This window comes from Pseudomonas sp. NPDC079367, assembly GCF_044542195.1.
Lineage (GTDB): Bacteria > Pseudomonadota > Gammaproteobacteria > Pseudomonadales > Pseudomonadaceae > Aquipseudomonas.
The window spans coordinates 345277-402947 of sequence record NZ_JBITTW010000001.1 but is presented as its reverse complement, the minus strand read 5'-3'; the positions used below and the strand labels follow the sequence as shown (position 1 = coordinate 402947).

The window sequence follows — 57671 nt, the reverse complement described above, 5'->3', positions numbered from 1 at the left end:
CATGGCACTCAGGGCGACAGCGGCAATGACTATCTGCTAGGAATTGCCCTGGCGTCGGGTGCGGCGTTTCTCTATGCGATTGCTGCACTGATCATCAAGCGCCTGACTGGCACGCCACCGCATCTGATCGCGTTGGTTCAGGTCTGCACCGGCGTGTTGTTACTCGCGCCGTTTGCGCATTTTGACGCGTTTCCGGCAGGCGCTGATGCCTGGGCGAGTCTGGTGACCTTGGGCATCGTGCACACCGGTCTGATGTACGTCTTGCTGTACGGCGCGATTCAAAAATTGCCGACGGCATTGACCGGCGCGCTGTCCTTCATCTATCCGATTGCGGCGATTTTCGTCGACTGGTTCGCCTTCGGCCATCGCCTGGAACTGCTGCAGTGGATCGGCGTCGCGGCGATCCTGCTGGCCGCCGCCGGCATGCAACAAGGTTGGGGCTGGAAAGCCCGGCGGCTGGTGGCGCAGTAGCGGTCAGATGTTCCAGCGCGGCGCAGTGGCGGCCAGGCGTTGGCGCATCTCGCCGATATTGGCTGCCAGTTGTCGGGTTAGCATCCGGTAGCCGTCAAGGGTATTGGCGACCGGCGCATCGAGGTTCGCCGTGGGCAGTTCCATTGGCCGCTCCAGCCGCTGCGAGGCGCCTGTTTTCAGGGCGCGGGCCATGCCGATCAGTTGCACGCGAATCTGTCGGTGCTCAGCCTTCAGTGCCATTTGCAAATGTGCCATGGCCTGCGGGTCGCTGACGTTGGGGCGGATATTACCGAGGATTTCCAGCGTGCTGATGCACATGCGCAGGTTGCGCTGAATCGCATCGAGCTCGGTCATGGAAATCTTCACTTCCTTGGACACCGATGGCATCAGCGAACGCAGTTGCACCATCACCGCGCCGACCTTGCTCATCAGTCGCAGATGCTCGTCGGCGCTGACCGCTTCACCGTTGATGATGCGCCCGTACACCGTGGCGCAGTCGCGCAAGGCATCGGCGAGGTTGTAGCGCCACGAGTAGACCGCGTACAGCGGCAAAGCAAAGGAGAACGCCAGAGCGAGCGCGATGCCGATCAGGATGTCGACGCCCCGCCACAGACCATCAGTGATCGGGTTATCACCATGCCCGGCGACAATGAAAACGGTGATGGCCGAAAGCAGGGCGGTGTAGCCGCCCTTGCCAATCGCGTGATAGGAGAAAAAGCCGCAAACCACCGCCATGGAAAAATAGGTCAGCCACGGCATGCCCAGCCACGCATGTTGCGCCACCAGCGCCAACCCGACCCCAGCACCAATCAAGGTACCGATGGCGCGCTCGGCAGCTTTTTTGCCGATATTGCCGTGGTGCTGCAAGCCGCCGATCACCACCAGCATCGTCACCGACGCCCATTCGCCGTGGGGCAGGTTGATCCCGGTGGTCAGCAGAATCGTCGCCAGTAGCCCCAGTGCTACCCGCACGGAGTGGATCAGGCGGGCGTGACGGTAGCGCCGATACGGGTCCAGCAGCGGTCGCAGGATTCGACGTAGCAGCGGGGGCAGGCGGGAGGTGCTGTAAGTAGTCAGTGCGAACCTCGTGTGTCAGTCAAATCAATGGAAGGGGAAAATGTAATTCATCCAGGCCGCCATGCGCAGCAGGATTTTGCGCATCGCGCCGATGTGGTGAAAGTGCTGGCTGTACAGCGCCGCTTGCCCGTAGGCGCCACCCGGCATGAGCGAACTGTAGGGCGCGAACGCCGGGTCAGTGATTTCAATGATCACCGGCACGCGTCCGGCCGGTGGCGAACCGGTGTAGCTGATCAGCGTACCGGAAGGTTGCACCTGACCCTCGGCGATCACCCCAATAACGCTTTTCACCCGACCGGCGAAGACCTTGCCGGGGATGCCATCGAAGGCGACCTCGGCCTCATCGCCCACGGTCAGCCGCAACAGGCTGTTCTGACGCATCCACGCCGCAAAATACTGACCTTCCTGCGGGATAAAAACCATCGACGGGCGCAGCGGCAACTTGCTCGCCATCATCCCCGGTCGCAGCGAAACGTGGGTGACGAAGCCTTTGCTCGGTGCTCGCACCACGGTGTTGTCCAGCTCGAACTGAGCGTTGTCCAGCTGCGCCTGCAGATCGTCGGTGCGGGCGATGGCCGCGTCCAGTTCACGTTGGGTGCCGAAGTTGCGGCGAATCAGCTCGGTGATGCGGTAGCGGTCGCCCTTGGCTGCAACCAGTTGCGCCTTGAGCGATTTCAGGCGGTTCTGGAAAGGCGTGGGGTCGATGCGAAACAACACATCGCCTTTTTCCAGGGGTTCATTGCCCTTGACCGGCACGTCGATAACCTGACCGCTCACAATCGGAATGACTGGCACCGAAACAAAGTAGGAGCGCGCGACCTCGGAATAAGGGTGGTTGTAGTTCATGGTGAAAATCAACGCGCCGATGATCAGCACGCCGCCCAAGACAGCGGTGGGCACCGTCCATTTGTTCAGCGGAATGCGGAAGATCTTGAAGATGGCGACGCAGAGTGCGGCGTACGTGAGGATGAGCAACAGATCCATGCTCAGATCCCCCGGCTGTCAGAGTGAGGCGCAACCGGCGACTGCGCTTCGAGTCGCTCGATCCGGGCTTGCAGCTCGACCACCTGCTGCTCTAGTTGATTGACGTGATTCTGGATAGGTTTGCCATCGCCAAAGCCCCAGCCGCGATCCTCCCGATAGGCCATCGCCCATATCCACAGGAACGGCCACAGCGCATGCAGGGTAAACAGGCTGACCCAGCCAGTGGCATGGATCGCGTCCTGATGCGGATGGTTGCGGTGAACGGCGATCTCGTACGGAATGTCATGCAGCACGATGATCCCGTAAAACAGCACGAGACCGACAAAAACCAGCAAACCCAACGCGAAGTAGTCGAGCATGGTCAGCCTCCCAGGCATCCAGCAATGCTGGGCTCAGTGTAGTCGCTGAATCGCCGGGGGGCTGACGGATCGGCAGGATCAATCAATCCTGCCGATCACCCGTCAAAAGATGTAATCGGTGGTCAGGAAGCTCGAATCACGCCCGCGAATGATCTCGCTGATCAGATCCTTGTTGCTCTCCTGGAACTTGGTCGCCACCAGCGTACGGATCGAAAACACCCGCAATGCATCGTGAACCGAGAGCGTGCCTTCGGCGGAGTTCTTGCGGCCGTTGAACGGGTAGGTGTCCGGGCCGCGCTGGCACTGGGCGTTGAGGTTGATCCGCCCGACCTGATTGGCGAACGTGTCGACCAGGCGACCGACCGCCACCGGGTTGGTGCCGAAGATGCTCAGCTGTTGGCCGAAGTCGGATTCCAGCACGTAGTCGATCACGGTATCGAGGTGGCGGTACGGCACGATGGGCACGACCGGGCCGAACTGTTCTTCCTGATAGACACGCATCTGCGGGTTTACTGGATACAGCACAGCCGGGTAGAAAAACGAGGCGTGGGATTCGCCGCCATTGGGGTTGACCACCTGCGCCCCTTTGCTTTGTGCGTCCGCGACCAGACCGTGTAGATAATCGACCTTGCCCGATTCCGGCAGCGGCGTCAGCGCCACGCCGCTGTCCCACGGCATGCCCGGTTTGAGCGTGGCCAGTCTGGCGTTGAATTTCTCGATGAAACTGTCGACCACGTCTTCATGGACGAAGAGGATTTTCAGTGCGGTGCAGCGCTGGCCGTTGAATGACAGCGAACCGGTCACCGCTTCGTTGACTGCGTTGTCGAGGTCGACCTCGGGCAAAACGATGCCGGGGTTCTTCGCATCCAGGCCGAGAGCGGCGCGCAAACGATGTGGTTTCGGGTGGAGCTTCTTCAGGTCACTGGCAGCCTTGTTGGTGCCGATGAAGGCGAAGATGTCGATCTTGCCGCTGGCCATCAAAGCGCTGACAGTCTCGCGCCCGCTGCCGTAGATCACGTTGATCACACCGCTCGGGAAGCTGTCGCGGAAAGCTTCGAGCAACGGGCGAATCAGCAGCACGCCGAGTTTGGCCGGTTTGAATACCACGGTGTTGCCCATGATCAACGCCGGAATCAACGTGGTGAAGGTTTCGTTCAGCGGATAGTTGTAAGGGCCCATGCACAAGGCGACGCCAAGCGGCACGCGGCGGATCTGGCCGAGGGTGTCCTGCTCCAGTTCGAAACGGCTGGAGCGGCGATCGAGTTCTTTCAGGGCATTGATGGTGTCGACGATGTAATCGCAGGTGCGGTCGAACTCTTTTTCCGAGTCCTTGAGGTTCTTGCCGATCTCCCACATCAGCAGCTTCACCACGGCTTCGCGCTGCTCGCGCATGCGGCCGAGAAACACCTCGACATGCTGGATGCGCTCGGCCACACGCATCGTCGGCCACAGGCCCTGGCCTCGGTCATATGCGCGGACGGCAGCGTCGAGGGCGGTGAGGGCAGTGTCGGCATCGAGCAGCGGCGTGCTGCCCAGGATCGCTTGTTCTTCGCCGTTTTCGCCTTTCAGATAGACCGGGCTGCGCACCTGCGCGAGCGGACCGTCCCAGCGGCGCAATTGGCCATCGACCAGATATTCACGCTGCTCGATTTGTGCATCGAGGCGGTATTTCTCCGGGATGTCGCTGACAGAAGGGAACAGGTTGCCAAGGATATTTGCTGTGGTCATGTCACTACCCTGTGTTGATGTCTGCATGCAGATCAAAAAGTCTCTACAGGTTATACGCCTGAATGCCCATGGATTTAACCCCGTGAATGTCACGTAAATGTCACGCAACGGTGCATGGCAGAGGGCCAGGAACACCACCGATCCCACAGGGTTTGTGTGGTTTCGCGGGCCATGTGCAGTTTGGTAATGAAGCTTTTATGACAAAAGTTCGGTAGCACATAGCCAGTCCGGTCATGCCTGTGTAACGCGCTTGAGGGGCCTTTCGGGGCGCACTTTGCGAACCGTGGCGGGACGCCGGGAGTGAGGCAATGGGGACTATGGAACGCTATTCGAAAGTGGGCATGCAGGAACTCGATCAACGCCTGTCGAAGATCGTCGAAGCCGCGCGCAAGAAGCCGGTTTCGGTGTATCGCTACGGCGCGCCGTGGGTCTGGATCGTCTCGCAGGATGACTGGCAGGGCGCCTTGAAAGAAGTGTCCAGCTACATTCCGCCGGGCCATTCGCTGGTTTTGCTGCGCCCGCAGATCGACGATCTGCTCGACGCTCACCAAGACCTGCTGCACGACCTTAATGCCGCGCCCGGCATGCTCATTCCCGCGCAGACGGTCATGCACATCCTGCTCCTGCAATTGCTCTATTCGGTGCCCAGCGAACAGCAACTCTATGAACAGCTCAATTACAACCTGCTGTTCCGCTGGTTCGTCGGCCTTGGCCTGAACCAGAAAGTCTGGAGCTTCAACGCCCTCAGTCGTGACATCGCCACGCTCCTCAACGAGCCGCGCGCGGTTCTGCTGATTCAAAAAGTCATCGGCGAAGTGTTCTGCGGCGCCTTGCTGCAGATGCCCGAGTTCTCGCTGAACTTCGCGCTCTTGCACACCTGGCTCGGCAAGCACGCCTGCGCCACAACGATCAGCAATTGACGCAACACACCGGGCGCTAACGCCCACAGGTCATCGCGAATTTCAGGGGGTAGTGTGGAACGGATTTTCACGTCACGGCTGGCGCTGTGGGGCTGGCTGCTGGTGACGGCGGGCGCGCAGCCGGCGCTGGCCGAGGAGGGCACAGAAGCGCCCGCCGCGCAGCGTCTGGTCGATGTCAACGAATACTTCGTGCGCGGCAACACCGTGCTTGATGCGCGGGCGATCGAAGAAGCGGTGTACCCGTTTCTCGGTCCGCAGAAAGCCTTGAGCGACATTGAAGGCGCACGTGATGCGTTGCAGAAGGCCTATCAGGAACGCGGCTATCAATCGGTGTTCGTCGAGTTGCCCGAGCAGGCCGTTGCCGATGGCATCGTCTATCTGCAAGTCAGCGAAACCAAGGTCGGCCGGGTGCGCGTCGTCGGCGCCAAACATTATTCGCCACTGGATATTCGCGACAACGTCCCGGCGCTGAAAGAAGGCGAGGTGCCGGACTTCGCCAAGGTCCAGGGCGAACTCGCGCAGCTCAACAAGACACCCGGACGCCAGGTCATGCCACTGGTGCGCGAGGGCCAACGCCCCGGCACCATGGATGTCGACCTGCAGGTTGAGGACCAGAACCCGTGGACCGCCAGCGTCGGCGTCAATAACGACTACAGCGCCGACACTGAAAAACTGCGCAGCGTCACCAGCCTCGGTTACAACAACCTCTGGCAGCTCGGCCACAGCGTTAACCTGACGTTCTTCACCGCACCGCAGGAAACCGACAACGCCAAGGTCTGGTCCGGGTCCTACACCGCGCCGCTGAGTGAGCGCTGGAGCGTGCAGTTCTCCGGTTACCAGTCCGACAGCAACGTCGCCACCATCGGCGGCAGCAACGTGCTCGGCAAGGGCCACAGCTACGGCGTCGCGGCGATTTATACGCTGCCGTCGAGCGGCAACTGGTCGAACTCGCTGTCGGCGGGCATCGACTTCAAGGATTTTGATGAACGCCTGACGCTGTCCGGCGAGAGCGACAAGGTCCCGCTGCAATACGCACCATTCACCTTCGCCTACAACGGCTACCGCTACAGCGAAACGAGCCAGCTCGGCCTCGGCCTGAGTCTGGTGGCCGCCACGCGCAGTGTGTTCGGCTACGGCAGCGACGACGAAGACTTCGACTACAAACGCTATCGCGCCAAACCGAGTTTCGCCGTGCTCAAGGGCGACACCAGTTACACCTGGACCTTCGACAGCGACTGGCAGAGCGCAAGCAAAGCGGCGTTCCAACTGGCCTCGGGCCCGCTGGTTTCCAACGAACAATTCTCCGCCGGTGGCGCCACCTCGGTGCGCGGCTATCTGGCCGCCGAACGCACGGCGGATGACGGCTATTTGCTCAGCCAGGAATTGCGCACGCCGTCGCTGGCCAAATTCGCCGGCACGTGGATGCAGGACTGGCGCTTCTACGCCTTCGCCGAAGGTGCGCAGCTGTACCTGCGCGACGAACTGCCGGATCAGGACGCCAATTACGCCTTGGCCAGTGTCGGCCTCGGCACCCGCGCCAGCCTGAGTAAATGGCTGTCCGGCAGCCTCGACTGGGGCTACCCGCTACTCGAAGGGCCGAACACCTCGAAACAGGAATCGCGCCTGCACTTCAACCTTCAAGCCACTTTCTAACGGAGCACGTCCATGCAACGCCTCTTCCTTTCGTTGTTGATCTGCCTGGGCTTCGTGCTCCCGGCCACGGCTCAGGCCTGGTGGCAGGACGACTGGCATTACCGCAAACAGATCGCCGTCGACACCACCCCGCAAGGCGCGGCGATCAATCAGGCCCTCGGCCGCACCGCGCTGCTGGTGCGCCTGCACACCGGCAACTTCACCTTCGACGGCGTGAAAGAGGACGGCTCCGATCTGCGCTTTGTCGCCGCCGATGACAAAACCGTGCTCAACCACCAGATCGAAAGTTTCGACGCACTGATGGGCATGGCGCTGATCTGGGTTGATGTGCCGAATGTAGAGGGCGGTCAGCGTCAGGACATCTGGATGTACTACGGCAACCAGAAAGCCCCGGCTACCGGCAACGGCCAACTGACTTTCGATCCGAATTACACCGCGCTCTATCACTTCGACGGCGCCACCGGCACCCCGGCGAAAGACACCACGGCGTACGGCAACACCGCGCAAAGCGCGACCGGCACAGCGATCGATGGCGTCGTCGGGCGCGCCTTGCAGTTCAGCGGCCAGCCGTTGTTGCTGCCGGCCAGTCCGTCGCTGCAACACAACGCCGGCAGCGCGTTCACCTTCAGTGCCTGGCTGCGTCTGGATCAGGCGAGTGGCGAGCAAGTGATACTGGCGCGTCGCGAAGGCACGCAAAGTCTGCTGATCGGCGTCAGCCAAGGCCTGCCGTTCGTAGAGATCGACGGCCAGCGCGCTGCCGCCACGCAAGCTCTGGCTCCGGCGCAATGGCAACACGTTGCGCTGACCGCCGAGGGCTCGAAAGTCACCCTGTACATCAACGGTCGCGAAAGCGCTGCGTTGGCCCAGGCGATGCCGGCGTTCAACTCGGTCATGGCCATCGGCGCCGATCTGCAGGAAGGCGCGTTCCAGCCATTCGCTGGTGCCATCGACGAACTGCGCCTGTCGAAAGTCGCCCGACCTGCTGCGCTGTTGCTGGCCGATGCCACCTCGCAAGGCGCCGAGTCGAAACTGGTGGCTTACGGCGTCGACGAAGAACAGTCCGGCTTCGGTTTTGGCAGCCTCGGCTTCCTGCTCAACGCGGTGCCGATTGACGCCTGGGTGATCATCGCTGTGCTGGTGCTGATGATGTTTCAGTCGTGGATCATCATGCTGCGCAAGAACCGCAGCCTCAGCCGCGTCACCGCCGCCAACGAAGACTTCCGCGCGCAGTTCGCCAAGGTCGGCACGCGCCTGGAAATGTTCGCCGACGACGCGCAACTGGCTCAGCGTCTGCAGCATTCGTCGCTGTGGCGCCTGTATCTGGTGGCGGTCAAAGAAATCCGCACGCGCCGCGAGCAGGGCGCCGATACCTCGTCGGTGTCGGCTGCGACCATCGAAGCCATCCGCTGCTCGATGGACGGCGTGCGCACCCGCGAGAACCAGCAGCTGAGTTCGAAACTTTCGACCCTGTCCAACGCCATCGCCGGCGGCCCGTACATCGGCCTGCTCGGCACGGTGCTGGGGATCATGGTGGTGTTCCTCGGCACGGCAATGGCCGGCGACGTCAACATCAACGCCATCGCTCCCGGTATGGCCGCCGCGCTGTTGGCCACGGCGATGGGCCTGTTCGTCGCGATCCCCGCGCTGTTTGGCTACAACCGCCTGATCACCCGCAACAAGGAAGTCAGCGCCGACATGCGTGTGTTCGTCGACGAATTCATCACGCGTCTGGCAGAGATGCACGGCGAGAGCCAGTTCAGTGAGGCGTCGCACCAGCGCGGCCATCACGCCAACCACTCCGTACCGGCCTGAGGAGCATTGACATGGCGTCCGTAAATGCCTCCCACGACGATGATGACGATGCCGCCGTCGACAGCATCAACATCACCCCACTGGTCGATGTGCTGATGGTGGTGCTGGTGATGTTCATCCTCACCGCCACCGCGCAGGTGTCCGGGATCCAGATCAACCTGCCCAAGGCCAGCGCTTCGGTGTCGCTGTCGGAGGCCAAGACCAAGGCGATCTCGGTCAACGACGGCGGCCAGGTGTTTCTCGATGCCTATCCGGTCACTTTGACCGAGCTGGAAGAACGCCTGCGCATCGAGAAAGCGCAGAGTCCGGATTTCCCGGTGATCGTGCGCGGCGATGCGACGGTGCAGTACCAGAAAGTCATCGAAGTGCTGGACCTGCTGCGCCGGCTCGAACTGTCCCAGGTCGGTCTCGTTACCGGCAAACCGAGTCAGGGCTGAGTCATGACCGCACAACTCCCGATCGAACCGCCGCCGGTGAAAAAGTCGCCGGTGAAAAAGTCGCCGTTGCGCTATGTGAAGTGGGGCGCCGGTTTGCTGATCGGCGCGCTCGCCGCGTGGTTCCTCTGGCAGTGGGCCAACGACATGGCCGGCGTGCGCCGTGAAGCACCAAAAGTGCCAACGATCATTCCGTTGCCGCCACCGCCACCACCGCCGCCGGAGAAACCGCCGGAGCCGGAAACCCCGGTGGAAGAGCAAGTTGTCGAGCCCGAGCCAACGCCTGAGCCGCAAGAGGTCAAGCCCGAGGAAGAAGCGCCGCCATCGCCGGCGGACGACCTGGCCAACCCGATGCAAATGGACGGCGACGCGCAGGCCGGCAGCGACGCTTTTAACATTGGCGCGGGCAAGGGCGGTGGCATGGCCGGAGCTGGTGGCGGGCGTTTGGGCACGGGCACCTACAGCCAGTTTCTGGCGTTTACCTTCCAGCGTTTGCTGCGCGAAAACCCCGAGCTGCGCAACCTCGCGTTTTCGCTGCAGGCCGATGTCTGGCTGAGCAGCGTCGGCGAGATCACTCGTGTCGAACTGATCAAGTCCAGCGGCAATCCGCAAATCGATACCCAGGTGCTGGCCGCTTTACGCGGTGCGCCGGCCCTCAGCGAACGGCCACCGGCCTCTATCACTTTACCCGTGCGCCTGTCCCTGCAAGGGCGCCGTCCGGGTTAATTCACTTATTTGAGCTTTGCCAAAAGGAGTTGTGTGCAGATGAATTCCAACGTGAATCGATTGTCCCTGGCGGTCGGCATGGTCATTGCGACCCTGGTCGGTCAGGCCGTGGCAGCACCCGCGCCCTCGGAGAACGCCACGATCAATCTGATCCGCTTGCTGGTCGAGCAGGGCATTCTGAAACAGGACAAGGCCGACGCATTGATCGCCCAGGCGCAGAACGAAGCGGCGCAGGCCAAACAGGCGGCGGCTTCTACCGCAGTGGCGGCCGGGCCGGTCGCCGCGCCCGGCGATGTACGCGTGCAATACGTGCCGGCAGCGGTGCGTGACCAGATCCGCGATCAGGTCAAAGCCGAGGTCATGGCCACCGCCAAACAAGAAAACTGGGCAGCGCCGAATACCTTTCCGGACTGGGCCTCGCGCATCAGTTTCGACGGCGACATTCGTCTGCGTGACGAATCGCGTTACTACTCCGGCAACAACAGCAACGAAATCGTCGACTTCGCCAAGCTCAACAACAACGGCCCGTACGACGTAAATCCCAACAGCAGCACCAGCCTGCCGCCGTTGCTCAACACCCGCGAAGACCGCGAAAACCTCTTTCGCCTGCGTGCACGTCTGGGCATGAAAGCGGTGATATCGGAGGAATGGACCGCCGGCATTCGCATCGGCACTGGCTCTGACAACAATCCGGTATCGACCACGCAGAACCTCGGTGGCGGCTTCGCCAAGAAAGATATCTGGCTCGATCAGGGCTACCTGAGCTGGAAGCCAATGGACGAACTGACCCTGACCGGCGGGCGCTTCGCCAATCCATTCATGTCCACCGACATGCTCTATTCCAACGACCTGAATTTCGACGGAGTCGCGGCGATCTTCGATCACAAGCTCAACCGCGAATGGGGCGTGTTCGGTACGGTCGGCGCGTTCCCGGTGGATTACACCAACGACACTTCCAGCAGCAACGGTTTCGACAAGGAAGAGAGCGACAACAAGTGGCTGTACGGCGCGCAGCTCGGCGCGAAATGGGCGATCAACAGCAACAACCGCCTGAAGGGCGCGCTGGCCTACTACCGTTTCGACGACATTCAAGGCCAGCGCTCCAGCCCCTGCGAGCCGTGGGCCGGCGCGCCGGGCTGCGACAGCGACGGCAGCCGCGCGGCGTTCATGCAGAAGGGCAACAGCGTGTTCCTGTTGCGCGACATCACGCCGAACCCGCTCAACCCGAGCGCGACGCCGCAGCCACAATTCGTCGGCCTCGCCTCCGAATTCAACCTGCTCGATCTCAACGTCGTGTGGGACGCCGACCTGCCGCAGGACTTCAAACTGCGCAGCCAAGGCAACTACATCCACAACCTCAGCTACGACGAAGGCGACATGCGCAAGCGTTCCGCCGGGCAAATCGTCAACAACCTCGACAGCAGCGGCGAGATCGAAAGCGGCGCCAATGCATGGATGGTGCAGTTCACCCTCGGCAACGCACTGGACCTCAAACGCAAGGGCGACTGGAACCTGTTCGCCGGCTACAAGTACATCCAGCCGGACGCCTTGCCGGACGGCTTCAACGACTCGTCATTCCACCTCGGTGGCACCAACGCCAAGGGCTATTTCATGGGCGGCAACTACGGCCTGGCGAAGAACGTTTCCGCCACGGGTCGCTGGATGAGCACCGAAGCGGTGTACGGCGCGCCGTTCGACATCGACGTCTTGCAGCTTGAGATCAACACGCGCTTCTAAGGCGCCGGGAGAGCTTTATGAACACGCGTTTTCTCGCGCTGGGCCTGGGTTTTGTAATTGCCACCGGGGCGAACGCCGAAGGCATGGAAGAGCGCTTGCGCACGCAATTGCGCAGCACCACCCAGCAATTGCAGGCCCTGCAAAGCCAACAGGCCCAGGCCAGCGCCGCGCAACTGGCGGCACAGAACGAAGCCAGGGCTGCCCAAACGCAAATCAGGCAATTGACGGCCGAACTGGCCAAGGCCAAGGGCCTCGCCGAGCAATTGGCCGGGCAACAACAGAGCCTGCACAGCCAGGCGCAGGCGCAAGTGGCGGCCAGCGCCGAACAGACCGGCAAGTTCAAAAAGGCCTATGACGAATTGCTGGTCCTGGCTCGCGGCAAAGAAGCTGAGCGCACCAGGCTGCAAGCGCAACTGGAAGAACGTGACACACAAGTGCAGCAATGTTCAGCCAAGAATCAGCAAATGTACGGCGTCGCCAAACAGATCCTCACGGCCTACGAAAACATCGACGTCGCCGAAGTGATGAAGATCCGCCAGCCCTTCGCCGGCAGCGCCCGGGTCAAGTTCGATGAACTGGCGCAGGGTTTTGGCGACGAGCTCTACAAGACTCAATTCGACGCGCCGCAAGCCGCGATCGCTCACTGAAAACAAGGAAGAAAGGCATGACTCAATTGATCACCCACGTTTCCCCGCAATCACTGACCGATGTGCTGCAAGAGGCCGGTTACCGTGTCAATCAGAGCGAACAGAACGGCATCGTCCAGTTGCTCAGCGCCAGTCAGGGCATCGGCTACGCGGTGCGTTTCGGCAACCCGGCGCTGGAGCAGGGCAGCTTTGTCGATTTCACCTTCAGCTGTGCCCTGCGCGTGCAAGGTGATTTGCCCCAAGGCGTCGCCGAGCAGTGGAACGTAACGCGGCGGTTTGCGCGGTTGTCGTTGCAGGGCGAGTTTCTGGTCATGGAGATGGACGTGGTCGTGGCGGCGGGTGTCAGCAATGAGCATCTGCGTGGCAACCTTGAATTGTGGGATCGCCTGTTGCAGGAGTTCATCGTTTACCTGCGTGACTTCAGCCAGACCGCTGCTGCGCAAACCGCCAAATCCGCGTTCGCCGAACAAGAGGAAGTTGCGCTGTGAAGAAGCCTGCCATGGTGATCGGCGCCGGAGCGGTGGCGTTGTTGGTGGTGGCGGTGGCGCTGGTGCTGCGGCCGGGCAGTGATCCGGTCGCCGCCCAGCAGCCGTCGACGGTGGTTGCGGTTTCAGCCGGGCCAGCGGTCGCGCGGTTGGGCAATCAGCAGGTTTCGCCGCAAGAGTTGCAGGCGCTGCTGGCCACTGTGCCGATCCAAACCCGCGAACAACTGCGTGGCAACCGTGAGGCGCTGGAGCGCTGGATTCGCGCACGGCTGGCGGAAAAAGCCGTGCTGGAGCAGGCCGATGCGCAGGGCTGGGCGCAACGCCCCGACGTCGCCCGACAGACTCGCGCAGCGACTGAGCAGATTGTGTTTCGTGATTATTTGCGCTCGGTGAGTCAGGTGCCCGCAGAGTATCCGAACGCAGCTGAGTTGCAGCAGGCGTACGACGCTGGCAAGGCCAATTGGCGGACCCCGGCGCTGTATCGGGTCAGCCAGATTTTCCTCGGTGTGAATGATCCGCAAGCGCTGGAAGCCGTGCGCAAACAGGCTGCTGAACTGAGCAAAAAAGCGCAGTCTGCACCGGGCGAATTCGCGGCGCTGGCTACGCAATATTCGCAGGATCGCGTCACGGCAGAGCGGGGCGGTGATACCGGCCTGCAACCGTTGCAACAACTGGTGCCGGAAGTGCGCAGCGCCGTGGCGCGGCTCAAGGTGGGCGCCGTGTCTGATCCGGTACAAAGTGCCGCCGGCTTCCACGTGATCAAACTAACCGAACAACAACCGGCCCGCACCGCGACGCTGGAGGAACTGCGCGACCAACTGACCCAGGCCCTGCGCGCACAACGCCAGGAACAGATCGCCCAGGCTTACCTGGACGGTATGCTCAACACCGCCACCCTGAGCATCGACGGCGCTGAACTGAACAAAATCCTTGAGGAACAACGCTGATCCATCACCATCGCAAATCCTGTGGGAGCGGGCTTGCTCGCGAAGCGGTGGGTCAGTCAGCGAAGATGTTGGATGTGCCGACGCTTTCGCGAGCAAGCCCGCTCCCACAAGGGGTCGCATGTATTGAGAACGACCACATTAGATCGACAGGGAGTCATCAATGTCATTCACCGAACCTGCAGGACGCCCGGGCACCACTGACTACCAATCGCCCCAATCCGGATCCGAGCCCTGGCTCAATCTGGCGGCTGACATCGACAGCGAAGTCGCTCGATACTTCCTCATAAGCGCCCGCTGCGGTTGCTTCATGCAGGCTGCGCGCAGCCTCAACGTGCGCTCGACCCTGCTGCGCAAACAACTCGCGCAACTCGAACAACAATTGCAACACAGCCTGTTCGGCTTCCAGGGCAGCCACCTCAGCCTCACCCGCGAAGGCCAGCAATTGCAGGCTCGCCTGATCACCTTGGCCCACGAACGCAAACTGCCGATCATCGAGCAGCCGCTGATTCGTCTCGCAGTCGCCGAATCCATCCTTCACGACATCCTCGGCCGCGACCTCATCGCACTGCTGCGCCGCAACGCCAGCCTGCGCCTGGAAATCATCGCCCTGGACAGCGAAATGTCGCTGCGCGCCGTGAGCGCCGACATCGTCCTTTGGCTCGCTGCCGGCGATACCCCAAACCCCGGCCCAACGTTTGCTACCACTGAAGCACGATGCCTCGCGCGGATTGAATATCTGCCGCACATTGCCAAGCGCTATTCGCGGGTCACCACACGACCGCAAACCCAGGATGAACTGGCGGATTTCATGCTGGTGCAGTGGCAGCATGATCGGCGGGTCGAGGGTTTTCGGCCATGGAATGCGCTGGTGGAAGGGAGGTTGGCCGGGGTGGTGCAGACGCATGCTTATGAATTGATGCTGGAGATGATTCGGTGTGGTGGGTGTATTGGTCTGTTGCCCACCTACATGGCTCGTTTCGACCGGGGGGTTGTCGCGCTGCCCGGATTATTTGCCGAACCGATGCAGCTGCACGCGTGGCTGGCGGTCAACGCTGACTCGCAAAACACGCCCGAAATCAAAGCCCTCGCCGACCTCATCCAGCAAACGTTCAACGAGCGCCACGAATGGTTCCAGCCGTGACGCGGCCCCCTGTGGAAGAGCTTGCCCGCTCCCACAAAATCGGTGGTGGAACCGCAGTCGCGTGAGCATCAAAAATTCCCTGTGGGAGCTTGCCCGCGAATGCAAGCTGCCAGTCGAAGCTTGAATGACTGACACACCGCCTTCGCGAGCAAGCCCGCTCGCACAATTTCATCTCGCCAAGTTCAAGATCAGCAGTTTAGAGTGACCAGCCACCCTGATCACGGATCGATCCCCATGCCAGACCCAACTCCCGATATTCATCTCGAACGCTCCAGCGAATCCCACCTCGAAGGCATCACCGCGCTCTACAACGACCCGGCGGTCGCACGGCAAGTGCTGCAAATGCCGTTTCAGTCCAGTGAAGTCTGGCGCCAGCGTCTTCAGGCCGACAACGAACGGGCGCTGAAACTGGTGGCGCTGCACCAAGGCGTGGTGATCGGCAATCTTGGGCTGGAGGCCTGTTCAAGGATGCGCCGCGCCCATGCCGGCAGTTTCGGCATGGCCGTCGCAGTGCCATGGCAAGGCAAAGGTGTGGGTTCGCAGTTGTTGGCGGCGGCGCTCGACGTTGCCGACAACTGGATGAACCTGCACCGCGTCGAACTCACGGTGTACGCCGATAACGAGGCGGCGATCGCGCTTTACCGCAAGTTCGGTTTCGAGGCCGAGGGGCTGTTGCGTGATTACGCGGTGCGCGACGGGCAATGGGTCGACACCCTGAGCATGGCCCGTCTGCGCGGTTCGCCGAAAGCCTGAGTCAGTCGCCGAGTGCGAACGCCAGCGCCGACTGCGCATGCAGTTCAGTGGTGTCGAGCAGGGGCAGGGCGCTGTGTTCGGGTTTGACCAGCAGGCCGATTTCCGTGCAACCGAGGATGATCGCCTGAGCGCCACGGGCGGTTAACGATTCAATAACGCCTTGGTAGATCTGGCGCGATTGTTCGCTGATCACGCCCACGCAGAGTTCGTCGTAGATGATCCGGTGCACGTCCTTGCGCTCGGCTGCGTCGGGCACCAGCACGGTCAGGCCTTGGGCGATCAGCCGCTGCTTGAGGAAATCCTCTTCCATGGTAAACGCCGTGCCGAGCAGACCGACTGTCAGCGCGTCGATCTCCAGCGCCGCGCGCGCCGCCGGTTCGGCAATGTGCAGAAACGGGATGCTGATCGCTGCCTGAATCTGATCTGCCACTTTGTGCATGGTGTTGGTACACAGCACCACGCATTCGGCGCCACCGGCCTCAAGCCTGCGCGCGGCATCCACCAGAATCGCCGCCGCATCGTCCCAGCGTCCCGCGTGCTGGGCCTGTTCGACCGGGCCGAAGTCGACGCTGTACATCAGCAATTGCGCCGAACGCAGCGGGCCCAGGCGGTCGCGGACCTGCTGATTGATCAGACGATAGTATTCGGCGCTGGACTCCCAGCTCATGCCGCCAATAAGGCCGATAGTGCGCATTGGACTTCCTCCGGCAAATAACAGTGTCGAGCGTTCAGGTCGGCTCGAAGTTTCCTTCTGTTCGAGTCGCGACGCCAGCACCGGCTGACTGTACCGCCGATCTTTCACACAACTGTGCATCTGCAAGAACTAAACGTACGCCGTGCCCGGGATCTGCCACTATCCCCCTTCGCAGGTCCTTTCCGAGGAACACAGCAATGAATGACGTAGAGCAACTGGGCGAGATGCTTCGCCACTATGCCGATAGCGAAGCGCACAAGAAGCAACTGTTCACTGCGCAGTCGGCGGAGTGGGCCACACGGATTGGCGCGTTGTTCGATGCGATCGAGCGATGGCTTGAACCGGTCAAGGCGCCGAATCTTCTGGAGGTGAGCCGCGAGGCCTACGTCGCCTCCGGGCCGAGCGTGCCGGTTGAAACATCGACCTTCAAGACAGAGAAGTTGAGCATTGTCCTTGCCGGCAAACCGGTAGAGTTCGTCCCGGACGTGATGGGCAGCGGCGGGCAGATTTCCCTGGCAGTGATGGGGCTGACGGCAGCGCGGTATGGGAGCATTTCGCTGGTCGGCCTGGCGAATGGCACGTGGCAGTGGCGCAAGACCAATGGTTTGAAGGATCCGGATACCTTTACCTTCGACGCCAACTTTCTCGCCCAGCAATTGCAAAGCCTGATCCCCCGCGAGCGCACCTGACGGGGCATCTGCCTGGTCAAGGCGAGTACCGGGGAAACCCTTAGGCTCGACGCCAGTCCGGCATTTTTCCTTGGGTCACTGATGGCCTTTTGGTAGAGTCGCCGTCGCCAGCGGGTTTTCGGCTGGACGATGGAACCGAAGAAGGGAGTCTGATCAGTGAGTCCGGGCAAAAAAATCCTCGGTCTCACGGCGTCGCTTTTGCTGCTGACGCTGTGGGCCAGTTACTTTTACGTATTCAAGGAAAACCGCGACGGCCAGCTTGGCGGCGTCGGCGAAAGCACCGCCTGGTGCGGCACGCCACCGACCAGCGAGGCGGCGTTGCTGGGCAAGGATCAACTGACCTTGCGCGTCACCAACAACCTGCGCGGCGAGTTCATGGTCGGCGGTTCGCTGGTGGTTTCCGAACGCACCTTCAACCGCTACGACCTGGGCCGCAACGAACTGCGCTTGCGTCTGGAACCGCTGCAATGGTCGTTTGGCGTGACGCCAATCTTCCTCGAACAGGTCAAGGTGCAGCCGCTGAGCCGCAACCTCTCGTCGACCAATAAAAGTGCTTTCGCCGAACTCGAACCACGGCTGATCGGCGTACACGCGCAGACGGCCGCGTTCCCGTTCGACACCTATCGTTACGGCTACAAACCGGTGCTGTATTACCTCAAGGGCAGCGAACGCATCGACCTTCGCTTCAAAAACATCACCACGCTGATGGAGATGTCCAACACCTTCACGCCGATCCAGAAGTACAACCGCGTCGATTACATCAACGAGAAAAACTCGATGATCCGCGACGAAGACTACAAGCCTTATGGCGCGCATGAATGCGCGTTCAGCGTCGAACGCAAAGGCTCGTTCAAGGTGGTGGTGTTGTTGCTTCTGCTGGTGCTTTGCCTGCCGCTGATGCTGGTGTTCTATCGCGATGAGCCGGGTATCGACTTCCTTGCCACGCTGGTGGGGATTGCAGTGGTGCGCACGTTACTGATCGGGCCGGTGGAAGATTTCCAGCTCTATAACATCGACTTTCTGTTTGGTGCGGCGATTTTGCTGGTGGGGACGGTGTCGCTGATCAAGGCGATGCGCGCCAACAGCCGGCGGGAGATGGCGTTGCGTAGCGGCGAAACATCGTCCTGGTGAAGCAAACGCTGAAGCTCAGTGGTAGCCCTATGGGAGCGAGCCTGCTCGCGTAAACGCTATGTCAGCCGACTGCGATGTCACTGACAAATTGTATTCGCGAACAGGCTCGCTCCCACAGGCGATCGGGGGGGCATCTCATCGATCACTTGAGCGCCGGATCCCCCATATTCATTTTCTTCCAGCCCTGCAACAGCACCTGTGCCTTGGGTTCCTGGCCGCTGTCGAGGTAGTACTGGATCAGCGACAACCGCGCATTGCGGTTGGCCGGTTGTACCTTCAGCAAACTTTCCAGAATCGCGCACGCCTCATCAACCTTGCCGCCCTCATGCAGTGCCACCGCCAGTACATAGCCGTATTGCGCATTCTCCGGTTCCAGTTGTGCGGCTTTGCGCAGGTAGGACATGGCGTCGGCGGGCTGGCCGGCACGGATCAGCGACAACCCGCGCGTGTGCTGCAACAGCGCCGCATCCGGATGCTGCTTGAGGCTGTCATCCAACAGCTTCTGCGCTTCGGTGGCACGACCATTCGCTTCCAGCCACTGTGCCAGCGTGACCAGCGCGGGGTAGAAATCCGGGTCACGTTGCCGGGCACTGCGCAGCAACGGTTCGACCTCGGCATTGCGCCCGCTGGCCTGGTAGAGCATCGCCAGATTGAGATTGGCTTCTGCACGTTCGAGCAAGCTTTTCTGCACGGCTTCATATTCGGCGATCGCCGCGTTCCAGCTGGCTTGCGCCGCCCCCAGACCATTGTTGCGCGAGGCACCGAGCAAATCCCGCGCGGCGACGATGCGCACGGCTTTCACTGGATCATTGAGCAACGGCGCCAATAACGGCGCACGCTCGGGCGGCGGCAGGAATGCGCTGATCGCCCGCACCGCGCTTTCACGCACCTGTGGCTCTGGATGTTTCAGATCCTGAGTGGCCAGTTTCAGCGCCTGTTCGCTCGGGTACAGCGGTAATTCCGCCAGCAACGTTGCGCGCTGGATCGCCGGCAGGTTGCTGCGCTGCAATTGCTGGTACAGCGCGTCGGCGGCGCCGGGCTGGCCATTGCGGATCAGCCACAGGCTTTCGTCATAGCGTGGTGCCTGCTGAGCCGGGGAGGCGGTGGCGTTCCACAATTTGAACTGCGCGGTGACCTTGTCGCCGGCCTTGCCCTGGTGACAGGTCAGGCAGGCGTCTGGGGTGCCGAGTTTCTGCGCACGCTCCGGGTTGGGAATACTGAAACTGTGGTCATGCCGAAAGTCGTTGCCCATGTAGAACTTGCCAGGCATGTGGCAATCGACGCACTGCGAACCGGGCTGGCCGATAGCGTGGCGGGTGTGTTCGATAGAGTCATAGTTCTTCGCTTGCAGGCCCTTGCCGTCGACGCCGGCGACCGAGGTCTTGCCCGCCGTGTTGTGACATTGCAGACACACGGCGTTGCCCGGTGCCTTCAGTTCGTTGCTGTGCGGATTATGGCAATTGCTGCAGCGCACGCCCTTGTCGAACATCTTGCTTTGCAGGAACGAGCCGTGTTCGAACACTTCGTCCTTGATCTTGCCATCCAGTGCGTACAGTTCGCGGGTCAGGACGCTGGGCAGGTAATCGTCCATCAGGCGCTTGCCGACGGTGAAACCATCGCCCAGCGGTGCGCGGCGGGAATGGCAGCGCGCACAGGTTTCGATTTCTACCGTGGCGTTCTTGTCCTTGAGATCGACATCGAAGCCCCTCTGGATCAGGTCGTCTTTTTTCTGCGCCCATTCCAGGTGATTGGACGCCGGGCCATGACAGGCCTGACAGCCGACACCAAGGCTGTTCCACTGACTGTTGAAGCTGTTGCTCGCCGCATCGAAATTGCGCTTGAAACCGGTAGTGTGGCATTCGACGCACATGAAATTGGCGTTCTGGCTCGGTTTGCTCCAGTGCAGCGGATTCTTGAAATTCACGCCCTGGCCGGCGTACAGATGAAACCAGCGATGTTTTTCGCTATCCCACGCTACGCCGAGGGCTTGCAGGCGGCCCTGGCCAACCTCGATCAGATATTGCTGCAGCGGCGCGATGCCGAACGTGTAGGCCACTTTGAAATCGGCGTTCCTGCCGTCGACGCCGGGCGTATTGACCCAGAACTCATCGCCCCTGCGGGTGAACCGTGTGGTCTCGTTCCCGGCCTTAAAGGTCAGGTTGTTGAAGTCGCCGAGGGTGGTTTCGCCAGTCGCCGGCTGCATGGCCAACTGGTGATGCGAACCTTGCCAGTCCTTGACCTGTTCGCTGTGGCAACCTTGGCATTGCTGCTCATCGACCAAGCTTGCCGGCTTGCTCGCCACCACTGGTTGCGGCTTGGCTGGCGGTGCTACAGGCGCGCTGATTGCTGAAGGTTTGAGGGGGGCGGACGCCGGGCTGAACAGGAACCAGCCGATACCGGCCACGGCCGCGAGCAGCACGCCGATGATGATCGGGAATACGAAACGTGAGAAAGAGGAGGGTGATGCGTCAGGTTCAGGTTGCACCGCTTTGTTTTTATGCTTGGGCATTGCGACTTCCGTAGTCCGGGTGCGTTGGCCTTCTGGCGTGCATACGTCTGGATGCAGCTTTGCCGCATGCAGCGCGTCTGTCAAATAAGCGCTGTGACTTGCTGCGCAGCGCCGTGTGAATTTTGTAATTTGCAATCGCAATTGCTGCGGTTTTAGCTATACCTGTAACTCCCCCTATGCAAACGATTTGGCCTTCTGACAGGAGTTACAGCATGAAGCTAGCCGTAATGATGGGCACGCTGTGCATCGCCACCCTGGGTGTGGTGGGTTGTTCCAGCAAAACCGTCGAGCCAGACCAGTACTCCGGTTTCCTCAAGGATTACAGTCAACTGAAGGAGACCAAATCACCGTCGGGTGCCGAGGTGATGCGCTGGATGGACCCGAAACTCGATATCAACAAATTCAGTAGCGTCTATGTCGAACCGAGCCAGTTGTATCCGAAGCCGCAAGCGACGGAAAAAATCCCCCAGCAGACGCTCAATGGCATCACCAGTTATTACGATCAGGCGCTCAAGCGTGAGCTGAGCAAGTCGCTGCCGCTGGCCACCGGCCCGGGGCCTGGCGTCATCGTGATCCGGCCGGCGATCACGGCGGTGAGCAGCAAGACCGAAGGCCTGCATGTGTATGAGGTGATTCCGATTGCGCTGGTCGCTGCTGCGGTGAGCACGGCTACCGGGATTCGCGACCAGGAAACCACGTTGGCCACCGAGGCGGTATTCCTCGATGGCAGCAGTAACATGGTGGTGGCTCAAGTGGTGCGCAAGGGCACCGGTCAGCCGCTGGAAAATTCCTCGCAGGTGATGAAAGCCACTGACGTCAAAGCGGTGATCGATGGCTGGGCGAGTGACATGCATCAGACGTATCTGAAACTCAAGTCCGAGGCCAAGTGATGTCGTGAGGCTTGGGCCTGTTTGCGAGCAGGCTGGCTCCCGCTGGATTGCAGTTCAGTTTGGGGGCTTGTCTGCTTAAGGTTGGGGTTGGGGTTGGATGGCTTCGCCAGACGGTCGCTACACTCCCACCCCCGGATCAATCCCTCCACTCAGCCTTCCGACGTCGCCGGTGGATCAAGATCAAGAGCACTCGAGCTAACGCTCATCGTGTAGGAGCTGCCGAAGGCTGCGATCTTCTGATCTTGCTTTTGCTGTTTTGTGGGAGCGAGCCTGCTCGCGAAGACATCCAGTCTGTTCCCACCTTACTGCCCGACAAACCAGCGAAAATACGGGTTCGCCCGATCCCCTTGCATCACCTCCCGAATATCCCGTCCCCAGGCGTCCCGATCGCCGTCGTAGGCGTGCAGGCTTGCCCGATAAAACTGCATCAATCGCTGCCGATGCGCTTGCATGCGTTCAATGAACCCTGCATCGGCATTGACCAGTGTCGGTGGCTGATACAAGTCCAGCAGCGCTGGCAGTACGCGGGTGATTTCCTTGCTGCGCACCCACGGCGCGTATTCTATGCGCGGCTGGTCATCGGTCGCCGCCGGGGCATCGGCGGCGAAGCGGTCCAGGCCGGCGCGGTCGGTGACCCAGGTGGCCAGCAGCGCCGCCGGCGAGCCGATGCCGACGTCCTGCAAGGTGCTGCGTACGCTGTCCTGCTGAAAGCGCGCGGTGATTTTCGCGGCGTCCAGTTCCATCGGTGCCAACGAGCCGACCAACAGCATTTCGTGGAACTCGCTGGTCCACAGCGAGGCATGCGGGAACACATCGAGGAAGCTGCGCACCAATGAGCGCGAGTCGTCGATGTTCTGCGTCGGCAGCGGTAGCCACTGGGCAACGATGCCCTTGTCCTGCAAGCGACTGGCGGCCAGCTCGTAGAAATCGCGCGAATACAGATTGACCACGCCGGCGGCGGAGGGCGGTGGGGGCTCGAGGGTGATTACGTCGTAGGTCTGTTCACTGCGCAGCAGTTCCTGGCGACCGTCGCGCAGGCGCACGTCGATATCGGGATCGCTGGCCGCATTGAAATTGCCCTTGAACAAAGGCGCCGCTTTCACCACCGATGGCAGCAACTCGGCGACCACGCGATGTTCCAGACCCGGATAGCGCAGCATGGCCCCTGCGGTGATGCCGGTGCCGAAGCCGATCACCAGGGTCGAGCGCGGTTCACCGTTGTGGATCAGCAGCGGCAGCAGCGCCTGAATGCGCATGTAGCGCAGCGATGGCATGGCATCGCCAGTGTTCGACACTCCCTGGATGTACAAACGGTGGAAGGTGTTTTCGCCACGCCCCTGAGTGACCACCGCGACCGTGCCGCCGCGCCCTTCCTCGTAGAACGCCAGCGTGCCGTTGCGTGCGCCGGGCAACAGGCTGGCCAGTTTGTCGGCTGGGGTCAGTACCGCCACCGCTACGCTAACCAGACCGAGTGCGACCACGGCCTGGCGCCGACCTTTCGTCACGCCATGGCCTTTGCGCACCGCCAGATAACCAATCGTCGCTGCGATAAGCGCCAGTAGACCGAGGGTGCGCACAAGTCCCAGCAACGGAATCAATACAAAGCCGCAAAGCATCACACCGATGATCCCGCCCAAGGTGTTGAACGCCACCACGGCGCCGACATCGCGGCCCACACGTTCGCTGCCGACACTCAGGCGCAACGCCAGAGGAAACGCCGCGCCCAGCAGCAGGGTCGGCGCAAACACTATGCTCAGCGCCGCCACGGCAAATCGCGCGCTCATGCCGGCCAACTCACTGACGCCCAGACTCAGCAGCCAGGTTTCGGCATGGCTCTGCGCGAGCACCAGCCAGCGGCCGAGCATGGCGATCTCCAGCAGCGCAATCAGGCCTGCACCGGCGATCAACAAACCGAATACGCCCCATGGGTCGCGAATGCGCTCGACGCGACGAGCGAGTACGGCGCTGCCGATAAACAGCCCGGTCAGGTAAGTCGCCAGCACCACCGCAAACGCATAGGTGCGCGTGCTCATGAACTGCACGATCGATTGCGACCAGACCACCTCGTAACCCAACGCCACACCTCCGGCGATAGCGTAGAGCCACAGCGCAGTGCGGTCGGGTGCTTTTGCGTTGCCGTGTTTGACCGGCGTGCCCAGCGCCAATGGCTGCTGCCGCTGCAACCACAGCGCACCGGCAGCGGCGAGCAAGTTGAGCATCGCGGCGAACAGCGCGCTACCGCGCACGCCGAGGCTGGCGATCAGTACGAACGCGGCGAGCAAAGTGCCGACAATGGCGCCCAGCGTATTTGCCGCATACAACTGACCGCCGGCCTTGCCCGGCTCAGCCGCCAGAGAGCGCACCAACACCGGCAACGTTCCGCCCATCAACACCGCCGGGATACCCACCAGCGCAAACGGCAACAACCACGCGAGCACGCTGACATGACCCTGCAACCAGGCAAATGCATTGGCCGCCAGACTCATGGCCACTGTCGCGCCAACCCCGAGCATCGCCACCAGCACTTCCAGCCCGGCATACAGCAGGACCGGCTGTTGCAAACGATCGGCCCAGCGCCCGAACAACCAGCCGCCGAGGGCGAGACCGGCGAAAAACGCGCTGATGCCGGTCGTGATCGCGTAGACCTCGACGCCGACCACCAGCGATAGCTGTTTGATCCACAACACTTGATAGACCAACGCCGCCGCACCGGAGATGCAGAGCAGCAGGGCAGGGATCAGCGAGGTGGCGGACGCGGCTTGCGAGACGGGTATGGCCGACGGCTTGCTGGCGATACGTGAAGACATGCGGTGAGCCTTGTTATGGATTGGCTGATGTTGATCGTTCCCACGCTCTGCGTGGGAATGCCTCACTGGACGCTCGGCGTCCGCTTCGGCATTGGACGCAGAGCGTCCCGGGCTGCGTTACCACGCAGAGCGTGGGAACGATCGCAGAAAACCTTTTGGGAGCGAGCCTGCTCGCGAACGAAACCGACCCGGTCGCTTGTTCAAAACAGGGCCGCCCGCCTGTGAAAGCGGGCGGCGGTAGAGCGGTATTACTGGGCCTTCTTCATTTTTTCTTCGATACGGCGGTCCACGTCCTCGCGGATCTGGTCGATGCTGAAGCTCGCCGGACGCTGGCTAGGTGGATAGTCGACGAAGGTCTGCAGGAACTTCGCCGCGCGGCGGGTACCGTCGAAAATCAAATAGTCGTTTTTCGTCAGCCAGTCATAGTACTGGTCAGACACGATATCGGCGCGTTCGTACGGGTCCATGCGCAGGTTGAACATTTTCGGCACACGCAGGCAGGTGAACGGTTCGCTCCACACCTGCAGTCCGCCGGGCGCGCGCTGCTCACAGAACACCAGTTTCCAATCGTTGAAACGCATACTGACCAACGCACCGTCATCGTTGAAGTAGTAGAACTCCTTGCGCGCGCTCTTATCGGTTTTACCTGTCAGATAGTCCAGCTGGTTATAGCCGTCCAGGTGCACTTTGAAGTTTTTGCCGGCGACGTCGGCGCCTTTGAGCAAACGCTCCTTGATGTCGGTGTCGCCCACGGCGGCCAACAGCGTCGGAAACCAGTCCAGACCGGAGAACATTTGCGTGGAGACTTCGCCTGCCTTGACTTTGCCCGGCCAGCGAATCATCGCCGGTACCCGGTACGCGCCTTCCCAGTTCGAGTTTTTCTCGTTGCGGAACGGCGTCGTTGCAGCGTCAGGCCACGACCATTGGTTCGGGCCGTTATCGGTGGTGTAGACGACGATGGTGTTTTCGGTCAGCTTCAAGTCATCCAGTGTCTTGAGCAGCTTGCCGACATCGCCGTCATGCTCGAGCATGCCATCGGCATATTCGTTGCCGACCATGCCGCTTTGCCCTTGCATGGACTCGCGCACGTGAGTGAAGGCATGCATACGTGTTGTGTTCATCCAGACAAAGAACGGCTTGTCCGCTTTGGCCTGTTTCTCGATGAACGCTTGCGCGGCCGCTGTGGTTTCGTCGTCGATGGTCTCCATGCGCTTTTTGGTCAGCGCGCCGGTGTCTTCAATCTTGCCGTCGGCAAAACTGTGGATCACGCCACGGGGCGACGCGGCTTTGACGAACTCGGCATCATCCTTGGGCCAGTACGGACGTTCAGGTTCCTCTTCGGCGTTGAGGTGATAGAGGTTGCCGAAAAACTCGTCGAAGCCGTGGTTGGTCGGAAGGTATTCGTCCTTGTCGCCCAAGTGGTTCTTGCCGAATTGACCCGTGGCATAGCCTTGCGCTTTCAGCGCTTGGGCAATGGTCACATCGCGTGGCTGCAAGCCCACCGGAACCCCTGGCATGCCCACCTTGGACAAGCCTGTACGCAATGGCGTCTGCCCGGTAATGAACGACGAGCGTCCGGCCGTGCAACTGTTTTCGGCATAGTAATCGGTGAAAATCATGCCTTCTTTAGCGATACGGTCGATATTCGGCGTCTTGTATCCGACCACGCCCATGGAATAGGCACTGATGTTGGTCTGGCCGATGTCATCGCCGAAGATGACGAGAATGTTGGGTTTTTCAGCCGCTGTGGCGGTTGCCGACAGCGCCATCACCGAGGTTGCCACCAGGGCGAGATTCGGTAGCCACTTGCGTATGCGAGTCATGTGACTTGCTCCTTTGCGCGGGGGTCGTTTTTTGCGACAAACGTTAATTGCTCTCCTGCATCACGCTTTCTTATTGCACCTGCTCGGTTGCCGGTGGATCGAACGGATAGATCCGGCGCCATTCCGACGCCATGTCCACCACCGTCCAGCCACGGGTATTCGCTTCGTCGAGGGCCTTGTCGAGTCGGCCGATATTCGATTGCCGGTCATATGCCCACTCGCGCTTGGCATCGGTGTGGTGCACCAGCCCCATCAGGCGCTTGCCGGGCCCGGCGGCGGTCCACTGCAGCATCTGCAAGTCACCGTCGGAATTACCGAAGGCCAGAATCGGCCGTCGACCGATCACCGCATCAATGCTTACTGGTTTGCCCGGGCCGTCGTCGTTGTGCGCGACTTTCGGCGTGCGCACGATAGAGGCTTTGCCGTCCTTGAACTGGTAAGAAGTGACGAAGGTAGTGCCGATCACCTGTTCCGGCGCAATGCCGTAGACCTTCTCGGCAAAGGCGCGCATGAAGCCGGTGTCGCCACCGGATACGATGTAGGTCTTGAAGTTCTGGCTGCGCAGGTAGTCGAGCATTTCCAGCATCGGCTGGAAGATCATTTCCGTGTAGGGCTTGCCGGTTTTCGGATGGCGGGCCTGGCTGAACCAGGTTTTCGCGTAGTCATCGAAAGCTTCGGTGGTCATGCCGCTGTGGGTGGCGCCGACGATCTTCAGCAAACCGTCCATGCCCGACGCGGCGAGGGCTTTGTGATCATTTTCCAGCACCGCTTTGAACGGCTGTGTGGTTTTCCATTCGGGGTGTTGCGCGGCGGTGCGCTTGACCTCGTCGAAGGCAAACAGCAATTCGAAATACGCCGGTTGCTCGCTCCACAAGGTGCCGTCATTGTCGAACACGGCGATCCGCTCGGCCGGTTTGACGAAGTCCTTGCTGCTCGGGTCGGTCACGGCTTGGACGAATTCGATAATGCTCTTCTTGGCCGGACCGTCATTCCACGATGGCAGCGGTTCATTCGCCTGTGCCAGCAGGGGCAGGGCCAGTGTCAACAGCAGGGCAAGACCGAAACGTTGGCAAAACAGCAACGGGTTGATCATGTGAAATCCTTCTCATGCACTGGGTTAAGCGGGCGCAGGGCTGGCGCGGGTTTCGCGTGTTGCCTGGCGACCTGACTTTGAAGCGTAGACAACGATTGGCGAAGCTGAACAAGTGTTTGATCGACGGCAGACTGACGGCCGTAAAGCCCGCGTAACACACCCTGCAAACGCGGCCCGGCGCCCGTAAGTTTCAAGCCCAGACGACTGCGCCGTAGCCACAGGTACAGCGCGGTCAGTTGGGCGGGTCTGGCTCGCAATTGCGGATCGATCTGCTGCCAGGCGAACGCGGCCGATTGCTGCCAGGCCAATTGCTTCGCCCGTTTATGTGCGAGCCAGCGTCGATGGGCGCGAACGGCGACGGGCCGCAGCAAGTACACACCGACGGCGAGGCCGACCGACAGCGCCAGCCAGAGCAGCCAGCGGCTGGAGAAGTGCAAGTGGTTCTGTTGCAGTTGCCTGAGGTCTTCGGCGAGCGAAAACACCGGTTTATAGGCGTTGTTGGCCGCGGCCTCGAAGCTCACGGCCGGCACCTCAGCGCTACGGATCTGCTTCGCAGAGGAATCCCACCATTTCACGCGGATGACTGGCAGCGTGTAAGTGCCGGCGCGGTCGACGCGATAGCTGACGCCGTCGACGCGTTGACCGCCGAGGATATTGCCTCGACCGTCATCCAGCGCAGTGACTTGTGGCGTCTTCGCGTAGCGACTCAAGCCGGCAACATCACTGAAGGTCGGAATCGGCAGGGCCATCGCCAGCGCGCCATCGGCTTGCAGGGTGAGCTCACGGGTGATGCTGTCGCCGACTTGCAACGGCGTTGCAGAATGGGTAACGATCTGCTTCATGCGCAACCCATTGGCAACCAGAGGCGTCTCCCCGGGCGCGAAGCCAGGCGGCTGGGCGGCGCTGAAACTCAGCGGCTGGCTTTGTGCGCTGATGTCCTCAGTGGCCTGGCCCAGCCTGGCGCGTACGGTCAGCGCCGGGATATCGAAACTGCGTGCGACGTTGGGTGTGATCAGATAGCTATAGCGCAAGCCATTGAACGACTGGCCATCGATGGTCTGGTTCAGATGCTGCGCCTGGCCGTTTGGCGGCATCACCAGTGCACCGTCCAGTTTCAGGGCGGGCAGGGCGGCGGCGCTGGTGAACCAGGTGTCGGTGAGGACATCGAGTTGCAGTTCGACCAGACCGCCAACCATCGCGCCCTCGCTGGGGTTGAGGTGGGCCTGGACTTTCAGTTGCGGGGGGGCAGCAACAGCGTTCAGGGACAGCAGACTGGTCAGCAGTAGTGCGCTGAGTTTTGCGGTGAGTGTCCGGGCCTCTTCGCGAGCACGGTTCATGGCCGGTCTCCCTGCTGATCCTGCAAGCTGAACTTCTGCCTTAGAAACTTCGCCGGCGAGGTGGTCAGGTTCTCCAGCCACAGCGCGTCGGACGCCGCTTGCTGGGTCTCGACCTTTTTGCTCTGACCTTTACCGGGTGCCTTGTCGAATTTGACTTCATCGGGTTTGGTTTGCGGAGCGTTTTTCTCGGCGCTTTCGGTGTCCTTGAGCAGTGCCTGAGCCAAGGCCAGATTGGCGCTCGCTTCGGTAAATTGCGGCTGCAGTTTCAACGCCTCGCTGTAGGCGGCAATCGCCTGATCGAACTTGAAGCGGCGCACATAAATGTTGCCCAGGTAGAAGTACGCCTGCGGCGTGTCCAGGCGGGCGAAGGTCGCCATTGCCAAGTCGTAATCGGCAGCGTGATAGGCCGCGACGCCTTTCCAGTACGGGTCGACGAACAGCGCCGCGGCTTCGGGCAAACGATCATGCTCAAACGCCCAGCGGCCTTGTTGGTCGCGGGTGAAAAACGCATCGGTGAGGGCGTTGGCCTGCGCCGGTGCCGCAGGCCAGCCCAACCCTACGGCCAAAAACAGCGCCGGCATCCAGTTGACGCTCCAGCCTTTGCGTACGCTGAACAGCGCCAGTAACAGCAATGGCCAGCAGAGCCAGTATCCGGCGTCCTTCCAGTGCAATTCGCGCTGTTCGGCGCTGGCGCTCTGGAAGTGTTGGCGGGCGTGCAACTCGATCCACTCCAGGTCATCGTTATTCAGGGTCAGGCTGCCGAGCGGCGCGTCGACGGCCGAGGCCAATTGCTTGAGGGCCGCCTGATCGAAACTGCCGAGCACCGGTCGTCCGCTGCTGTCGATTTTCGGCTGGCCGCTGGCGGTAGTGATGACGCCCGAGTCTTCGCTGCCCACCGCCAGAACCAGAACCTGCAAGGCACTGCCGTCGAGGTGTTTTTGCAGATCATCGAGTTGCGTGGTATCGGCCCCGTCAGTTATCAGCAGCAGACTGCCCGGGGTGTTCTCGGCGCTGAGCAAGCGTTTCGCTTGATCGATCACGGCGGCGACGTTTTTGCCGGGTTTGTCGATCAAGCCCGTGCCTAGGGCCTGGATGAAACTGTCGAGCAGCGCCGGATCGTCGGTCGGTGGCAACACCAGATGGGCGCTGCCGGCATAGGCGATCAGTGCGGTCCGCGCAGCAGCGCGACGTTGAAGCAGCTCATGCAGCTTGTGCTTGACCGCCTCCAGCCGCGTCGGCTGCACATCGTTGGCGTCCATCGACGGCGAAAGGTCGACGGCAACGATCAGTGGTGCGCGGTTCTCGAGAAAGTCCGGGCGATCCTGTTCCCACGTCGGCCCGGCCGCGGCGATTGCGCCGAGGATCAGCAGCGCACAGAGCAGGTGCACCGGGCGCCAGCGCTGGTGATCCTGCGGGGTGATCAACAAGTGCGGCAGCAAGTGTTCGGCGATATTGCCGCGCAGGCGCTTTTGCAGGTCGCGGCTGCGACGCCAGATCAGTGGCAGCATTGCGCCGAACAGCGCAAGCAACAGCCACAGCGGGCGCAGGAAGTGGAAATCGCTCAGGTTGATCTCCATTTCAGGCCTCCTGCCGCTGCCGCGCAACCGTCAGGTTCGGGCGTAAAAGGGCGCCGAGCTGATACAGCGCCAACAACAGCAATCCTGCACCCAGCGGCCAGTAGAACAGTTCCCGCTGCGGTTGATGGCTAAGGGTTTTCACCTGATGCGGGGTGAGCTGGTCGAGGGTGGTGTAGACCTGATCCAGTGCCGCGCGATCTTCGGCGCGGAAGAAGCGGCCGCCGGTGGTGTTGGCGATCTGCTCGAGGCCTTGCAGATTAACCTTCGCTTCTCCGGACGCATCGGGGTCGCCGATGCCGATGGTATGAATGATCACGCCTTTGTTGGCCGCCATTTCGGCGGCGTGATCCGGGGTGATGGCGCTGCTGGTGTCGTTGCCATCGGTCAGCAGGATCAGGACTTTTTCCTGCTCATGGGCCTTGTCGAGCAATTTCAGGCTGAGCCCGATCGCATCGCCGATCGCCGTGTTGGGGCCGGCCATGCCGATCCCGGTATCGGCCAGCAACAGCGACAGGCTGGCGTGATCGAGGGTCAGAGGAGCCTGTGGATAGGCACCGCTGCCAAATACGATCAGGCCGATGCGGTCGTCCTTGCGCTTGTCGATGAAGCCTTGCACCACGCCTTTGACCGCCGCCAGGCGATTGATTTTTTCGCCTTGGGCGTTAGTGAAGTCCTCGGTTTCCATCGACTGCGAAAGGTCGATGGCGAGCATCAGGTCACGCACCGGTTGCTGGCGCTCGATCGGCTTTTCGACGTACACCGGGCGCGACACGGCCAGCAGGATCAGCGCCCACACCAGCACATTCAGCAGCAGTTGCCAGCGATTGCGCCGACTGCCAGCGGTGCCTGGCGCTTCGCCGACCGCGCGGCTCATCGCGGCGAAAAACGGAACGCGCACAGCACTGCGTGCTTCGTTGTAGGCGGGCAAAAAGCGGTAAGCCAGCCAAGGCAGCGGCAGCAGAAGCAACAGCCAGGGGTAATCAAGCTGCCACATGGTGATGCTCCACCCAGTATTGGCAGCTGTCGAAGAGCATTTGCCGTTGGGCTGCGGGGAGGGCGCGCAATACGGGGTCCGGCGCGTAGGCGAGTTGGGCCAGTTGATTGCTGAAGTCGGCGGGCATTCTGTTTTTGCAATGTCGTTGCAGAAATTCCTGCCAGCCATCTTTGCCAAGCGCCGCCGGCCCTTCTGGGAGCGAACCTGCTGGCGAAAGCGCTGTGTCAGTGGATCGAGGTATTGCGTGCGCTGACGTCTTCGCGAGCAGGCTCGCTCCCACAGGGAATACATTCCAGCGTCGCGATCGAGTGGGCATGGACAGGGCTACGCGTTTGAGCAGCTCAGGCAATTCGCGCAGGGCGTTGAGATCGTCGCTGCGGCCGCGCAACTGTGCCAGTCGGGCAAGGGCTTCACGGCGATAGCGGTCGCGGCGCCATTGCCAGTATCTGCGCAGGCCGAGCAACAGCGCGGCGAGTATCAGCACCGCCAGCAACAACCACCAGCCCCACGTTTGCGGCGCATAGCTGACGGGCGCGGGCAGGGCCAGCTCCTTGAGCTGATCGATGCTGGGGATATTCGGGTTCATCGCGCGCCCCCGGCGCTTTTGCCCAGTTCGGCGCGCAGTTGCCCATGGGCGTCCTCGGCGGTGCTGATCATCATCAGCGGCACCTGACTGCGGCGCAGCAGGGTGGCGACGTCCTTGAGCCGCCCGCTGAGAAAATCCCCCAGCGGCTGATGCACGTTACGTTTCTCGATCGCCAGTTCGACCTGCAACTCGCCCTGGGTGACCAGCAGGCGACCGTTGTTCGGCAGTTTCAGCGCCAGCGGATCATAGACCTGCAAGGCAATCACATCGTTGTGCGCCGACAGCTGCCGCATCAATTGCAAGGTGCGTTCACCGGCGCCGGCAAAGTCGCTGACGATGCAGATCAAGTGGTCGTGCCCGGCCACACCGAGGCAACGCTGCAAGGCCTTGTCCAATTGGTCTTCATCTTCGGCGTCGGGATTACCGGCGTTCAGCGCGCGGCTTTGCTGCACCACGCGGCTGAGCAGTGCCTCGACACGCTTGCGACTGCGCAACGGCGCGATGCTGTCGATACGCTGATCGTTGAAGACCAGACCGCCGACCCGATCCCCGGCATGAAAAACCATCCACGCCGCCAGCGCGGCGAGTTCGGCGGCGACTGCCGATTTGAAGCTGCGCTGCGAGCCGAAGAACATCGACATGCGCTGGTCGACCACGATCAGGGCCGGGCGGTCGCGTTCTTCGGTGAAAGTGCGCACCACCGGTTTGCCGGTACGCAACGAGGCGCGCCAGTCGAGGTGGCGCAGGTCATCGCCCGGTTGATAGCGGCGCAACTCGTCGAAGTTCAGCCCGCGACCGCGCAGCCGCGAAGCGTGGTTGCCGGCGAGGATGCTGCCCTGCGGCTGCCGGGCAAGAAAACTCAGGTCACGGGCCTTGAACTCCAACGCCATCAATTGCGCGAGAGAGACGTAGACCAAGCCTTCGTCGTTCATGCGGGAATCGCCACTTTGTCGAGAATCCGGTCGAGCACTTGATCGGCGCTGACGCCATCGGCAACGGCGTCGTAACTCAGCTGCACACGATGGCGCAACACCGGATGAACGACTGCGCGGACGTTGTCCGGCGAGACGAAGTCCTGCCCCTGCAGCCAGGCATCGGCGCGGGCGCAGCGGTCCAGGCCAATTCCGCCACGCGGGCTTGCGCCAATGGCAATCCAGCGTGCGAGGTCGTCGTCGTAGTCGGCGGGGTGGCGGGTGGCGTTGATCAGGTCGACCAGGTAAGTGTCGATTGCCGGTGAAACGTGCACGGCGCTGACTTCCTTGCGCGCGGCAAAAATCACCTCCTGCGGCAAAGTGAAATTCCTTACCGGCGTGGTGCTCGCACCTTGGGCAAACTCTTCGTTGCGCAGCAGGCGCAGCACCTGGCTTTCGTTTTCGGCGCTGGGGTAATCGAGCAGCACCTTCATCAGAAAACGGTCCATCTGCGCTTCCGGCAGTGGGTAGGTGCCTTCCTGCTCGATCGGGTTCTGCGTCGCCACCACGATGAATAGCTCCGGTAGCGCATGGCTGTTGCCGGCGACGGTGATCTGGCGTTCCTCCATGGCTTCGAGCAGCGCCGCCTGGACCTTGGCCGGGGCGCGGTTGATTTCGTCGGCGAGGATCAGATTGCCGAACAGCGGGCCGGGCTGGAATCGGATTTCGTTTTTGCCCTCGACCTGGTGCAGCACCTCGGCGCCCGTGATGTCCGAGGGCAACAGGTCGGGGGTGAACTGGATGCGGCTCATCTTCGCGTCAAGGTGTTTGGCCAGTGCCTTGACCGTGCGTGTCTTGGCCAGCCCGGGCAGACTTTCCAGGAGCAAATGACCGTTGGCCAACAGCCCCAGCAGAATCTGCCGGATGACTTGATCCTGGCCGAGCACCGCTTCGGCGATGCTGGCTTGCAGGGCGTTGAGGTCGGTGAGCGCAGTCATGGGCAGTCCTTTGTGTCCGGTTCTAGAAAAACGCCAAGGTCAGATTGACGCTGAAGCCGTTGCCTTCGGGGCGGTTCTTGGTGTCGAACTCTGGCACCCAGCGCGCGCTGATGTTGGCCTGGGCGTCGGCGAATGTTCCGGCCCAGCCAACCACCGGGCCGGCGCCTACCGAACGGCCGCGATAGCCATTGAAGACATCGGCAGTCTGGCCTTTGTCGTCGGTCAGTTGCTGCACGTAGCCGGCGGCAAGTCCGGCGCTCCAGCCATTGCCCAAACCGTGAGTCCAGAGGGCGTCGAGAGTGAAGATGTTGCCGTTGCGATAGTCAGTAGCGTCGTTCTCGGTGTAGAACTCCAGTCCGCTGGACAAGGTGAACTCGCCGCCCTTGCCGTCGAGGTGGGTAAAGGCCACGGTTGGCATGAACGTGTAATTGTTCTGTCCGGGATTGGCCAGGCGATCCTTGTTATAGGCGCCGGTCGGCACGTAGATCGGTAGCGACAGCGAGAGATGATTGAGTTCGTCGAAGTGATAACCAGCGGCGATCGGGGTGATCAGCGCATCGGCAAACTGCGTGCCGGAATCGCTGTCACCCAAAGTGCGCCCGCGCGGGCCGGTGATGCTCGCCTTGATGTCGGTGTATTGCACCGGCAGGCCCATTGCCGAGGCGAAATTCCAGCGGCCCTTGCCGGTGTTCCAGACATGGGTGAAGTTGGCCATGGTGTAGGAGACTTTCACGTCGATCCCGCCACTGATCGCGCCGGAAATCGGTGCGCCGTCGCTGCCCTTGAGCGAGCCGTCGTACCAGATGCTGGTCAACGACATTACCCAGCCCGGCTCCGGCGGCACGATGCCAGCATTGGCGAACACTTGCTGGCCCGTGATCGGCCGGCCGACGCCACCTTCCGCGGCGAACAGCGATGGACTGACGCCCAGGCACAGCAAGATGAGTAGACGCCCGCTCCGTGGCTTGAGCATGGCGAACGCCGCGCCACCCGGCCCCGGCAGAAATCCTCTATTCCCGGCTCGACTGCAGATCATTCCCGATTCCATGGTGTTTTTCCGGACAACTGAGCACTGTCGCGCCGCTACTGCGTTATCCCTTTGCTTATCAAGCCTGCAGGACACGTCTTTCTGAAACTAGCAGCTAATCGGGAGTTAGCCAGTCGAAGGAATTAATTCGTTGGTGCGGGCGGCAGGGTGCACACATCACACCTCTAATCGTCGGAGCCGGGCTTAATCGAAGGTGGTTGGGGCGGCACTGCAAACTTCTGTGGAAGCGAGCCTACTCGCGAAAGCGGTAGTCCAGTTGACACACGTTTCTGATATCGATACCTGATTTCGCGGGCAGGCTCGCTCCCACAGGACTTGTATACAATCTCGCAGCCGAGCGCCCAACAATTTCCAACGGGGCATAGGTCGTCAGCCGATTTCGTGGTTAACTTCCGCCTCTTGCATGCTTTCCAATCAAAAAACAGAAGGACTCAAGTCATGGCTCAAGTCACCCTCAAAGGCAATCCGGTTCAAGTCAACGGCCAGTTGCCACAAGCCGGTTCCAAGGCGCCAGCCTTTTCCCTGGTAGCCGGCAATCTGTCCGACGTCACCCTGAAAGACTTCGCCGGCAAGCGCAAAGTCCTCAACATCTTCCCAAGCGTCGACACCCCGACCTGCGCCACCTCCGTGCGCAAGTTCAACGCCCAGGCCAACGACATCAGCAACACCGTGGTGCTGTGCATCTCCGCTGACCTGCCATTCGCCCAGGCGCGCTTCTGCGGCGCTGAAGGCCTGGAAAACGTACAGAACCTGTCGACCCTGCGCGGCAGCGAGTTCATCGAAAACTACGGCGTGGCCATTGCTGACGGCCCGCTGAAAGGCCTGACCGCTCGCGCCGTTGTGGTTCTGGACGAAAACGACAACGTCCTGCACAGCGAACTGGTCAAGGAAATCGCTGAAGAGCCTAACTACGAAGCGGCACTGTCCGTTCTCAAGTAAGGCTTTTACAATTGTTAACGGCCTGGCCCTGTCCAGGCCGTTTTCATTTGTGTATCAGGGTTTTGCCTCACACCTTGAAACGTAAGTGGAAGGTAAATTGCCGGTAAAGCTGCTTTGCTTAAATCCACTCAGTGCTTATCGTTCAGCCTCCCGTAATAGAAGCCCGCACGCCCAATGGTCAATAACTCCATGCAATCGTCCCCCCGCAAGTCCCGTCGCTGGCTGATCAGCCTGCTTGTCCTGTTGGTTATCGCCATCCTGTGCTGGAAATTCTGGCCGGCCGGCTCTGCTGACAAGTCTGGAGGCGACAAAGCGGCCGCCGGGCATACCGGGCGTGCGGGAATGATGCGACCAGGCTTTGGTGGCGGCACCGGGCCGATTCCGGTGCGCGTGGCGCCGGCGGTGAAGGGCGATTTCCCGCTTTATTACAAAGCGCTGGGCACGGTAACCGCGCTGAACACAATCAATGTCCGCAGTCGGGTGGGCGGCGAACTGGTGAAGATTCATTTCGAAGAAGGGCAGATGGTCAAGGCGGGCGACCTGTTGGCCGAGATCGATCCGCGTCCGTACCAGAACGCTTTGCTCCAGGCCGAAGGCACGCTGCTGCAGAATCAGGCGCAACTGAAAAACGCCCAGGTCGACGTCGAGCGTTACCGCGGCCTGTATAAAGAAGACAGCATCGCCAAACAGACCCTCGACACTGCCGAAGCGCTGGTCGGGCAGTATCTGGGTACGGTCAAGACCAATCAGGCAGCGGTCAACGATGCCAAGCTCAATCTCGAATTCACCAAGATCCGCGCGCCGATTGCCGGTCGCGTCGGTCTGCGTCAGGTCGACGTCGGCAACCTCGTCGCCGCCAACGACACCACGTTCCTCGCGGTGATCACCCAGACGCAACCGATCAGCGTGGCCTTCACCTTGCCGGAAAACAGCCTCGACACCGTGCTCGCCCGTTACCGCAGCGGCGCCAAGCTGCCTGCCGAAGCCTGGGACCGTGGCGACACCAAGTTGCAGGCCACCGGCGTGCTGCAAAGCCTCGACAACCAGATCGACGTCGCTACCGGCACTCTGAAATTCAAGGCCCGTTACGATAACCGCGACCAGTCGCTGTTCCCCAACCAGTTCGTCAACGTTCACTTGCTGGCCGATACGCTCAAAGGTGTAGTGCTGGCGCCGTCGGCTGCGATCCAGTTCGGCACCAATGGCACCTTCGTCTATGCCTTGGACGGCGACAAGAAAGTCACCATTCGCCAACTGAAAATCGGTGCCAGCGACGGTGACAACACCGTGGTCACCGAAGGCCTCGCCGCGGGTGATCGCGTTGTGCTTGAAGGCACCGATCGTCTGAAGGAGGGCAGCGAAGTCGAAGTGGTCAATGACAGCAGCGAAGTGCCGACCTCGCCGACCGAACACCTGCAAGGCAAGTCCGCCGCCAATCCCGACGCGACCTCTGCTGACAAGGCCAAGAAGGGCGCATGAACATTTCGCGGCTGTTCATCCTCCGTCCGGTAGCCACAACCCTGAGCATGCTGGCCATTGTTCTGGCCGGCCTGATCGCTTATCGCCTGTTGCCGGTTTCGGCTTTGCCGCAGGTCGATTACCCGACCATCCGCGTCATGACCCTGTACCCGGGCGCCAGTCCGGACGTGATGACCAGCGCCGTCACCGCGCCGCTTGAACGCCAGTTCGGGCAAATGCCAGGCCTCACGCAAATGGCGTCGACCAGCTCCGGCGGCGCTTCGGTGCTGACCCTGCGTTTCAGCCTCGACATCAACATGGACGTCGCCGAGCAGCAGGTGCAAGCCGCGATCAACGCCGCGACCAACCTGCTGCCGACCGACCTGCCGGCACCGCCGGTGTACAACAAGGTCAACCCGGCGGACACCCCGGTGCTGACCCTGGCCATCACCTCGAAAACCATGCTGCTGCCCAAGCTCAATGATCTGGTCGATACGCGCATGGCGCAGAAAATCGCCCAGATCAGCGGTGTCGGCATGGTCAGCATTGCCGGCGGCCAGCGCCAGGCTGTGCGGATCAAGGTCAACCCCGAAGCGCTGGCGGCCAACAGCCTCAACCTGTCGGACGTGCGCACGCTGATCGGCGCCTCCAACGTCAACCAGCCGAAAGGCAACTTCGATGGCCCTACCCGGGTATCGATGCTCGATGCCAACGACCAACTGACCTCGCCCGAGGACTACGCCAACCTGATCCTGACCTACAAGAACGGCGCGCCGCTGCGGCTCAAAGACGTGGCCGAAATTGTCGATGGCGCCGAGAACGAGCGGCTGGCCGCATGGGCCAACCAGAATCAGGCGGTGCTGCTGAACATCCAGCGTCAGCCCGGTGCCAACGTCATCGAAGTGGTCGACCGCATCAAGGCCTTGCTGCCGAGCATCACTGATAATCTGCCGGCCGGCCTTGATGTCACCGTGCTGACGGATCGCACCCAGACCATTCGCGCCTCGGTTACCGATGTGCAGCACGAACTGCTGATCGCCATCGCGCTGGTGGTCATGGTCACGTTCCTGTTTCTACGCCGCGCCAGTGCGACGATCATTCCCTCGGTGGCCGTGCCGCTGTCGTTGATCGGCACCTTTGGCGTGATGTACCTCGCCGGTTTCTCGGTGAACAACCTGACGTTGATGGCGCTGACCATTGCCACCGGTTTCGTGGTCGACGACGCCATCGTCATGCTCGAGAACATTTCGCGCTTCATCGAAGAGGGTGACAGCCCGATGCAGGCGGCGCTCAAGGGCGCGAAACAGATCGGTTTCACTCTGATCTCCCTGACGCTGTCACTGATTGCCGTACTGATTCCGCTGCTGTTCATGGCCGATGTGGTGGGGCGCCTGTTCCGTGAATTCGCCATTACTTTGGCCGTGGCAATTCTTATTTCCCTGGTCGTGTCGCTGACCCTGACGCCGATGATGTGCGCGCGTTTGCTCAAGCGTGAACCGCAGGAACACGAGCAAGGCCGTTTCTATCGCGCCAGCGGTGCGTTCATCGATTGGATGATCAAGGAATACGGGCGGATGCTGCGCTGGGTGCTCAAGCATCAGCCGCTGACCCTGCTGGTCGCAATCGGCACACTGGCGTTGACCGTGTTCCTCTATGTGATCGTGCCGAAGGGCTTCTTTCCAGTGCAGGACACCGGTGTGATTCAGGGCATTTCCGAAGCGCCGCAGTCGATTTCCTTCGCGGCGATGGGCGAGCGGCAGCAGCAACTGGCGAAGATCATCCTCGAAGATCCGGCGGTGCAGAGCCTGTCGTCCTATATTGGCGTCGACGGCGACAACGCCACGCTCAACAGCGGCCGCTTGCTGATCAACCTCAAGCCTCATGGCGAGCGCGACCTGACGGCCAGCGAAGTGATCGCACGCCTGCAACCGCGGCTGGACAAACTGGTCGGCATTCGTCTGTTCATGCAGCCGGTGCAGGACCTGACCATCGAGGATCGGGTCAGCCGCACCCAGTGCCAGTTCAGCATGTCTTCACCGGATTCCGAACTGCTCAGCCAGTGGAGCGGCCGTCTGGTCGAGGCGCTGGCACAGCGTCCGGAGTTGACCGATGTTGCCAGTGATCTGCAGGACAAAGGCTTGCAGGTCTATCTGGTGATCGACCGCGACGCCGCTTCGCGTCTGGGTGTTTCGGTGGCCAATATCACCGATGCGCTATATGACGCGTTCGGCCAGCGGCAGATTTCGACCATTTACACCCAGGCCAGCCAGTACCGCGTGGTGCTGCAAGCCCAGGCCGGCGAGAAAATCGGCCCGCAGGCGCTTGATCAGATTCACGTCAAGACCACTGACGGCGCGCAGGTACGCCTGTCGAGTCTGGCCCACGTCGAAGAGCGTCAGGCGCAATTGGCGATCACTCACATTGGCCAGTTCCCGGCGGTGATGATGTCGTTCAACCTCGCGCCCGGCGTGGCGTTGGGGCATGCCGTGGACATCATCGAGCAGGTGCAGCAGGACATCGGCATGCCGGTGGGCGTGCAGACCCAGTTTCAGGGCGCGGCGCAAGCGTTTCAGGCTTCGCTGTCGAGCACCTTGCTGCTGATTCTCGCAGCGGTGGTAACCATGTACATCGTGCTCGGCGTGCTCTACGAGAGTTACATCCACCCGATCACCATTCTCTCGACCTTGCCGTCGGCCGCAGTCGGTGCCTTGCTGGCGTTGCTGCTCAGTGGCAACGATTTGGGGATGATCGCGATCATCGGCATCATTCTGCTGATCGGTATTGTCAAGAAGAACGCGATCATGATGATCGACTTCGCCCTCGACGCCGAGCGAACCCAGGGCATGGCCCCGGCAGAAGCTATCTATCAGGCGGCGCTGCTGCGTTTCCGTCCTATTCTGATGACCACGCTGGCAGCATTGTTCGGTGCCGTGCCGCTGATGCTGGCCACCGGTTCCGGGGCTGAATTGCGTCAGCCTCTGGGACTGGTGATGGTCGGTGGTTTGTTGGTGAGCCAGGTGTTGACGCTGTTCACGACGCCGGTGATTTACTTGTACTTCGACCGCCTCGGAAGGCGCTTTGGCAAAGCCAAAGCCGAAGGTGAAGAGGTCGCGGTATGACTGGCAGAACGCTTGAACCCTGTGGGAGCGGGCTCGCTCGCGAAAGCGGCATGTCAGCCGCTGCACAGGTTGGCTGTGCCGCCGTCTTCGCGAGCAAGCCCGCTCCCACAGGGGAATTGTGTGAAGGCGAGGATCGCGTTCGATGAACCTCTCCGGCCCTTTCATCAAACGTCCCGTGGCAACCATGCTGCTGTCCCTGGCAATCATGTTGCTCGGTGGGGTCAGCTTCGGTCTGCTCCCAGTATCGCCATTGCCGCAGATGGATTTCCCGGTGATCGTCGTCCAGGCCAGTCTGCCGGGCGCCAGTCCCGAGGTGATGGCTTCAACGGTGGCCACGCCACTGGAGCGTTCGTTCGGTGCGATTGCCGGCGTCAACACCATGAGCAGTCGTTCCAGTCAGGGTTCGACACGGGTCATTCTGCAATTTGACCTCGACCGCGACATCAACGGCGCGGCGCGCGAAGTGCAGGCGGCGATCAATGCGTCGCGCAATCTGCTGCCGAGCGGGATGCGCAGCATGCCGACCTATAAAAAGGTCAACCCTTCGCAGGCGCCGATCATGGTGCTGTCGCTGACCTCGGACGTGCTGGAAAAAGGCCAGCTCTACGACCTGGCCTCGACGATCCTCTCGCAAAGCCTGTCGCAGGTGCAGGGCGTCGGCGAGGTGCAGATCGGTGGCAGTTCGTTGCCGGCGGTGCGCATCGAGCTCGAACCGCAGGCGCTCAACCAGTACGGCGTGGCGCTCGACGATGTGCGCAAGACCATCGCCGACGCCAACGTGCGCCGGCCCAAGGGTTCGGTCGAGGACGGCCAGCGTCTGTGGCAGATCCAGGCCAACGACCAACTTGAGAAAGCCAAGGACTACGAGTCGCTGATCATTCACTATGCCGACGGCGCCGCGCTGCGTCTCAAGGATGTGGCGAAAGTCAGTGATGGCGTCGAAGACCGTTACAACAGCGGTTTCTTCAACGACGATGCGGCGGTGCTGCTGGTGATCAACCGTCAGGCCGGCGCCAACATCATCGAAACGGTCAACGAGATCAAGGCACAGTTGCCTGCACTGCAAGCGGTGCTGCCGGCCAGTGTCAAACTCAATCTGGCCATGGATCGCTCGCCGGTGATCAAGGCCACGCTGCACGAAGCCGAGATGACCCTGCTGATCGCTGTCGCCCTGGTGGTGCTGGTCGTCTATCTGTTTCTCGGTAACTTTCGCGCCTCGTTGATCCCGACCCTGGCCGTGCCTGTGTCGCTGGTCGGTACCTTTGCGGTGATGTACCTCTACGGTTTTTCGCTGAACAACCTGTCGCTGATGGCGCTGATACTGGCCACCGGACTGGTGGTGGACGACGCCATCGTGGTGCTGGAAAACATTTCCCGGCATATCGACGAAGGCGTCAAACCGATGCAGGCGGCGTACCTCGGCGCCAAGGAAGTCGGTTTCACTTTGTTGTCGATGAACGTGTCGCTGGTGGCGGTGTTCCTGTCGATCCTGTTCATGGGCGGGCTGGTCGAAAGCCTGTTCCGCGAATTTTCCATCACTCTCGCGGCGGCGATCGTCGTGTCGCTGGTGGTGTCCCTCACGCTGACGCCGATGCTCTGTGCGCGCTGGCTCAAGCCGCATACGCCGGGGCAGGAAAACCGCCTGCAACGCTGGAGCCAGAAGACCAACGATTGGATGGTCGGCAAATACGCCACCAGCCTCGACTGGGTGTTGCGTCATCGGCGTCTGACCCTGTTCAGCCTGTTGCTCACCGTTGGCGTCAACGTCGCGCTCTATGTGGTGGTGCCGAAAACCTTTCTGCCGCAGCAGGACACCGGCCAACTGATCGGTTTCGTGCGGGGCGACGACGGTTTGTCGTTCAACGTCATGCAGCCGAAGATGGAAACCTTCCGCCGCGCCGTGCTCAAGGATGAAGCGGTGGAAAGCGTGGCCGGATTCATTGGGGGCAACAACGGCACCAACAATGCCTTCATGATCGTGCGCCTGAAGCCGATCAAGGAACGCCAACTGTCGGCACAGAAAGTCATCGAGCGTCTGCGCAAGGAAATGCCCAAAGTGCCCGGCGCGCAATTGATGTTGATGGCCGACCAGGACCTGCAATTTGGCGGCGGCCGCGAACAGACCAGTTCGCAGTACACCTACATTCTGCAAAGCGGCGACCTAGCGGAGCTGCGCAAATGGTTCCCGAAAGTGGTCAGCGCTCTGCGTGCCTTGCCCGAGCTGACCGCCATCGATGCGCGCGAAGGTGCCGGGGCGCAGCAGGTCACGCTGATCGTCGACCGGGATCAGGCCAAGCGCCTCGGTGTCGACATGAACATGGTCACGGCCGTGCTGAACAACGCCTACAGTCAGCGGCAGATTTCGACCATCTACGACAGCCTCAACCAGTATCAGGTGGTGATGGAGGTCAACCCGAAATACGCCCAGGACCCGGTGACGCTCAAGCAGGTCGAGGTGATTACCGCTGACGGTGCGCGGGTGCCGCTGTCGACGTTCGCTCACTACGAAAACAGTCTGGAAAACGACCGGGTAAGCCATGAAGGCCAGTTTGCTTCCGAAAGCATTTCCTTTGACATGGCCGAAGGTGTGACCGTAGAGCAGGGCAGTGCGGCCATTGAGCGGGCAATTGCCAAAGTCGGCCTGCCGGAAGATGTCATTGCGAAAATGGCCGGTACCGCTGATGCCTTTGCCGCCACGCAGAAGAGCCAGCCGTTCATGATCCTCGGTGCGTTGCTGGCGGTGTATCTGGTGCTCGGTGTGCTGTACGAAAGCTACATCCACCCACTGACCATTCTCTCCACCTTGCCCTCGGCCGGGGTTGGCGCGTTGTTGTCGATCTATGCACTCGGCGGCGAGTTCAGCCTGATTTCGCTGCTGGGGATATTCCTGCTGATCGGCGTGGTGAAGAAAAACGCCATTCTGATGATCGATCTCGCGCTGCAACTGGAGCGGCATCAGGGGCTGTCACCGCTGGAGTCGATCCGCAGTGCCTGCCTGCAACGGCTGCGGCCGATTCTGATGACCACGCTGGCGGCGATCCTCGGCGCCTTGCCGCTGCTGCTCGGCCGCGCCGAAGGTGCGGAAATGCGCCAGCCGCTGGGCCTGACCATCATTGGCGGCCTGGTGTTCAGCCAGGTCCTGACCCTTTACACCACCCCGGTGGTTTACCTTTATCTCGACAAGCTGCGCCATCGTTTCAACAAATGGCGTGGCGTGCGCACTGATGCCGCTCTGGAAACTCCGCTATGACTGACCGTTCGCTTATCCACTTGGCCACCGTGCGCGGCTCCCGCCTGTTGAGCCTGTCGTTGTGCGTGGCGCTACTCAGCGCTTGCGCCGTCGGCCCGGACTACGAGCGCCCGCAAACCGCAGAAATTGCTCAGTTCAAGGAAGCCGAAGGTTGGCGTCAGGCCAACCCCAGCGACTCGCTCGCCCGGGGCGCCTGGTGGGAGCTGTACGGCGATCAGCAGCTCAACGCACTGATCGTGAAACTCAACAGCGCCAACCAGACCGTCGCCCAATCCGAGGCGCAGTTCCGTCAGGCGCAGGCTCTGGTGCGCAGTGCGCGCGGGGCGTTTTACCCGAGCGTCGACCTGAGTCTGGGCAAGAACCGTTCAAGTCAGGGCACCGGCAGCAGCAGTTCAAGCCTGAGCAGTTCCTCAAGCGGTATTCGTGACACGTATACCGCGCAGTTGGGCGTGAGTTGGGAAGCGGATGTGTGGGGCAAACTGCGCCGTGGGCTGGAGGCGGACGAAGCCAACGCCCAAGCGAGTTTTGCCGATCTGGCGGCGATGCGCCTGAGCCAGCAGTCGGAACTGGTGCAGAACTATTTGCAGCTGCGGGTCATCGACCAGCAGAAGCGCCTGCTTGAAGCCACCGTTGCCGCTTACGAGCGCTCGTTGAAAATGACCCAGAATCAGTATCGCGCCGGGGTTTCCGGGCGCGATGCGGTAGCGCAGGCGCAAACCCAGTTGAAAAGCACCCAGGCTGATCTGGTCGACCTGATCTGGCAGCGTGCACAGTTCGAAAACGCTATTGCCGTACTGACCGGCGAAGCACCGGCCAACTTCAGCATCGCCGAAAGCCAGAGCATCCCGAATCTGCCGCAAGTACCGCTGAGCTTGCCTTCACAGCTGCTGGAACGCCGTCCTGACATCGCTTCGGCCGAACGCTCGGTAATCGCCGCCAACGCCAACATCGGCGTGGCTAAAGCCGCGTATTACCCGGACCTGACCCTGAGTCTGAGCGGCGGTTACAGCAGCAGCACCTCGAAAAACCTGATCAGCCTGCCGAACCGTTTCTGGTCGGTCGGCCCGCAGCTGTCGTTGCCGCTATTTGACGGCGGCATTCGCTCGGCCGAGGTCGACCGCAGCGAAGCGGCCTACGACGAAACCGTCGCCCGTTATCGCCAGACGGTGCTCGACGGGTTCCGCGAAGTGGAAAACTACCTGGTCCAGCTCAAGGTGTATGAGGACGAAGCGGCGGTGCGCCAGGAAGCGCTGGATGCTGCCCGCGATTCCCTGCGCCTGACGGAAAACCAGTACAAGGCTGGCCTGATTGCCTACATCGACGTGGTCGTGGTGCAGGCCACCGCGCTGAGCAATGAGCGCAGTGTGCTGAATATCCTGCAGAACCGACTGATTGCCAGTGTGCAGCTGATTGCCGCGCTCGGCGGCGGCTGGGATGGCGAGCTCGACGTCAGCGACGCCACCCGATGATCGTTCCCACGCTCTGCGTGGGAACGATCTTCATCCGCCAGCTCAGCTCGGGCTAAAGCCCACAGCAGAGCCTTGTAGGACGATCGAACAAGCGTTTCATCGGCTTGATGGCAATTTGGTTACTTTGTCAGTGCGTTCTTCCGCGCAATCAGTACAATCGCCGCATTTGCCCGACCGAGAATGGAAGCAGTACGGTTTCGGCTTGTCACGAGAACGTCCATGCTCATCGGCAGCTACTCTTTCACCCTGGTTTTCATTTCGTTGTGCGTGGCCATTCTTGCTTCCTACACGGCGCTTGACCTGACCGGGCGCATCGCCACGGCGAAAGGGCGCGCCGTGCATTTCTGGACGGCGGGCGGGGCGTTGGCAATGGGCGTTGGCGTCTGGTCGATGCATTTCATCGGCATGCTCGCCTTCAAATTGCCGATCGACCTGGGATATGACTTCGCCCTGACCGCTTTGTCATTGCTGATCGCGGTGTTGTCCTGCGGCTTCGCCTTGTGGCTGGTCAGTCAACCGAAACTGCCGCTAGCGCAACTGGGTTTCGGCGCCTTGATCATGGGCGCGGGCATCAGCGCCATGCACTACACCGGCATGGCCGCGCTGCGCATGACCCCGGGCATCGATTACGACCCGACGCTGTTCAGTGCTTCGTTACTGATCGCCGTCGGCGCCTCGGCAGCGGCGTTGTCGATCGCCTTTCGTTTGCGCCAACAATCGCCTTATGTGCGGCTGATTCGTGCCGGCGCAGCGGTGATCATGGGTGTGGCGATTGTTGGCATGCATTACACCGGCATGGCGGCCGCGCAATTTCCCGACGGCAGTTTCTGCGGCGCGACGCTCAATGGCTTGAAGGGCAATGGCCTCGACAGTCTGGTGGTGGTCACCACCCTGGCGGTGCTGTCGATTGCCCTGTTGACCTCGATTCTCGACGCCCGCCTCGAAGCACGCACCGCCGATCTGGCGCACTCGCTGACGGTGGCCAACCGCGAACTCACCCAGTTGGCCCTGCACGATCCGCTGACCAGTCTGCCCAATCGCATGCTGCTGGATGACCGCATCAACCAGGCGATGAAAAAGGTTGAAGAACAGGGCGGCTGCTTCGCCTTGATGTTCATCGATCTCGACGGTTTCAAACCGGTCAACGACGCGTTCGGCCATCACATGGGCGACCAATTGCTGCGTGAAGTCGGCGTACGTCTGCGCGAAGACTTGCGCAGCCAGGACACTCTGGCGCGAATCGGGGGCGATGAATTCGTTCTGCTCGTGCGTTTGAGCGAGCCCAACGACGCCTTGAGCCTGGCCGCGCGTCAGGTCGGCCTGATCGCCCGCACGTTCCGCGTCGCCGAACATGACCTGCAGATTTCCGCCAGTGTCGGCATTGCCTTGTACCCGGGCAACGGCGACAACGCCCAGGAACTGCTGATGAACGCCGACGCCGCGATGTACCACGCCAAGGGCGGCGGCAAAAACGGCTACAGCTTCTTCGATGCGTCGATGAACACCAACGCGCGCAAACAACTGCAACTGTTACAGGACCTGCGCGCGGCCATCGAGCACAACCAGTTTTGTCTGCATTACCAGCCCAAATTCGACGCCGCCAATGGCCGCCCGGTCGGGGCCGAAGCGCTGCTGCGTTGGGCGCATCCGCTGCATGGCATGTTGATGCCGGACAAGTTCATCGATCTGGCGGAGAAAACCGGGCTGATCATTCCGATGGGCGAATGGGTACTCAACGAAGCCTGCCGGCAAATGCGCGAGTGGTACGTGCTGGGCTACACCGACTGGCGCATTGCCGTGAACCTCTCGGCGCTGCAGTTCTGCCACGCCGGGCTGGTGCAAAGCGTGGCCAAGGCGCTGGCGACCCACCAGTTGCCGGCCAACAGCCTGACCCTGGAAATCACTGAAACCACTGCCATGAGCGACGCTGACGCGAGCATGACTGTGCTGCAAGAGCTGTCGGACATGGGCGTCGACCTGTCGATCGACGACTTTGGCACCGGTTATTCCAGCCTGATGTACCTCAAGCGCCTGCCGGCCAATGAGTTGAAGATCGATCGCGGTTTCGTCCGCGACCTGGAGCACGACAGCGATGATGCGGCGATCGTTTCGGCGATCGTGGCGCTGGGCCAGGCATTGGATCTGCGGATTGTCGCCGAGGGTGTCGAGACCGGTGCCCAGCAGGACTTCCTGACGAAACTGGGCTGTGATTCGCTGCAGGGCTATCTGCTCGGCCACCCGATGCCGGCCGAGCGTTTCATGCAGGACATCGTGCGCGGCCAGCGTTTGGCGGTGGTCTAGACACTTTGTGGGAGCGAGCCTGCTCGCGAAGGCGATGGTGCAAACACCATAGAACTCATGCAAAAGCCATGAATGGCAGTTATCCTTCCCCCGACTGTTACGTGTGTACGTAGGGGAAGGCCAGCATGGATAAAGTCATTGTCATCACCGGTGGCGGGCGCGGAATCGGCGCAGCCACGGCATTGTTGGCGGCCGAACAGGGCTACCGGATCTGCATCAACTATCAGTCGGATGAACAGGCCGCACACAGCGTGCTCGAGCAGGTCAGAGCCTTGGGCGCCCAGGCCATCGCAGTGCGCGCCGATGTCAGCATCGAAGACGAAGTGATCGCGATGTTCAGCCGTGTCGACACCGAACTGGGCCGCGTCACGTCGCTGGTCAACAATGCCGGCACCGTCGGGCAGAAGTCGCGAGTCGATGAAATGTCCGAATTTCGCATCCTCAAAATCATGAAAACCAACGTACTGGCGCCAATTCTCTGCGCCAAACACGCGATCCTGCGCATGTCACCCAAACATGGCGGGCAGGGCGGCAGCATCGTCAACGTGTCCTCGGTCGCGGCTCGCCTCGGGTCGCCAAACGAATACGTTGATTACGCTGCATCCAAAGGCGCGCTGGATACGTTCACCATCGGCCTGTCGAAAGAAGTCGCGGGCGAGGGAATCCGTGTGAATGCCGTGCGTCCGGGCTACATCTATACCGATTTCCATGCCTTGAGCGGCGATCCTGATCGGGTCAGCAAGCTTGAGTCGGCCATCCCGATGGCCCGTGGCGGCCGGCCGGATGAGGTCGCGGAGGCGATTGTCTGGTTGCTGTCCGACAAGGCTTCTTACGCGACGGGGACGTTTGTTGATTTGGGAGGCGGGCGCTAGGGTCGAAAGATTTTCGCTGACAGTGCGGTCCTCATCGCTGGCTTGCGAGCGATGAGGCCGGTGCAAACGGCACAAAACCCCTCAGAACGAACGCACAATCCGCCCCAACGTCTCCATGGCCTTTTCCGATTCATCGGTCCACGGGCTGCCGTAATTCAAGCGAATGCAATTTCTGAAGCGCTGGGTCGGCGAGAAAATCGGCCCCGGCGCGATGCTGATGCCTTGCGCCAGCGCCATTTGAAACAGCTTCAGCGAATCCATCTGCTCCGGCAATTCCAGCCATAGAAAATAGCCGCCCGCCGGTTGGCTAACCCGAGTCTGAGCGGGGAAATAACGGGCAATTGCGGCAAGCATCGCGCTTTGCTGTTCTTCCAGGGCATAGCGCAGTTTGCGCAGATGCCGGTCGTAGCCGCCGTGTTGCAGATAGTCGGCGATCGCCGCTTGCGCCGGCATGGAAGCGCATAACGAGGTCATCAGCTTCAGCCGTTCGATTTTCTGCGCGTAGCGCCCGGCGGCGACCCAGCCGATGCGATAGCCGGGTGCAAGGCTCTTGGCGAACGAGCCGCAATGCATGACCAAGCCCTCGGTGTCGAAGGCCTTGGCCGGTTTCGGCGCCTGTTGCCCGTAATAAAGCTCAGCGTAGACGTCGTCCTCAATCAACGGCACCTGATGCTGGCGCAGCAGCTCGACCAGTTCCTGCTTGTTCGCCTCGGGCATGCTCGCGCCCATCGGGTTCTGGAAACTGGTCATGCACCAACAGGCCTTGATCGGGTGACGTTCGAGGGTTTGCGCCAGTACGCCGAGGTCGATGCCGTCGCGTGGGTGCACGGGAATTTCCACGGCTTTGAGCTTCAGGCGTTCGAGCACTTGCAGGCTGGCATAAAACGCCGGGGCTTCGATGGCCACCAGATCACCCGGCTCGGTCACCGCTTGCAGGCACAGGTTCAGCGCTTCAAGGGCGCCGTTGGTGATGAGCAATTCTTCCATTGGCAGCATCAGGCCGCCGACCATGTAACGCAGGGCGATCTGCCGACGCAGTTGCGGGTTGCCCGGCGACATGTCGGTCACCACCATGCGCGGATCCATGTCCCGCGCGGCGCTGGCGAGCGAGCGTGACAGGCGCTGCAGGGGAAACAGCATCGGGCTGGGGAAGGCCGAACCGAACGGCACGGTGGTGGGGTCCTTGATCGAATCGAGCACCGAGAACACCAGTTCGCTGACGTCGACTTCAGTGGACTCGTTGACCTGGCTGCTGATGACCGGCTCGGAGAATGTGCTCGGCGTATGAGCGTTGACGAAGTAACCGGAACGCGGCCGGGCGCGAATCAGCCCGCGGCGCTCGAGCAGGTAATAAGCCTGAAACACTGTTGACGGGCTGACCCCGTAAGTCTGGCTGGCATAGCGCACCGAAGGCACTCGCTGGCCAGGGCCCAGCACGCCGGAGCGGATCAGTTCAGCGATGTCGTCGGCAAATTTTTCGTAGCGTTTCATCGGTGGATCCGGTGGGTTCTTGTAAAGGAGTCGCGAATGAAAGCATCGCAGTCTAACGACAATCAGCGATTCATCGGCGCCACAAACCGGCTGTTCGCCACGCTGTAAATCTGCGGTTCGTCAATGTCTTCAATCTTGAAGCTCAATGTTTGCGAGCTGCTCGCCGGGCGCTCGGTCGTCATTGCCACCGACACCGGCACATCGACAATCTCCTCCGGCGCCAGGCTCAGGGCCGTCTTGCCCTGCAGCTCGAATCCTTCAGCGCCAACCAGACTCAACCGGTATTCCTGACGCTGCTGAGTCTTGTTGATCACTTTCAGCGAGTAAATATTCTCGATCTGCCCCTGAGCATTCTCACGAAACAACCCGCGATCCTTGGTTACGTCCAGCGATACCATCGGCCGCTCGACCAGTGCCAGCGCTAGCGCTCCAATCATCACCAACAACACCGCCGTATAGCCGATCAGACGCGGACGCAGCAGATGAGTCTTGCCGCCCTGTAATTGACGCTCGGAACTGTAGCGAATCAAGCCGCGCGGGTAATGCATTTTGTCCATGATCGAATCGCAGGCGTCGATGCACGCGGCGCAGCCAATGCATTCCATCTGCAAGCCATCGCGAATGTCGATGCCAGTCGGGCAGACCTGCACGCACAACTGGCAATCGATGCAATCGCCCAGACCTGCTTCGACGGGGCGTACCTCACGTTTGCGCGGGCCACGGTTCTCGCCACGGGCGGCGTCGTAGGCAATGGTCAGCGTGTCCTTGTCGAACATCACACTCTGGAACCGCGCATACGGGCACATGTGCATGCACACCGCCTCACGCAGCCAGCCGGCGTTGATGTAAGTGGCGGCGGCAAAGAACAGTACCCAGAACAGGCTGACGCCACCGATTTGCAGGGTCAGCAGTGCTTCGGCCAGCGGGCGGATCGGGGTGAAGTAGCCGACGAAGGTCAGGCCGGTGATCACGCTGATTGCCAGCCACAATGTGTGCTTGGCCGCGCGCCGGGCGAGCTTGTTCAGGCTCCACGGCGCGGCTTGCAACTTGATCCGCTGGTTGCGCTCGCCTTCGGTGATCTTCTCGCACCACATGAAGATCCACGTCCACGAACTCTGAGGGCAGGTGTAACCGCACCAGACCCTCCCGGCGAACACAGTGATGGCGAAGAGTCCGAACGCGGCAATGATCAGCAGCGCCGAGAGCAGAATGAAATCCTGCGGCCAGAACGTCGCGCCGAAAATGTGAAATTTGCTTTCCGCCAGATCCCACAGCACCGCCTGCCGACCGCCCCAGTTCAACCACACGGTGCCGAAGAACAGCACGAACAGCACTCCGGCGCCGCTCATACGCAGGTTACGGAACAGACCGGTGAAACTGCGGGTATGGATCTGCTTATCGGTGGATCCGGCAGTCGCTTTCAGAGGGCGCGCGGGTACGCTTTTTATAGTCGGCGCTGCTTCTACGGTTCGGACGGGGATTTGCTCGCTCATGTTCGTTCGCTCATCAGCCTCCATCAGGCCAATGCACTATGAGCGCCGATCTGTTTGCAGAACAGACTCAGCTCTGGCAATTAAAAGCGGATCAGATGAGCTTTGGCGCGGTGCCTGCGACAACTTGAAGCATCAGGCCGGGCGCGGCGCAAACGCCTGTTGCAGGCGTCTGCGGGGGGTGTTGATCGAGGTCAATCAAACCACCGAATCACGATCGTCGGCTTTCAGATGTTTGCGCCCGTCTTTGGCCCCAGCGACGGTGAGGGCGTCGGCTTCCGCTTCGGTCACGTAGGTGCGTTTGCCTTCAATTTCCACGAACGACATGGCTTTGTCGCTATCGGTCAGGACTTCCAGCGTGTCGCAGATACGAATTTCCTCGCCATGTTCAACAGTGAAAAAACACACTTTCTGCTCGGGATTGGTTTCATCGATTCGAACGGGCATGACGGCAGTCCTTTTTCCGGTTAGGTCTGCACGTTAGGAAGCGCAACGCGCCGATCGTTCTGCGCAACCGATTAATGGTCGCTGTTGTCCATCGCTTATCAGGCCAATAACAAGGGAAGCACGATGGAAGACTGGTGGGATGAGGTGTGGGCAACGATGCAAGCCGAATTTGCCGACATTGGCGATGCCTCGCAGATGACCCGGATCACCGTACGTCTGGTGATGGCGGCGATTCTCGGCGGGATTCTCGGTTTCGAGCGTGAACATAAAGGCAAGGCAGCGGGCGTGCGCACGCACATGCTGGTGGCGTTGGGCGCTGCGCTGTTTGTATTGGTGCCGCAGACCTCGGGCGCCGAGTCCGATGCCATGAGCCGAGTGCTGCAGGGCGTGATCGCCGGGATCGGCTTTCTCGGCGCCGGGACCATTCTGAAAAATCAGCAGGGCGATGAAGCGCATGTCAAAGGCCTGACCACAGCGGCCGGTTTATGGATGACCGCAGCGATCGGCGTGGCGGCAGGGCTCGGCAAGGAGGCGACCGCCTTGCTCAGTACCATCCTGGCGCTGGCGATCTTCAGCGTGATGCCTTACGTGGTGAGAGTGTTCGAAAAGGACGTCGACAAGAACGACCACCTGTAGCCCATCGCTCGGTCCCGTGTAGGAGCTGCCGAAGGCTGCGATCTTTTGATTTGCAGGGCGGCAAAGAGATCGCAGCCTTCGGCAGCTCCTACAGGGCTGGCAAAGCAGATATGGATATGTCAGACGATTACCGGCGGCATTGTGCTCGGTGGTTCTTCTTTTGGCGGTGGCGTGGTGCCGGGCGGTTCTTGTTCCGGAACCGCCGGCGGCTCGGTCTCGGGCAGGGTGGGTTTGTCGATGTTCGGATCAGGCGTTTCTGCCGGGATCGGGATGCTCATCAGGTGACCTCCGTATGGCACATGGCGTGGGACGTGCTTAAGTGAGTTGACCCGGTCACGGCTGATTCGATCCGTGCGTGCGTCTCGATAATTTCATCTGAACTTTTCCCCGCGCCGGTTGCTCGGAAACTAAGTGAGTTCATGACAGGGCCGGCGCTTTGTCGCGAATACTGTTCTGGCACAAGAGCGTCCTTGGGGCGTTAAGGAGAGATGCTCAATGACTGCTGAAAAACCTTCAGAGCTGAGTTACAACCCGCACATGCCGCTGTCGCAGGCGTTGCTGCTGCCGCGTATCGTCATCGAAAACACCATGCCGACTCTCGACGGCGGCCAGTTTGCAGTCAAATCCATTGCCGGGCGCGAGGTCGTGGTAACCAGCAAAGTGTTCGCCGACGGTCATGACAAGCTCGCCGTGCGCATCCGCTGGCGCGAGGAAGGCCAGGAATCCTGGCAGACCGAGGTCATGGCCGATCAGGGCAACAACACCTGGCAAGGCCGCTTCCGTCCGCAAGAGCAGGGCCGCTACCTCTATTGCATCGAAGCGTGGATCGACCATTTCGCCAGTTTCCAGTACGAGCTTGAGAAGAAGCACAGCGCTGCGGTGCCCGTTTCGCTGGAGCTGCAGGAAGGCCGAACCATGGTGCAACAGGCCGCCGAACGCAGCGAAGGCCAGCTCAGCGAGCAACTCGCCGCACTGCACCATGAGTTGTCCGGCCTGCTCGAAACCGAACAGGTCGCGCTGTTTCTGCACTCGCGCAGTGCAGAGCTGATGGCTCAGGCCGATCACCGCGCCTATCTCAGCGTCAGCGCCGAATTCCCGATGGACGTCGAGCGTGAACTTGCAGAGTTCGCCAGTTGGTATGAACTGTTTCCGCGCTCGATCACCGACGACCCCAAGCGTCACGGCACTTTCAACGACGTGCACTCGCGCCTGCCGATGATTCAGGACATGGGCTTCGACGTGTTGTATTTCACGCCGATTCACCCGATCGGCCGCGCCCACCGCAAGGGCCGCAACAATTCCCTGACCGCCGGGCCCGACGATCCCGGCAGCCCGTACGCGATCGGCAGCGAGGAGGGCGGCCACGAAGCGATTCACTCGCAGCTCGGCACGCGTGAAGACTTCCGCCGCCTGGTGGCCGCCGCCGCCGATCATGGTCTGGAAATCGCCCTCGACTTCGCCATTCAGTGTTCCCAAGATCACCCGTGGCTCAAGGAGCATCCGGGCTGGTTCAACTGGCGCCCGGACGGCACGATCAAATACGCCGAAAACCCGCCGAAGAAATACCAGGACATCGTCAACGTCGACTTCTACGCGCCGGATGCGATTCCGAGCCTGTGGGTCGAGCTGCGTGACATCGTGGTGGGCTGGGTCAAGGAAGGCGTGAAGATCTTTCGCGTCGACAACCCGCACACCAAACCGCTGCCGTTCTGGCAATGGCTCATTGCCGACGTGCGCACGCTGTACCCGGAAGTGATTTTCCTCGCCGAAGCCTTTACCACGCCGGCGATGATGGCGCGTCTGGGCAAGGTCGGTTATTCGCAGAGCTACACCTATTTCACCTGGCGCAACACCAAGGCCGAACTGGCGGAATATTTCACCGAGCTGAACCAGTCGCCGTGGCGCGAGTGCTACCGGCCGAATTTCTTCGTCAATACCCCGGATATCAACCCGGCGTTCCTGCACGAGTCGGGGCGTCCCGGTTTCCTCATCCGCGCGGCACTGGCGACCATGGGCTCGGGCCTGTGGGGCATGTATTCCGGCTTCGAGTTGTGCGAATCGGCACCGGTGCCGGGCAAAGAGGAATATCTGGATTCAGAGAAATACGAAATCCGCGTCCGCGATTTCACCGCGCCCGGCAACATCATTGCCGAGATCGCCCAACTCAACCGCATCCGTCGGCAGAACCCGGCGCTGCATACGCATCTGGGGCTGAAAATCTACAACGCCTGGAACGACAACATTCTGTATTTCGGCAAGCGCAGCGCCGACGGCAGCAATTTCATCCTGGTCGCGGTCAGCCTCGATCCGCATAACGTTCAGGAAGCGAATTTCGAACTGCCGCTGTGGGAAATGGGCCTGGCGGATGACGCCACCACTCATGGCGAAGATTTGATGAACGGCCATCGCTGGGATTGGCACGGCAAATATCAATTCATGCGCATTGACCCTGCGTATCAGCCGTTCGGGATTTGGCGAATCAGCGCTACGTAATGATCGTTCCCACGCTCTGCGTGGGAACGCATCCCGGGACGCTCCGCGTCCCAAAGCGGACGCAAAGCGTCCATGGCGGCATTCCCGCGCAGAGCGTGGGAATGATCATCGTGGGACGCACATAAAGTATTCAACAGGAGTTCCACATGGCGAAGAAACCCAAGGCAGCCGCCTTCATCAAAGACCCGCTCTGGTACAAGGACGCGGTGATTTATCAGGTTCACGTCAAATCGTTCTACGACTCCAACAATGACGGGATCGGCGACTTTCCCGGGCTTATCGCCAAACTCGATTACATTGCCGATCTCGGCGTCAACACCATCTGGCTTCTGCCGTTCTACCCTTCGCCACGCCGCGACGACGGTTACGACATCGCCGAATACCGCGGCGTGCACAGCGATTACGGGACCATGGCCGACGCCAAGCGCTTTATTGCCGAAGCGCACAAACGCGGCCTGCGGGTGATTACCGAGCTGGTCATCAACCACACTTCCGACCAGCACCCGTGGTTCCAGCGTGCGCGTAAAGCCAAGCCCGGTTCGGCGGCGCGGGACTTTTATGTCTGGTCGGATGACGACCAGAAATACGACGGCACGCGGATCATTTTCCTCGACACCGAAAAATCCAACTGGACCTGGGATCCGGTCGCCGGCCAGTATTTCTGGCACCGTTTCTACTCGCACCAGCCCGATCTGAACTTCGACAACCCGCAAGTGATGAAAGCGGTGTTGTCGGTGATGCGTTACTGGCTGGACATGGGCATCGACGGTCTGCGCCTTGATGCAATTCCGTACCTGATCGAGCGCGACGGCACCAATAACGAAAACCTGCCCGAGACTCACGACGTCCTCAAGCAGATCCGTGCCGAGATCGACGCCAATTACCCTGATCGCATGTTGCTCGCCGAGGCCAACCAGTGGCCGGAAGACACTCAGCTGTACTTCGGCGACACCGATGCCGCTGGGGTCAACGGCGACGAATGCCACATGGCCTTTCACTTCCCGCTGATGCCGCGCATGTACATGGCGTTGGCTCAGGAAGATCGCTTCCCGATTACCGATATTCTCCGCCAGACCCCGGAGATTCCAGCGAACTGCCAGTGGGCGATCTTCTTGCGCAACCACGATGAGCTGACCCTGGAAATGGTCACCGACCGCGAGCGCGATTACCTGTGGAACTACTACGCCGCTGACCGTCGCGCACGGATCAACCTCGGCATTCGCCGCCGACTCGCACCACTGATGGAACGCGATCGGCGCCGCATCGAACTGCTCAATAGCCTGTTGCTGTCGATGCCGGGCACGCCCACGCTGTATTACGGCGACGAAATCGGCATGGGCGACAACATTTACCTTGGCGACCGCGACGGCGTGCGTACGCCCATGCAGTGGTCGATCGACCGCAACGGCGGTTTCTCCCGCGCCGATCCGGCCAGTCTTGTGCTGCCGCCGATCATGGATCCGCAGTATGGTTATCAGTCGGTCAACGTCGAAACCCAGTCCGGCGATCCCCATTCGCTGTTGAACTGGACGCGGCGTCTGCTGGCCGTGCGCAAGCAGTCGAAAGCCTTTGGCCGCGGTACTTTGAAGATGCTGTCGCCGACCAACCGTCGCGTGCTGGCCTACACCCGCGAATACACCGATGCCGACGGTAAGCATGAAATCATTCTGTGCGTGGCCAACGTCTCGCGCAGTGCGCAAGCGGTCGAACTGGATCTGTCGGCGTATGTCGGCATGGTGCCGGTGGAAATGCTCGGCGGTAACGCGTTCCCGCCTATCGGCCAACTGAATTTCCTCCTGACCCTCGCGCCATATGGCTTCTATTGGTTTGCGCTGGCGACGGAAAACCAGATGCCGAGCTGGCACGTCGAGCCGGCGCAAAGCCTGCCGGACTTCACCACGCTGGTGCTGAAAAAACGCATGGAAGAACTGCTCGAAGCGCCGTCGCGCAACACACTTGAGCAAAGCATCCTGCCGAGCTGGCTGCAGAACCGGCGCTGGTTCGCCGGCAAGGATGCGGCGATCGAGAAGGTCAATCTGGCTTACGGCGTGCGCTTCGGCGATGCCCAGCACCCGGTGCTGCTCAGCGAGATCGAAGTCACCAGCGGCGGCCAGACCAACCGTTATCAACTGCCGTTCGGCTTTATCGCCGAGGACCACGTCGGCCCACCATTGCCGCAGCAATTGGCGCTGTCGCGGGTCCGCCGTGTGCGCCAAGTCGGTCTGATCACCGATGCGTTCAGCCTGGAGACCTTCGTCCGCGCGGTGCTGCAGGGCATGCAGAACAACACGGTGCTGGAATCGATCGAGGGCGAAATCCGCTTCGAACAGACCCCACATCTGGAAAAACTCGGCCTCAACGCCGAGTCGGATGTGCGTTACCTGTCGGCCGAGCAATCGAACAGTTCAGTGGTGATCGGCAACAGCCTGGTGCTTAAGCTCATACGTAAAGTCGCTTCTGGCGTACACCCGGAACTGGAGATGAGCGCTTACCTGACCGAGGCCGGGTTTGCCAATATCTCTCCACTGCTGGGCTCGGTGATTCGTCGCGACGCCCAAGGTCAAGACAACCTGCTGATGATCGCGCAGGGCTACCTGAGCAATCAGGGCGACGCGTGGGAATGGACGCAGAACAACCTTGAACGGGCGCTGCGCGATGAGCTGGCCGATGCCATGTCCGAGCAGGAGCAACATTACAACGCCTTGGGTGAGCTGAAGGATTTCGCCGGCATGCTCGGCCAGCGTC

At 61.1% G+C, this 57671-nt stretch carries 45 protein-coding genes (2 of these 45 only partly in view); 25 read left to right on the top strand and 20 right to left on the bottom strand.

The window, feature by feature from the left end; translation table 11 throughout:
- Nucleotides 1–471, top strand: the 3' portion of a protein-coding gene (locus ACIGDJ_RS01655) for a DMT family transporter (RefSeq protein WP_312999210.1). Its footprint begins 423 nt before the window's first position; 471 of the gene's 894 nt are visible here — the last part of the coding sequence; the start codon falls outside the window, past its left edge; its stop codon occupies nt 469–471.
- Nucleotides 472–474: 3 nt separating this feature from the next.
- On the opposite strand, the gene ACIGDJ_RS01650 is transcribed toward ACIGDJ_RS01655, so the two are convergent.
- From ACIGDJ_RS01650 to ACIGDJ_RS01635, 4 genes are all read right to left on the bottom strand, one after another.
- A complete protein-coding gene (locus tag ACIGDJ_RS01650) occupies nt 475–1515 on the bottom strand; it encodes an FUSC family protein (RefSeq protein ID WP_178081208.1) in 1041 nt (346 codons plus the stop codon).
- Between the two features lie 57 nt (nt 1516–1572).
- Complete coding sequence (locus ACIGDJ_RS01645; protein WP_101159488.1) at nt 1573–2532, bottom strand: HlyD family secretion protein; 960 nt, start codon at nt 2530–2532, stop codon at nt 1573–1575.
- A 2-nt stretch (nt 2533–2534) separates the two neighbouring features.
- A complete protein-coding gene (locus tag ACIGDJ_RS01640) occupies nt 2535–2891 on the bottom strand; it encodes a DUF3302 domain-containing protein (RefSeq protein WP_110599509.1) in 357 nt (118 codons plus the stop codon).
- Between the two features lie 102 nt (nt 2892–2993).
- A complete protein-coding gene (locus ACIGDJ_RS01635) occupies nt 2994–4619 on the bottom strand; it encodes an NADP-dependent glyceraldehyde-3-phosphate dehydrogenase (RefSeq protein ID WP_397478188.1) in 1626 nt (541 codons plus the stop codon).
- Between the two features lie 308 nt (nt 4620–4927).
- On the opposite strand from ACIGDJ_RS01635, the gene ACIGDJ_RS01630 reads away from it, so the two are divergent.
- From ACIGDJ_RS01630 to ACIGDJ_RS01580, 11 genes are all read left to right on the top strand, one after another.
- On the top strand, nt 4928–5539 hold the full coding sequence (locus tag ACIGDJ_RS01630) for a transposase (RefSeq protein WP_101159491.1): 612 nt from the start codon (nt 4928–4930) through the stop codon (nt 5537–5539).
- Nucleotides 5540–5593: 54 nt separating this feature from the next.
- Nucleotides 5594–7192, top strand: a complete 1599-nt coding sequence (locus tag ACIGDJ_RS01625) for a ShlB/FhaC/HecB family hemolysin secretion/activation protein (protein ID WP_397478187.1) — start codon at nt 5594–5596, stop codon at nt 7190–7192.
- 12 nt (nt 7193–7204) lie between these two features.
- Nucleotides 7205–9004, top strand: a complete 1800-nt coding sequence (locus tag ACIGDJ_RS01620; protein ID WP_397478186.1) for a DUF2341 domain-containing protein — start codon at nt 7205–7207, stop codon at nt 9002–9004.
- Between the two features lie 11 nt (nt 9005–9015).
- Entirely contained in the window at nt 9016–9441 is a 426-nt protein-coding gene (locus ACIGDJ_RS01615) for an ExbD/TolR family protein (protein ID WP_397478185.1), read from the top strand.
- 3 nt (nt 9442–9444) lie between these two features.
- Complete coding sequence (locus tag ACIGDJ_RS01610) at nt 9445–10164, top strand: energy transducer TonB (RefSeq protein ID WP_397478184.1); 720 nt, start codon at nt 9445–9447, stop codon at nt 10162–10164.
- 39 nt (nt 10165–10203) lie between these two features.
- A complete protein-coding gene (locus ACIGDJ_RS01605) occupies nt 10204–11901 on the top strand; it encodes a putative porin (RefSeq protein WP_312999235.1) in 1698 nt (565 codons plus the stop codon).
- A 17-nt stretch (nt 11902–11918) separates the two neighbouring features.
- Nucleotides 11919–12548, top strand: a complete 630-nt coding sequence (locus ACIGDJ_RS01600; protein WP_397478183.1) for a DNA repair protein — start codon at nt 11919–11921, stop codon at nt 12546–12548.
- Nucleotides 12549–12565: 17 nt separating this feature from the next.
- Nucleotides 12566–13036, top strand: a complete 471-nt coding sequence (locus ACIGDJ_RS01595) for a YbjN domain-containing protein (RefSeq protein WP_101159497.1) — start codon at nt 12566–12568, stop codon at nt 13034–13036.
- A complete protein-coding gene (locus ACIGDJ_RS01590; RefSeq protein ID WP_397478182.1) occupies nt 13033–13980 on the top strand; it encodes a peptidylprolyl isomerase in 948 nt (315 codons plus the stop codon). The genes ACIGDJ_RS01595 and ACIGDJ_RS01590 overlap by 4 nt, the downstream gene beginning before the upstream one ends.
- A 160-nt stretch (nt 13981–14140) precedes the next feature.
- Nucleotides 14141–15121: a LysR family transcriptional regulator gene (locus ACIGDJ_RS01585; RefSeq protein ID WP_312999244.1), complete on the top strand. Its 981-nt coding sequence runs from the start codon at nt 14141–14143 to the stop codon at nt 15119–15121.
- A 234-nt stretch (nt 15122–15355) separates the two neighbouring features.
- Nucleotides 15356–15874, top strand: a complete 519-nt coding sequence (locus ACIGDJ_RS01580; RefSeq protein ID WP_101159500.1) for a GNAT family N-acetyltransferase — start codon at nt 15356–15358, stop codon at nt 15872–15874.
- A gap of 1 nt (nt 15875) precedes the next feature.
- On the opposite strand, the gene ACIGDJ_RS01575 is transcribed toward ACIGDJ_RS01580, so the two are convergent.
- Complete coding sequence (locus ACIGDJ_RS01575; RefSeq protein ID WP_312999250.1) at nt 15876–16568, bottom strand: aspartate/glutamate racemase family protein; 693 nt, start codon at nt 16566–16568, stop codon at nt 15876–15878.
- A 197-nt stretch (nt 16569–16765) separates the two neighbouring features.
- Between ACIGDJ_RS01575 and ACIGDJ_RS01570 the strand changes: the two genes are divergently transcribed.
- Nucleotides 16766–17257, top strand: a complete 492-nt coding sequence (locus ACIGDJ_RS01570) for a hypothetical protein (RefSeq protein WP_101159502.1) — start codon at nt 16766–16768, stop codon at nt 17255–17257.
- A 156-nt stretch (nt 17258–17413) separates the two neighbouring features.
- The gene (locus ACIGDJ_RS01565) at nt 17414–18388 is read left to right on the top strand and encodes a hypothetical protein (RefSeq protein WP_101159503.1); all 975 of its coding nucleotides are present in this window, start codon (nt 17414–17416) and stop codon (nt 18386–18388) included.
- 142 nt (nt 18389–18530) lie between these two features.
- Here the strand turns inward: ACIGDJ_RS01565 and ACIGDJ_RS01560 are convergent, their stop codons facing one another.
- Entirely contained in the window at nt 18531–20897 is a 2367-nt protein-coding gene (locus ACIGDJ_RS01560; protein ID WP_397478181.1) for a tetratricopeptide repeat protein, read from the bottom strand.
- A 212-nt stretch (nt 20898–21109) separates the two neighbouring features.
- On the opposite strand from ACIGDJ_RS01560, the gene ACIGDJ_RS01555 reads away from it, so the two are divergent.
- A complete protein-coding gene (locus ACIGDJ_RS01555) occupies nt 21110–21787 on the top strand; it encodes a DUF3313 domain-containing protein (RefSeq protein WP_217863467.1) in 678 nt (225 codons plus the stop codon).
- A gap of 302 nt (nt 21788–22089) precedes the next feature.
- On the opposite strand, the gene ACIGDJ_RS01550 is transcribed toward ACIGDJ_RS01555, so the two are convergent.
- The 10 genes from ACIGDJ_RS01550 to ACIGDJ_RS01505 all read right to left on the bottom strand — a co-directional run bounded on the left by ACIGDJ_RS01550 (nt 22090) and on the right by ACIGDJ_RS01505 (nt 34886).
- Nucleotides 22090–24594, bottom strand: a complete 2505-nt coding sequence (locus ACIGDJ_RS01550) for a fused MFS/spermidine synthase (protein WP_397478180.1) — start codon at nt 24592–24594, stop codon at nt 22090–22092.
- 248 nt (nt 24595–24842) lie between these two features.
- Nucleotides 24843–26417, bottom strand: coding sequence for an arylsulfatase (locus tag ACIGDJ_RS01545; RefSeq protein WP_101159506.1), 1575 nt, complete (start codon nt 26415–26417; stop codon nt 24843–24845).
- 70 nt (nt 26418–26487) lie between these two features.
- A complete protein-coding gene (locus tag ACIGDJ_RS01540; protein ID WP_101159507.1) occupies nt 26488–27510 on the bottom strand; it encodes an HAD family phosphatase in 1023 nt (340 codons plus the stop codon).
- Entirely contained in the window at nt 27507–28847 is a 1341-nt protein-coding gene (locus tag ACIGDJ_RS01535) for a hypothetical protein (protein WP_312999273.1), read from the bottom strand. The genes ACIGDJ_RS01540 and ACIGDJ_RS01535 overlap by 4 nt, the downstream gene beginning before the upstream one ends.
- On the bottom strand, nt 28844–30424 hold the full coding sequence (locus ACIGDJ_RS01530) for a VWA domain-containing protein (protein WP_397478179.1): 1581 nt from the start codon (nt 30422–30424) through the stop codon (nt 28844–28846). The genes ACIGDJ_RS01535 and ACIGDJ_RS01530 overlap by 4 nt, the downstream gene beginning before the upstream one ends.
- Before the next feature lies 1 nt (nt 30425).
- Nucleotides 30426–31418: a vWA domain-containing protein gene (locus ACIGDJ_RS01525; RefSeq protein ID WP_397478178.1), complete on the bottom strand. Its 993-nt coding sequence runs from the start codon at nt 31416–31418 to the stop codon at nt 30426–30428.
- On the bottom strand, nt 31405–32004 hold the full coding sequence (locus ACIGDJ_RS01520) for a DUF4381 domain-containing protein (protein WP_101159511.1): 600 nt from the start codon (nt 32002–32004) through the stop codon (nt 31405–31407). Before ACIGDJ_RS01520 ends, ACIGDJ_RS01525 begins: the two co-directional genes overlap by 14 nt.
- Nucleotides 32001–32936 (bottom strand): DUF58 domain-containing protein, encoded by a 936-nt coding sequence (locus ACIGDJ_RS01515; RefSeq protein WP_397478177.1) that lies wholly within the window; start codon nt 32934–32936, stop codon nt 32001–32003. The genes ACIGDJ_RS01520 and ACIGDJ_RS01515 overlap by 4 nt, the downstream gene beginning before the upstream one ends.
- A complete protein-coding gene (locus ACIGDJ_RS01510) occupies nt 32933–33913 on the bottom strand; it encodes an AAA family ATPase (protein ID WP_397478176.1) in 981 nt (326 codons plus the stop codon). Before ACIGDJ_RS01510 ends, ACIGDJ_RS01515 begins: the two co-directional genes overlap by 4 nt.
- Nucleotides 33914–33935: 22 nt before the next feature.
- Entirely contained in the window at nt 33936–34886 is a 951-nt protein-coding gene (locus tag ACIGDJ_RS01505) for a transporter (protein WP_397478367.1), read from the bottom strand.
- A gap of 513 nt (nt 34887–35399) precedes the next feature.
- Between ACIGDJ_RS01505 and tpx the strand changes: the two genes are divergently transcribed.
- The 7 genes from tpx to ACIGDJ_RS01470 all read left to right on the top strand — a co-directional run bounded on the left by tpx (nt 35400) and on the right by ACIGDJ_RS01470 (nt 48369).
- Entirely contained in the window at nt 35400–35900 is a 501-nt protein-coding gene (tpx, locus tag ACIGDJ_RS01500) for a thiol peroxidase (protein WP_071172346.1), read from the top strand.
- Nucleotides 35901–36074: 174 nt separating this feature from the next.
- Nucleotides 36075–37379 (top strand): MdtA/MuxA family multidrug efflux RND transporter periplasmic adaptor subunit, encoded by a 1305-nt coding sequence (locus ACIGDJ_RS01495; RefSeq protein ID WP_397478175.1) that lies wholly within the window; start codon nt 36075–36077, stop codon nt 37377–37379.
- Nucleotides 37376–40477, top strand: coding sequence for an MdtB/MuxB family multidrug efflux RND transporter permease subunit (locus ACIGDJ_RS01490; protein WP_397478174.1), 3102 nt, complete (start codon nt 37376–37378; stop codon nt 40475–40477). The genes ACIGDJ_RS01495 and ACIGDJ_RS01490 overlap by 4 nt, the downstream gene beginning before the upstream one ends.
- A gap of 142 nt (nt 40478–40619) precedes the next feature.
- On the top strand, nt 40620–43727 hold the full coding sequence (locus ACIGDJ_RS01485; protein ID WP_101159517.1) for an efflux RND transporter permease subunit: 3108 nt from the start codon (nt 40620–40622) through the stop codon (nt 43725–43727).
- A complete protein-coding gene (locus ACIGDJ_RS01480; protein WP_101159518.1) occupies nt 43724–45196 on the top strand; it encodes an efflux transporter outer membrane subunit in 1473 nt (490 codons plus the stop codon). The genes ACIGDJ_RS01485 and ACIGDJ_RS01480 overlap by 4 nt, the downstream gene beginning before the upstream one ends.
- Nucleotides 45197–45415: 219 nt before the next feature.
- Nucleotides 45416–47497 carry an EAL domain-containing protein gene (locus tag ACIGDJ_RS01475; RefSeq protein WP_312999313.1) on the top strand — a complete coding sequence of 694 codons (2082 nt, stop codon included), beginning with the start codon at nt 45416–45418 and terminating at the stop codon, nt 47495–47497.
- A gap of 125 nt (nt 47498–47622) precedes the next feature.
- On the top strand, nt 47623–48369 hold the full coding sequence (locus ACIGDJ_RS01470) for an SDR family oxidoreductase (RefSeq protein ID WP_101159520.1): 747 nt from the start codon (nt 47623–47625) through the stop codon (nt 48367–48369).
- A gap of 81 nt (nt 48370–48450) precedes the next feature.
- On the opposite strand, the gene mapR is transcribed toward ACIGDJ_RS01470, so the two are convergent.
- From mapR to ACIGDJ_RS01455, 3 genes are all read right to left on the bottom strand, one after another.
- Nucleotides 48451–49860: a GntR family transcriptional regulator MpaR gene (gene mapR / locus ACIGDJ_RS01465; RefSeq protein WP_101159521.1), complete on the bottom strand. Its 1410-nt coding sequence runs from the start codon at nt 49858–49860 to the stop codon at nt 48451–48453.
- A 62-nt stretch (nt 49861–49922) separates the two neighbouring features.
- Nucleotides 49923–51353 (bottom strand): cytochrome c oxidase accessory protein CcoG, encoded by a 1431-nt coding sequence (gene ccoG / locus ACIGDJ_RS01460; protein WP_101159522.1) that lies wholly within the window; start codon nt 51351–51353, stop codon nt 49923–49925.
- Nucleotides 51354–51548: 195 nt separating this feature from the next.
- Entirely contained in the window at nt 51549–51797 is a 249-nt protein-coding gene (locus ACIGDJ_RS01455; protein ID WP_101159523.1) for a DUF3203 family protein, read from the bottom strand.
- Nucleotides 51798–51920: 123 nt separating this feature from the next.
- Here ACIGDJ_RS01455 and ACIGDJ_RS01450 point away from each other — a divergent pair, with 123 nt between their 5' ends.
- Nucleotides 51921–52433: an MgtC/SapB family protein gene (locus ACIGDJ_RS01450; RefSeq protein WP_016774631.1), complete on the top strand. Its 513-nt coding sequence runs from the start codon at nt 51921–51923 to the stop codon at nt 52431–52433.
- 119 nt (nt 52434–52552) lie between these two features.
- Here the strand turns inward: ACIGDJ_RS01450 and ACIGDJ_RS01445 are convergent, their stop codons facing one another.
- Nucleotides 52553–52711 (bottom strand): hypothetical protein, encoded by a 159-nt coding sequence (locus ACIGDJ_RS01445; protein WP_165368403.1) that lies wholly within the window; start codon nt 52709–52711, stop codon nt 52553–52555.
- Between the two features lie 217 nt (nt 52712–52928).
- Between ACIGDJ_RS01445 and ACIGDJ_RS01440 the strand changes: the two genes are divergently transcribed.
- Together ACIGDJ_RS01440 and treS are read left to right on the top strand one after the other, a co-directional pair.
- On the top strand, nt 52929–54926 hold the full coding sequence (locus ACIGDJ_RS01440; protein ID WP_312999323.1) for an alpha-1,4-glucan--maltose-1-phosphate maltosyltransferase: 1998 nt from the start codon (nt 52929–52931) through the stop codon (nt 54924–54926).
- A gap of 146 nt (nt 54927–55072) precedes the next feature.
- Nucleotides 55073–57671: the 5' portion of a maltose alpha-D-glucosyltransferase gene (treS, locus tag ACIGDJ_RS01435; RefSeq protein WP_101159525.1), read on the top strand. 743 nt of this gene lie beyond the right edge of the window; the window shows 2599 of its 3342 coding nt (coding positions 1–2599); the start codon lies at nt 55073–55075; the stop codon falls past the right edge of the window.

Excerpts from the sequence above, each read along its gene's own strand:
- ACIGDJ_RS01645 (WP_101159488.1), bottom strand. The coding sequence starts at position 2,532 with ATGGATCTGTTGCTCATCCTCACGTACGCCGCACTCTGCGTCGCCATC.
- ACIGDJ_RS01640 (WP_110599509.1), bottom strand. The coding sequence starts at position 2,891 with ATGCTCGACTACTTCGCGTTGGGTTTGCTGGTTTTTGTCGGTCTCGTG.
- ACIGDJ_RS01635 (WP_397478188.1), bottom strand. The coding sequence starts at position 4,619 with ATGACCACAGCAAATATCCTTGGCAACCTGTTCCCTTCTGTCAGCGAC.
- ACIGDJ_RS01630 (WP_101159491.1), top strand. The coding sequence starts at position 4,928 with ATGGGGACTATGGAACGCTATTCGAAAGTGGGCATGCAGGAACTCGAT.
- ACIGDJ_RS01620 (WP_397478186.1), top strand. The coding sequence starts at position 7,205 with ATGCAACGCCTCTTCCTTTCGTTGTTGATCTGCCTGGGCTTCGTGCTC.
- ACIGDJ_RS01615 (WP_397478185.1), top strand. The coding sequence starts at position 9,016 with ATGGCGTCCGTAAATGCCTCCCACGACGATGATGACGATGCCGCCGTC.
- ACIGDJ_RS01610 (WP_397478184.1), top strand. The coding sequence starts at position 9,445 with ATGACCGCACAACTCCCGATCGAACCGCCGCCGGTGAAAAAGTCGCCG.
- ACIGDJ_RS01605 (WP_312999235.1), top strand. The coding sequence starts at position 10,204 with ATGAATTCCAACGTGAATCGATTGTCCCTGGCGGTCGGCATGGTCATT.
- ACIGDJ_RS01600 (WP_397478183.1), top strand. The coding sequence starts at position 11,919 with ATGAACACGCGTTTTCTCGCGCTGGGCCTGGGTTTTGTAATTGCCACC.
- ACIGDJ_RS01595 (WP_101159497.1), top strand. The coding sequence starts at position 12,566 with ATGACTCAATTGATCACCCACGTTTCCCCGCAATCACTGACCGATGTG.
- ACIGDJ_RS01585 (WP_312999244.1), top strand. The coding sequence starts at position 14,141 with ATGTCATTCACCGAACCTGCAGGACGCCCGGGCACCACTGACTACCAA.
- ACIGDJ_RS01580 (WP_101159500.1), top strand. The coding sequence starts at position 15,356 with ATGCCAGACCCAACTCCCGATATTCATCTCGAACGCTCCAGCGAATCC.
- ACIGDJ_RS01575 (WP_312999250.1), bottom strand. The coding sequence starts at position 16,568 with ATGCGCACTATCGGCCTTATTGGCGGCATGAGCTGGGAGTCCAGCGCC.
- ACIGDJ_RS01570 (WP_101159502.1), top strand. The coding sequence starts at position 16,766 with ATGAATGACGTAGAGCAACTGGGCGAGATGCTTCGCCACTATGCCGAT.
- ACIGDJ_RS01560 (WP_397478181.1), bottom strand. The coding sequence starts at position 20,897 with ATGCCCAAGCATAAAAACAAAGCGGTGCAACCTGAACCTGACGCATCA.
- ACIGDJ_RS01555 (WP_217863467.1), top strand. The coding sequence starts at position 21,110 with ATGAAGCTAGCCGTAATGATGGGCACGCTGTGCATCGCCACCCTGGGT.
- ACIGDJ_RS01550 (WP_397478180.1), bottom strand. The coding sequence starts at position 24,594 with ATGTCTTCACGTATCGCCAGCAAGCCGTCGGCCATACCCGTCTCGCAA.
- ACIGDJ_RS01545 (WP_101159506.1), bottom strand. The coding sequence starts at position 26,417 with ATGACTCGCATACGCAAGTGGCTACCGAATCTCGCCCTGGTGGCAACC.
- ACIGDJ_RS01540 (WP_101159507.1), bottom strand. The coding sequence starts at position 27,510 with ATGATCAACCCGTTGCTGTTTTGCCAACGTTTCGGTCTTGCCCTGCTG.
- ACIGDJ_RS01535 (WP_312999273.1), bottom strand. The coding sequence starts at position 28,847 with ATGAACCGTGCTCGCGAAGAGGCCCGGACACTCACCGCAAAACTCAGC.
- ACIGDJ_RS01530 (WP_397478179.1), bottom strand. The coding sequence starts at position 30,424 with ATGGAGATCAACCTGAGCGATTTCCACTTCCTGCGCCCGCTGTGGCTG.
- ACIGDJ_RS01525 (WP_397478178.1), bottom strand. The coding sequence starts at position 31,418 with ATGTGGCAGCTTGATTACCCCTGGCTGTTGCTTCTGCTGCCGCTGCCT.
- ACIGDJ_RS01520 (WP_101159511.1), bottom strand. The coding sequence starts at position 32,004 with ATGAACCCGAATATCCCCAGCATCGATCAGCTCAAGGAGCTGGCCCTG.
- ACIGDJ_RS01515 (WP_397478177.1), bottom strand. The coding sequence starts at position 32,936 with ATGAACGACGAAGGCTTGGTCTACGTCTCTCTCGCGCAATTGATGGCG.
- ACIGDJ_RS01510 (WP_397478176.1), bottom strand. The coding sequence starts at position 33,913 with ATGACTGCGCTCACCGACCTCAACGCCCTGCAAGCCAGCATCGCCGAA.
- ACIGDJ_RS01505 (WP_397478367.1), bottom strand. The coding sequence starts at position 34,886 with ATGCTCAAGCCACGGAGCGGGCGTCTACTCATCTTGCTGTGCCTGGGC.
- tpx (WP_071172346.1), top strand. The coding sequence starts at position 35,400 with ATGGCTCAAGTCACCCTCAAAGGCAATCCGGTTCAAGTCAACGGCCAG.
- ACIGDJ_RS01495 (WP_397478175.1), top strand. The coding sequence starts at position 36,075 with ATGGTCAATAACTCCATGCAATCGTCCCCCCGCAAGTCCCGTCGCTGG.
- ACIGDJ_RS01490 (WP_397478174.1), top strand. The coding sequence starts at position 37,376 with ATGAACATTTCGCGGCTGTTCATCCTCCGTCCGGTAGCCACAACCCTG.
- ACIGDJ_RS01485 (WP_101159517.1), top strand. The coding sequence starts at position 40,620 with ATGAACCTCTCCGGCCCTTTCATCAAACGTCCCGTGGCAACCATGCTG.
- ACIGDJ_RS01480 (WP_101159518.1), top strand. The coding sequence starts at position 43,724 with ATGACTGACCGTTCGCTTATCCACTTGGCCACCGTGCGCGGCTCCCGC.
- ACIGDJ_RS01475 (WP_312999313.1), top strand. The coding sequence starts at position 45,416 with ATGCTCATCGGCAGCTACTCTTTCACCCTGGTTTTCATTTCGTTGTGC.
- ACIGDJ_RS01470 (WP_101159520.1), top strand. The coding sequence starts at position 47,623 with ATGGATAAAGTCATTGTCATCACCGGTGGCGGGCGCGGAATCGGCGCA.
- mapR (WP_101159521.1), bottom strand. The coding sequence starts at position 49,860 with ATGAAACGCTACGAAAAATTTGCCGACGACATCGCTGAACTGATCCGC.
- ccoG (WP_101159522.1), bottom strand. The coding sequence starts at position 51,353 with ATGAGCGAGCAAATCCCCGTCCGAACCGTAGAAGCAGCGCCGACTATA.
- ACIGDJ_RS01455 (WP_101159523.1), bottom strand. The coding sequence starts at position 51,797 with ATGCCCGTTCGAATCGATGAAACCAATCCCGAGCAGAAAGTGTGTTTT.
- ACIGDJ_RS01450 (WP_016774631.1), top strand. The coding sequence starts at position 51,921 with ATGGAAGACTGGTGGGATGAGGTGTGGGCAACGATGCAAGCCGAATTT.
- ACIGDJ_RS01445 (WP_165368403.1), bottom strand. The coding sequence starts at position 52,711 with ATGAGCATCCCGATCCCGGCAGAAACGCCTGATCCGAACATCGACAAA.
- ACIGDJ_RS01440 (WP_312999323.1), top strand. The coding sequence starts at position 52,929 with ATGACTGCTGAAAAACCTTCAGAGCTGAGTTACAACCCGCACATGCCG.